We start from the raw sequence: 44,576 nt of genomic DNA on the forward strand, positions 1-44,576 counted from the left end.
ATTCGCGAGACGTTTTGGGTAGACATGTCAGCTCCTGAAAGTCATAAAGCAAAAAATGAATAAAGTAGATTACGACGAAACAACACCGTATTTAAAAATACTATATTAAAAAAAGCACCATATTGTCGCAAAGCCCTTTCCTTGGCGCAATCGATTTACTGTCCTAATAAATGAGCCATCTGTCGCATATTTATCGTTATTTCCCCGAACGTAAAAATATTATGAACCCCGGATAAGCATCATGATGTTTATCGATCATAAAAAAAGGCTTGTAATTCCATTTATGCTGCATAGAATAGACGTCTAGATGTAAAAACATCTCTTGCGCTTAGCGCTTGTTTGCAAATAATTTCGAGTAAGTGTTCAGTATGACTTGCTCATCATCTGAGTGGAGTTCTCATGACAAAGCATCTGTTTACTTCTGAATCCGTATCAGAAGGACATCCTGATAAAATTGCTGATCAAATTTCCGATGCCGTACTTGATGCGATTTTAGAACAAGACCCGAAAGCGCGTGTCGCCTGTGAAACCTATGTCAAAACAGGCATGGTTATGGTTGGCGGTGAAATCACGACCTCAGCTTGGGTTGATATTGAAGAATTAACCCGAACCACCGTCCGTGAAATTGGCTATACCCATTCAGACATGGGATTCGATGCAGACTCTTGCGCGGTTTTAAATACCATCGGCAAACAGTCTCCTGATATTAATCAGGGTGTTGATCGCGCTGACCCGAAAGAACAAGGTGCCGGTGACCAAGGTATTATGTTCGGTTATGCAACCAACGAAACCGATGTGCTGATGCCAGCCCCGATCACTTATGCGCACCGCTTGGTGCAACGTCAGTCAGAAGTGCGTAAAAACGGCACGCTGCCATGGCTGCGTCCGGATGCGAAATCACAGGTCACTTTCCAATATAACAAAGGCAAAATCGTCGGTATCGATGCTGTCGTATTATCCACTCAGCACAGTGACTCGATTTCAACCGAATCACTGCGGGAAGCGGTGATGGAAGAAATCATCAAACCAACACTTCCGGCCGAATGGCTAACCAAAGAGACCAAATATTTTATCAACCCGACCGGTCGTTTCGTCATCGGTGGCCCGATGGGTGACTGTGGTCTGACCGGACGTAAAATCATTGTCGATACATACGGTGGTGCAGCGCGTCACGGTGGCGGTGCTTTCTCCGGGAAAGATCCATCAAAAGTTGACCGTTCCGCTGCCTACGCAGCACGTTATGTTGCCAAAAACATCGTTGCAGCCGGTCTGGCTGATCGCTGTGAGATTCAACTCTCTTATGCGATCGGTGTAGCGGATCCGACCTCAATCATGATTGAAACATTCGGCACCGAAAAAGTGGCGCAAGACATCATTATCGAAGCAGTTCGTCACTACTTCGACCTCCGTCCATACGGACTTCAGGAAATGCTCAATCTGTTACAGCCGATTTATAAAAAGACCGCAGCTTACGGTCACTTCGGCCGGGATGAATTCCCATGGGAAGCAACCGATAAAGCAGCATTACTGCGAGACTTTGCCGGTCTGAAATAAGCCGGGGCTGTTCTTACACAGTATCATCTTTAACATCAGGCCCTCCATTCGGAGGGCTTGCTTATATGAGCAGAAACCGACATGATAAGTTGCTTGTATTATTTCACGTCCCACAACTGAAATGCCCCAAAAGATAAAGGTAGAAAAACGTGTCAGCCTCACCGATACCTGCTGAACTCCATACCCGGATCAATGCTCGGATCCACTCTTGTATTGAGCAAGCGTCGCGCTACTTTCAACATCCTTTCCCCCAACCGACGCTCAGCTATCAGTTACGCGGAAAAGCAGCCGGTAAAGCCTATTGCCATCTCTGGGAAGTTCGCTTAAACCCGGTGTTACTCCTTGAAAATCAAAGCGAGTTTTTACAACAAGTGATTCCCCATGAAATTGCTCATCTGCTGGTTCACCACCTATATGGACGAGTCAGACCACATGGTTCCGAGTGGCAATCAGTGATGAAGCAGGTTTTCTGCTTACCGCCCCATACGACACACCAGTTTGATACACGTTCCGTGGCCGGAGAAACCTTTGCATACCATTGTCAGTGTCAGCAATTTGCGCTGTCGATTCGTCGTCATCGGAAAGTACAGCGTCAGCAAGTCATCTATCGTTGCACCCAATGTCACCAGCCACTGAGATATCATGGTGACCGGGATGAGTGACAAACAAAGTTTTTCCTTTTAGTTTTCAATTGTCCCTCTTGTAATTTAACGCCACAGCGCCCATCTTATACCCAACAAAAGTGACAAGCCTTGATTGATGAAAAGCTTGTTGAGAACCATCCTGTCCATAAGTCAGTTCAGGAAAAGTCGATTCAGGAAAATCTATGAGAATGCCCCGAATTTATCATCCGGAGAAAATCTCCCCCGCTCGTCCGGTGACATTAAGCGAAGATGCGGCCGGTCATGTCGGTCGTGTGCTAAGAATGCAAACAGGGCAGGAAATCTTATTATTTGATGGTGATGGCTCTGAATATCCGGCCGTATTGACCGAAGTCAGTAAAAAAACGGTGACCGCGCAAGTCAGAGAAGCGGTCATTCGCAACAATGAATCCCCACTACACCTTCATCTTGGCCAAGTGATTTCTCGCGGTGACAAAATGGAATTTACCATTCAAAAATCCGTGGAGCTCGGTGTGAATACCATCACCCCGCTGTTGTCAGAACGATGTGGTGTCAAACTGGATCAAAAACGCTTTGAGAAAAAATTGCAGCAATGGCAAAAGGTTGTCATTGCCGCCTGTGAACAATGCGGACGCAATACAATTCCTGAGATCAGACCGATCATGTCACTGGCAGAGTGGTGCAGTGAAGCAACTGAGGCGCTGAAACTGAATCTTCATCCTCGCGCATCGTATTCAATCAACACCCTACCGACACCGGACAAAGGCATTCGGCTGTTAATCGGTCCGGAAGGTGGTCTGTCTGCTGAAGAAATTCAGATGACGAAACATCATCAATTTGAAGAAATATTACTCGGTCCCCGCGTACTCAGAACAGAAACGGCAGCCTTAACGGCAATCACCGCACTACAAGTGCGTTTTGGTGACCTCGGCTAAATAGCCAATTGAATAGTTGGAGAATAAAAAATGATTAAACTAGGCGTTGTGATGGATCCGATTGAAGCGATCAACATCAAAAAAGACACCACTTTTGCAATGATGCTTGAGGCACAGCGTCGTGGCTATGAAGTTCATTACATCAGAATGGATGGACTTCATTTGGATCAAGGCGTCGCTTATGCAGATACCCAAATTGTGCATCTGCAGGAAGATTCGAACCACTGGTATGATATTCAGTCCAGCCAGAGTATTGCCCTGTCTGAGCTTGACGCAGTGCTGATGCGTAAAGATCCCCCGTTTGATACTGAATATATCTACGCCACCTATATTCTGGAAAGAGCCGAAGAACAAGGCACCCTGATCGTCAATAAACCGCAGAGCCTGCGTGATTGCAATGAGAAGCTGTTTACGGCTTGGTTCCCGGAATTGACACCAACCACCATCGTGACCCGCAAAGCGGAGAAAATCAAAGCCTTCCAACAACAGCACGGCGATATCATTCTCAAGCCATTAGATGGGATGGGTGGCGCTTCGATCTTCCGCGTGAAATCCGGCGATCCGAACCTTTCCGTCATTATTGAAACGCTAACCGACCAAGGTCAAAATTACTGTATGGCACAAACTTTCGTACCGGATATCAGTAATGGTGATAAACGTATCCTGGTCGTTGACGGAGAACCGATGCCGTACTGTCTGGCCAGAATTCCCCCCAAAGGTGAAACGCGTGGCAATCTGGCAGCCGGTGGCACAGGAGAAGCCCGGCCACTGACGGAAACCGATCGTCAGATCGCTGAGAAAATAGCGCCTGCGCTGAAGGAAAAAGGCTTAATCTTTGTCGGCCTCGATGTGATCGGAGATAAACTCACCGAAATTAACGTCACCAGCCCAACCTGTGTCCGGGAAATTGAAGCGAAATACAATATATCCATTACAGGGAAGCTCATGGACGCCATTGAACGGCGCGTAAAAGCATAAATGATGTCAGAGTTTCGCTCTGAATAATGAGGGCTCATCCGATGAATTTAACCAATCATTTTCTTGTGGCGATGCCGGGTATGCAGGATCCTGACTTCAAAAACAGTGTGATTTACATTTGTGAACACAATGAAGAAGGTGCAATGGGGCTGATGATTAATGCCCCTATTGATCTCACAGTAGAAACCATGCTGAAACAGGTCGATATCGACCCGCTTTATCCGCAGGAAAAGACCGATAGTCTGAAGAGCCCTGTTTTTAATGGCGGGCCGGTTTCTTCGGATCGGGGCTTTATTTTGCATTGCCCCAAAGATTACTACGAATCCAGCATGCAAATGACAAATGAGCTGAGTGTCACGACCTCAAAAGATATTCTGGCCGTGCTCGGCACTGATGCCGAACCGAGTCATTATCTGGTTGCACTCGGCTATTCCGGTTGGGAAGCCGGACAACTGGAGAGTGAACTGGCTGACAACTCCTGGCTGACCATTGAAGCCGATCCGGAAGTCATTTTTAACACCCCGATTCATGAGAAATGGGATCGTGCGGTCAAGAAACTGGGCATCACCCCGGCACAGCTCTCAATGATGGCCGGACACGCTTAATCCCCTCGTGGCTGAAGCGTATAAACAGAGTGAAAAGTAAAACATGTCCAAAACAATCATGGCCTTTGATTATGGCACTAAAAGTATCGGCAGTGCGATCGGGCAGGAAATTACCGGCACCGCATCTCCTCTGAAAGCTTTTGCGGCGAAAGACGGTATCCCGAGATGGGAAGATATAGAAAAGCAGATTCTGGAATGGAAACCGGATCTGCTGATCGTGGGCTTACCGACTGATTTGCACGGCAAAGATTTGGAGGCCATTACGCCGCGGGCGAAAAAGTTTGCCAACCGCCTGCATGGTCGTTTCGGTTTACCGGTTGAACTGCATGATGAACGTTTATCCACCACCGAAGCCCGCAGCACGCTCTTTGAACAAGGCGGCTTTCGCGCCCTGAAGAAAGGCAATGTAGACTGTCAGTCAGCGGTCATTATTCTGGAAAGCTGGTTTGAAGCACAGTGGGGCGAGTAATTTCCCCCACGTTTTCTTCATCTGTATCACTGCTCTTCATTCGTATCCGGCAAAATCATCCCGAGATTCAATAAGCGCTGTCGATCTTGCGCCATGGTTCTCATCCCTCTGCCAGCCCCCGTCTGCATAACAGACTCGATCTGAGGCAGGCGGTTTTCCCGAATCAAATTCCGCACGGCCGAGGTTGCAGTCAACACTTCATAACAGCCGATACGTCCGCCCCCGACTTTAAGCAATAGCCGCTGGGCAATCACTGCCTGTAACGATTCGGCTAACACGGTGCGCACCCGACTCTGCTCATCAGCAGGAAAAACATCAATGATTCGATCAATCGATTGAGCAGCACTGCGGGTATGCAGCGTTGCCAACACCAAGTGTCCGGTTTCCGCAGCAGTCAGCGCTAACCGAATGGTTTCCCGATCCCGTAATTCACCGATCAGCAGCACATCCGGATCCGCTCTTAGTACTGCACGTAATGCATCAGTAAAAGATCCACTGTCACGCCCGATTTCCCGGTGATGTACTAGGGACTGCCGAGAGTGATGGACAAACTCAACCGGATCTTCAATCGTCACAATATGCTTGCTATCACGGCTGTTGATCGCATCGACCATCGCAGCCAAGGTAGTCGATTTGCCGGAACCGGTAGCCCCTGTAACCAATACCAACCCCTGACGGTAGTGGCAAATATCAGCAACGATATCCGGTACATCAAGTGATGGCAGCGTCGGAATATCACTCGGAATATAGCGCATCACCGCAGCATACCCGCGACTTTGAACAAAGCGGTTAACCCGAAAGCGGCCATGCTCACTCTGATAGCACCAATCCGCTTCTTGGGCGAGCCGGAACTGTGCTCGCTGTGCCTCGCTCATCATCGATTCGGTCAGAGACAAAATCATCTGACTGGATAAAGTTTCACATTCCAACTTTCTCAATCCGCCATCTATCCGTAACATAGGCGGATGACTTGCAGAAAGATGTAGATCAGAGGCGTTATGTTTTACACTGAGGGCCAATAACGTTGATATATCCATGGGTTGATTCAGTCTCTCGGTTTTTCATCGGGATTAAACTGTTTTCATCGGGGAAAATGCATCGATTTAGCATTTATCCGCTGGCGGTATTCTGCTTACAATGAACGGTTTACAATGAATTGTTTATCATGAACGATTTACAATGAGCCTTTTACAATTACCTGTTTAGACAAATAATTATGAGTACGATTGCACAAAACATTCAACATATCATGTCAGACATCGAGCGGGTTCAAGAAAAATGTGGACGTACTCGAAACTCTATTCTTTTGCTGGCAGTCAGCAAAACCAAACCGGTCGAAGCGATCGCTGAAGCGATTCAAGCCGGACAGCTTGCCTTCGGAGAAAACTATGTGCAGGAAGGTGTCGAAAAAGTACAGTATTTCGCCCGACATACGCAGGACAAACCTTTAGAATGGCACTTTATCGGCCCGATACAGTCCAATAAGACACGTCTGGTTGCAGAGCACTTTGCATGGGTTCATACCATTGATCGAGAGAAAATCGCGCAACGTCTCAACGATCAACGACCGGCAGGAATGCCTCCGCTTCAGGTGCTGATTCAGGTCAATACCAGCGGTGAAAACTCGAAATCAGGAACCGCAGAGCAAGAGATTTTTCAATTGGCCGCATTGATTTCTGCACTCCCAAACCTCACTTTAAGAGGATTAATGTCGATTCCGGAAAATGTGCCGGATTATGACGCTCAACTGGCTGCGTTTAAAAAACTGGCCACACTGAAAGTAAAACTACAAGAAATCTATCCCGAAGTGGATACGCTTTCCATGGGAATGAGCGGAGATATGGAAGCTGCGATTGCAGCAGGTAGTACCATCGTCAGGATCGGAACCGCAATTTTTGGTGCCCGAGATTATTCAAATACCTGACGCCAAGAAACTAAGGAAAACTATCTATGGAACAAAGACAGATCGCCTTCATCGGTGCCGGAAATATGGCAAAAGCGATCATTGCAGGGCTAGTCGGTAGCGGATATCCCGCGACACAAATCACAGCAACTGCCCCGACCGATCGGCGTTTGTTACCGCTGGCGAACGATTATGGCATCCGGACATCACACGATAACCATCAAGTCGTCCAGCAAGCAGATGTGGTTGTTCTTGCAGTCAAACCTCAGCTGATGGCTGATGTTTGCCGTCACTTTCAGGATATTGATTGGTCCCCAAAGCTGGTGATTTCTATCGCTGCCGGCATCACTTGTCAGCGTTTGAGTGACATGCTCAACACACCGAGTCTCAACCTGATTCGGGTGATGCCCAATACACCATCCTTGATCAATCAAGGGATGAGCGGGTTATTTGCTACCGCATCAGTGACAAAAACGGATCAAGCGTTTACTACGAAACTGTTTCAATCTGTCGGAGAAGTCTGTTGGGTCAATCAGGAATCACAGATGAATGGGATTATTGCCGCAGCCGGCAGTGCACCCGCCTATTTTTTCCTCTTCATGGAAGCGATGCAAAAAGAGGCAATTGCTCAAGGACTCGATGCAGAAACGGCCCGCCTGCTGGTTCAACAAAGTGCCGTTGGCGCAGCGGCACTGGTCAAAGCAAATCCGGATACCGACTTAACCACGCTCAGAGAACAAGTCACGTCAAAAGGTGGTACGACTGCTGAAGCAATCCGTACCTTCAATGAACATGGACTTGCTGAAGTGGTTGCACAAGCAATGCAAGCTGCGGTAAAACGTGCCGAAGCTATGGAAAAACAATTTTAATCATCATGACGGATAGACCGAGACGGCATATCCACAAATTAAGGGCAACTTATGAATTCAATGAGTTTTCTAATCTCTACCCTATTTGACCTGTACATTATGGTCGTGCTCATGCGTCTCTGGCTTCAGGCCGCTCGCGCAGATTTTTATAATCCGTTTTCCCAGTTTGTGGTGAAAGCAACTCAACCGATCGTCGGCCCGCTGCGCCGAATTATTCCGTCAATCGGCAGCATTGATTTGGCAACGGTATTATTTGCCTATGTACTGTGCGTACTGAAATTCACTATCCTTGTAATGATCGCTTCCGGCGGTGCAGCAGGATTCAGTAGCTACTTTTTATTCTTGGGTCTGCTTGCACTGCTCAAAGCGGCTGGCGGATTGCTGTTCTGGGTGTTGTTGATTCGCGCGATTCTGAGCTGGGTCAGTCAAGGCAGAAGCCCGATTGAATATGTCTTCATCCAAATTACAGAACCGTTCCTGATGCCGGTCAGAAAAATTTTGCCGGATCTGGGGGGCATTGATTTGAGCGTGCTCGTTGTTTTCATTCTCTTGCAGTTTATTAACATCATGGTCGGTGACTTTATCGGTCCGGTATGGCATCAGCTGTAATGACAGCGGTCTGTCAGGAAGGAGCGGATATCATCCTGAGGCTGTACATTCAGCCCAAAGCCAGTCGTGACAATATTGTGGGGTTACATGGTGATGAACTCAAAATCGCCATTACCGCGCCACCAGTCGATGGTAAAGCCAATGCTCATCTGATTAAGTTTTTATCCAAGCAATTTAAAGTCGCAAAAAGTAATATTGACATTGAAAAAGGGGAGCTGGGCAGACATAAGCAAGTCCGGATCCACTCCCCGGGCCAAATACCTCAGGCTATCCAACCGTTGTTGTGATAGTCCTGAGCCCGCAAACTGGGCAATATTCTCCCGCCATTGAATACCCTCACACCAGCCACTGCAACGTAACAAATAATATACATCAAAACACATCAAAATTTTGTTCGTATACAACCGTAAGTAGAGCCTTGAGCGCAAACATCAATCAACGACAAAACGATCCTGTCAGCTCTCGTCCGGATTCAAGAATGGAAACGAGACTTCATGAAAACCGTCGTCTCTGTAGGTTTGGGCAATCGCCTTAAACTGTTGTTCAATTGCCAGAAAAGCCGCCACAATTGCGGGTTCAAAATGTGTCCCCGATCCTTTTTTGATGATACTGACCGCTTTCTCATGAGGAAATGCCGGTTTATAAACTCGTTCAGAGATCAATGCGTCGTAAACATCAGCTAAAGCCATCAAACGGGCGCTGAGCGGAATCTCATATTCTTTCAACCCCAACGGATAACCAGTGCCATCCCATTTTTCCTGATGACTCATAGCAATTTCCTTGGCAAATTGCAGAAAATCACATTTGAAATCAATCGCAGACTCCACAGAAGCAATCACATTACGACCAATCTCAGTATGTTTTTTCATAATCTCGAATTCGTCGTCCGTCAGTTTGTCAGACTTCAGTAGAATCGCATCAGGGATTCCCACTTTGCCGATGTCATGTAAGGGAGCTGACTTAAATAAATTTTCAATCGTATCGGGGGTCAACTGTTCCAAATAGAGTCCTTGTCGGACTAATTCTTCCGCCAGATATTTGATGTAATGTTGGGTTCTGCGGATATGATTACCCGTTTCGTTATCTCTGGTTTCTGCCAGCGAAGCCATCGCCTCAATCGTGGCATTCTGTAAGCTTTCCAAATGACGTGTTCGCTCCCGCACCCGATCCTCCAGAATGTGATTTTGGCTCGCAAGATCGGACATTGCCTGTTTCAGACGTAAATGCGTATGGACTCTGGCAAGTAAAATCGGCGGACTGATCGGCTTGAGAATATAGTCAACCGCACCAACATCAAACCCGCGCTGTTCGTCTGCTATCTGCGATTTTGCCGTCAGAAAAATAACCGGAATCGCCTGCGTTCGCACATCAGATTTCAGATGGCGGCACACCTCATAGCCATCCATTTCCGGCATCATGATATCGAGCAAAACAACATCCGGAAGATGTTTCTGGCACACTTTTATCGCCTGTTCACCTCTTGTGGTAACCAAGATATGAAAATAGGGCTTTAGAACTTCTGCTAACAAAGCGCGATTCTCGGCATTGTCATCAACAATTAATACCGTATCTCGTCCATCATCCATTCTCTTCCCCTGCCATCACCGAAAGATCGAGTGGATAAATACTGACTGCTTTTTTGAGCGCCTCGCTTGCCGCTTCAAAGTCACAGTCGTGAATATACTGACAACAGGCATCAAATGACGCGGATGTTAATACTGTCTTGAGGAACGGATAATGCTCATCAAGATACTCAACCGCATAGTTATCGTATGCTTCTAATAAGGCTACTAACTGGTGAATCACTGTGATATGCGCTTGTGTCAGAGAATTCTCTTGCTGCGCGGCCGGCTCCGGACGCTTGAGTGTCTGACATAATGCGGGAACCAATTGTGCGATGTGTTTTTCAGCCTCACGCAATATCGCAGCCAGCGCATCATTCCCTTCTTCATGCTTAATTGCCATTTCAATCCGGGCTGCAATGTCGGAAAGCAGCATCAGTCCGAGATTCGCGGCAGAGCCTTTCAAGGTATGCGCCATCAAAATGGCTTGGGCCCGTTCCTCTTGCTCTAACGCAGTTTGAATACGAGGCACGATATCATGTTCTTTATCGATCAACTGAGAGAGCAACCGCTGATAAAGCTGTTCATTACCAGCCACTCTCATGAGCCCATTGCGGTAATCCAAAAAAGCGAGTTTTCCTAACTGAGACAGTGATGATTGAGCCAAGGTGAGCGTTCGGGTCGAAACTTGATCCTGTGGGGAATCAACCGCAGCAGGCTGTTCGGTATGACACCATTTTTGAATAGTGCTCAACAGGACATTCGGATCAATCGGTTTAGAAATATGATCATTCATTCCCAAACCGAAACAGCGCTCCCGCTCCTCAACCATCGCATGAGCCGTCATCGCAATCAGAGGAATATCGTCATAAGCCGGATTACTGCGAATATGTTCGCTGGCTTCATAGCCGTCCATTTCCGGCATCTGCAGATCCATGAAGATCACATCAAATCCCGCTGTATCATCCAGAGACTGCGCTAACAGCGAGAGAGCTTCCCGGCCATGATTGGCAACCGTCACGTCCAACCCCCATCCTTCCATCAACTCCAGTGCAATCTGTTGGTTGATATCATTATCCTCAACCAACAACACCCGAATCCCTGTCAGATCGTCCTGAAATCTGGCAAAACGATCGGCTGACGAACGATGCGATAAATGTTCTGAAGGCCCAAAGAGTGTCACCAGCAAATCGAACAGTTTCGATTGTCCGACCGGCTTAGACAAATAACCGGATAATTGCAGTTCCTCGCTCACATGAGCGAGTTCATCTTTGTCATAGGCAGTCACCATCACAATATAGGGCTGATGTTCCTGTGGCACAGTCTGGCGAATCTTGCGACAGGTCTCGATCCCATCCATATCCGGCATATTCCAGTCCATCAACACGAGATTGATCGGTTTCCCTGCTGCCATTGATGCATCAATTTGTACCAGCGCTTCATCAGCATGATTCACGAGTAGCGGTTTGTGCGGTAGTACATCGAGCATATCACCCATGACCATTAAGGCATGTTCATTGTCATCGACCACCAGCACCCGAATGCCGTCCAGCGTATTGGGCAACCCTTCTGAAACGGTCCGGGCGCCCCGGTTTGCTTTCAACCAGACATCGAAAATAAAGTGGCTCCCTTTACCCGGCTCACTTTCAACCCGGATGCTACCGCCCATTAACTCAACCAGACGCTGACAGATAGACAGCCCCAATCCCGTACCGCCATACTTGCGAGTCGTACTGCCATCAGCCTGAGTAAATGCCGTGAATAATTGTTCTACCTGCTCAGGCCCCATCCCAATCCCTGTATCTGAAACGATAAACTCCAACTGAATTTGCTCCGCTTGTCGTTCCACTTCTCTCACAGAAACTGAAATCTCCCCCTGTTCAGTAAATTTCACCGCATTGTTGACCAGATTAATAATGACCTGTCCCAATCTCAGTGGATCACCACATAACTTTTTCGGCAGCCCTCTCGGCACGGAAAACAGCAGTTCCAACCCTTTATCAAACGCTTTCTGACCATTAAGCATGGATACATTGTGGAAAATATCGTCCAATTCAAAACTGACATTCTCAATGGTCAACTTCCCGGCTTCAATTTTACTGAAATCGAGAATGTCATTGATGATACCCAATAGCAGTGATGCTGAATTATGAATTTTAGACAGATAATCATGTTGTTTTGTCGTTAGGTTTGTCTTTAAGGCTAAATGAGACATGCCGATAATTGCGTTCATCGGCGTTCTGATTTCATGACTCATATTGGCCAGAAACATCGATTTAACTTTCAGTGCCTCTTCTGCCTTTTCCCGCGCGTCATACAACTCATTTTCGACGCTCTTACGCGCAGAAACATCACGTAAAAATAAGGCTCCCTGACAGCGATTATTGAGCATAAAAATGGTCACGCCCAAATCCACCGGGATCATCACACCGGACTTGGTATACGTTTCAACCTCAAAAAACTCGCCATACACTCTGGCCTGATCTTGAATTGATAGCGGAGGCTGTAAGATCTCTGCCAACGTCTCCGGCATCACCATGTTCAACAATTCGGTACAATCCTTACCTAAAACATCTTGGCCCCGGTATTGATAAATCGCTTCGGCCGTTTGATTCCATAACAGGATTTTGCCCTGCTCATCGACAATCACCACGCTCGACGGTGCACCATCAATAATCGTCCGGGAAAAGGCTTCACTGTCTTGTAAGTCCTGCGTTCGTCGTGCAATCTCTTGCTCTAATCCAACCTGATGTTGTGCCAGTTGCTGGTTTTTATACTGCAGTTCGTTCATCAACTCGTCACGACTCTTCTCGCGTAATTGATCTGCCAACTGTTCGAATTCAAATGCTGTCGGCAGATAATTCGCAGCACATGGGACCGACCAACAAATCGCCTGTCCGTTCTGTTCAATCATCAGGCCGGGGATAGCAAATGTTCTTGGTTCAACCGGTTCGGGGATCAAACACCTCACGACGAACCGATCTTGTTGAAAGACGAAATCGATCGAACACTCACCGAAAGAGTCAAGTAAACGCAATACGAATTCAGCACTCATCAGCATGAAATAATCCTGCTGATCAGGACTAAAACGGTAACAACTGAAGATAGCCTGAAATTTTCGTCGGATCGCCAGTTTACTGATATTGTCGTTATAGACAGAGCATCGGATCAATTCATTCATACTTTGTACTCCAGCACCATCACGGTAATATCATCATGTGGCTTGCCGAAATGTTCGACCAAAAATGAAGCAAACTGCGGCAGCGGGCGATACTGAACAAAATGGCACTGTCGCAGATCCAAATTTTCCTTAATCCCGTCGGTAGTCAATAAGAAACGTTCATTGTTGCCAAATAAGCCTTGAAACACATTCAATGTCGGGATCATCTCACCGACAACTCCCGGCTGAGCGAAATAGGAGATCCAGTCATCGCCACACTTTCTCATCAGCGTATTACCGACACCGACGCCCTGAAAACATCGCGTCTGAATGTCAAAAGAAACCAATGTCACAGCTGCACCCAAACTACCGCGAAAATAATCATGCATCTGCTCAAGTAGTTGTGGGAGTTGATCGGATAGCTGGGTATTGAAACAACCGTCGAGATAGCCTTCCATCTCTCGAGCCAAACGAGCCGCTTCCGGCCCGTGCCCTAACACATCAATAATCGCAACCATCAAACCGGCGTCATTTTCCCGCACCAACAAACCATCACCGGACTCAGACTCCCCTAAACAGGGGATGCAGCGAGAATACCATTCAAACGGCATCGTCCCTCCCCCATTTGATGACACTCACGATCGTCCCGCACTTCGTTGTGCCGGACGCTTCTGTAAACGATTGGATCTCAAATTGATCGACCATTCTTTGCACGCCCGGCAACCCCATCCCTAAAGAGCCGCCAGTCGAAAAATGTTCTGCCATCGCCTGTTCAATGTGTGGAATTCCCGGCCCTAAATCCCGGGCAACGACCCGCATACCGTGTTCAGTTCTTAATTCAAACTCGCGCAGCATTTCGGCCAGTTCGATGCGACCACTGCCTGCATACTTGACAATATTGGTTGCCAGCTCAGAAACAATCGTGGCAATTTCACTCGTCGCTGTCGGAGAAAAATTGAGCTGCTGAGCAAATGTAAATGTCCCCATCACAGCCGTCATAACATCTGCTTCACAGCCAATAGAGTAAATATTCCCCAACGCCTTAACCGAGACCGGATCATCCATTGCTGCGCTCCTTTGGCTCCCGGAGCGACATCAGCCCTTGATCCAAATCCGCAGCACAGCACAATGCTGACGTATCAACCCCCAAATTCATCAAGCCCATAACAATTCCCGGCCTGAAACCGACAAAGATGCATTGCCGCCCCATCACCTGAACATTCAGGGATATCCGGATCAGCATTTCAATATCTTGCCGATCCAATGTTTTTACGTCAGACATATCAATCAATACACCTTGGATATAATTTGCAGAAATCCGGCTCAAAAGTTCATTGCAAAAATCAGTAAGAACACCAACCGAGAGATCCGCCTGAATAGACGCAATGAGTGCATGTTTGAGCTGACTAATTGCAATCGATTCCCGCATCATCGCGCTCCTGAATTATTCCGAAAACTGATTCAACGATGTCACATTGAGGCCGATCATCTGAAAAGCGTATTCAAGCGCATCTCTGAGCGTTGCATTGGCTTGCACCTCACCGACATTAATCCCTAGCTGAACCATCGTCTGAGCAATTGAAGGAGAAACACCGGAGACTAAACAGGTACACCCCATCAATTTGGTTGCTTTGGTGATTTTAATAAAATGGTTGGCAACTGCGGTATCCACAACCGCCACCCCGGAAATATCCATAATGAAAATCTTGGCCCGGTTGACGGAAATCTTATTCAAAACCGCAGCCATAATATCCTGGGCTCGCTTGGAATCGATGATACCGACCAACGGCAGCATCAGGATATCCTGCCAAATCATGGTGACCGGTGTTGACATTGCCAACAGCGCCTTACTCTGCTCGGAAAAACGCTTATTAATCAACCGGGAATAGGTTTCAACGACAATCGTGGTATCCATATGGAGCAATTTCATAAATGCGGTCACATAGGCGTTATATGTCTCGGTCTCCATCGAATCATCGTATAACTGCTGCGTAAAAATCAGCATCGAAGTATTCATGCCGGCAAAATAGATCGGCAGCGGTAAGCCAACACGAGCATGAACTTCTCCCACATCCCGTCGCTCCTGAACATAGTTATTGTCAATATTTGCCTTGAAGAATGCAGTCCAGTAGCGGAGCTGTGAATCCTGAACATAGCGTAATCGTCCGGGATCACTGAAAAACTGAGCATATTCAGGGAGTTTTTCCAACCAGATATAAAAGTGTTTTACATATTCCCCCAGTTTCGGAATCATCATCTGCCCGAACTGACGAATGAGTTCTAAATCATCATCCGTTACGTCATGCAGGCGCAATAGCGATTGCGCATCTTTCATCTGTGTGAGTTGAACATCCGGCGACATACATAAACTCCCTTGTTCATCAGTGATTTTTATCCTTCGATTCAGCACTGCGTTTGATGACAAACAGAATCGCTATGCAAAGTCTAATCATAGTCTATAAATTCATCACACTACCTCAGATGAGTCACAAGTTGTACGAAATACATACAAAGCATGATGTGACTTCGGTTAACAAAATCTCTTCTCCAATATATCCGTATCTCGACGATTAATAACTCACATTTATATTAATAACTTTATTACTAAAGTTAAGTATATTTTTTAAGCTCTCCCAATAAGAAAATTATTTCCATGAATATATCAATCGAATGAATAAAAAGCCTTCGATAAAAATTTATCACTTGATACAATTCGCAACACACAATAATGAAACATTATTTCAAAAAAAGAGCGCTTATTATGAAGTTAAAAACAACCGTTGGTTTCATGAGTTTGTATTTAATTTGCCAGCCTGCTTTCTCGGCAATGCCTTATCATGGCTACCAGTATGATTACACCCAGCCCAATGGTGATGTCATTACTCTCACTCTCGAAGGGAATGACTATTATGCCGAACAAAGAACCCCGTCCGGCCAGCTGGTAATTTATGACAAACAGTTGGGCGGGCTTGCTTATGCGAAGGTCTCCAATGATGGAACGACCCTTGTTTCTAAAGGAGAATTGGTCACTCAGGCAAAAGAGCAGCTGGAACAGAATCTGAGAAGCAGTCTTCATTCATCCGTTCTTTCTCAGACTGAACAACAGCCGGGTTTATCCGCTAAAGCGCGCGCAAAAATAGCACAAGAAAACCGCGATAAATTATTACATATTCCGGAAGATGTCAGTCATATCGCGACATCATTAGTGCAAAATGCCGATTCATCCAGCCATATTACCGGTGATGTTCGGGGATTAACGATATTAATTGACTTCCCTGATGATCGCCAAGAAATTAGCCGTTCAGACGTTGAAAGTTTCTTAAATGATTTAAATTATAAAGGATACGGTAATTTCCAATCCATCCGCGGCTATTTCCGTTCCGTATCGGGTGGAAAGCTCGACTATACCAATACCGTTAGTTCGTACTACACTGCCAAACATAACAAATCTTATTATACCGATCCGAACCTTGACTTCGGCATCCGGGCGCAAGAGCTGATTCATGAAGCATTAGAGTGGCTGGAATATCAGCAAGGATTCGATTTTTCAACCTTAACCACCGATCGCTACGGCCGAATCAAAGGGCTCAATATTTTCTACGCAGGAGATTCAAACAGCGCTTGGTCGACAGGTCTGTGGCCGCACATGGGCGGTGTAAACCCACAATTCTGTGCTGATGGTGTTTGCACCAATGCCGCACAGATGTCAGATATGGGCAGCAGCTTATCGATCGGTACCTTCGCCCATGAATCAGGACATCTGATTGCAGAATGGCCTGATCTTTATGACTACGACGGCAGCTCAAACGGTTCTGTTGCGCAGTATGGCATCATGGGTTACGGCAGTACCAATCCCCGCTCAATGCGACACCCTGTTCCACCGGTTGCTCCATTGCGTGATAAGGCCGGCTGGGAAACCGTCGTAGAATTGAACCCTGCTGTGAATCCCAATGCACCGACAGGCCGTATCTCAGCGACATCCGGCAGCAATACATCCTACAAGTGGTCTAACCCGAATAATCCGGCAGAGTCCTTCTATATGGAAGCGATTCATCAAACCGGACAAAACACCGAACAACTGGGTAGCGGGCTGGCCATCTGGCACGTTGATCCACAAGGGAATAACTCCGATGAATGGCACCCTTACATCCAGATGGAACATGCGGATGGCAACCGTGATCCTGAGTATCTGCGCAACCGGGGAGATCAATACGACGTCTATGGTCAATACGGTGAATTCTCTGCGATCTATCCGAATGACCGGACATCCAGAGGAACAAACTCATTATGGTGGGATGGTCATGATTCAGGTCTGAGCATCAGTGATATCTCACAACCGGCTCAAACCATATCGTTTTCTATTTCAGAAGACGGTGGTAACGGTGAACCATCGACACAGACCAAGGTTTACACTAACGGTATTACGCAGGGTGGATACACTGCCGAGCCAAACAACCAAGCATTCCGTTATGAAGGCGGCACTATCAACGCGACATTGGTCGGCCCTAACGGGACAGACTTCGACCTGAAACTATTCCGCTGGGATGGCAATAACTGGCAGCAAGTCGCAGCCTCTGAAGAGCCGGAATCCAGAGAGCAGATCATCTATACCGCTGATGCAAGTTTCTACTACTTCCAGATTTATGCTTACAACGGCTCAGGCCAGTACAATCTGACGGTCACGCTTGATCAGTAATGGCAGTACAGTGGTGGATACAGTGTTGTCCCATCAAAAGCGGTACTCAGTACCGCTTTTCTTATTCGCCCAACCACCGATATAAACACCATACGAGACAGAAAAAAACGTTCATATCGATCATCCTTCGCACACCCCGGTGAATCAGCTATGATCACAACATCATTCACGATTCCGGCAACTCAAGCCGAACGACACTCAAGCACTCAACGACAAGGGACGGTTATGAAAAAATTACTGCTGATGTTGGTTACGCTCACATTAACGGGATGTCTCGGAATGCCGGAAACAGTTCAACCGGTTTCTAATTTCGACGTTCAGCATTATCTGGGTAAATGGTACGAAATCGCCCGTTTAGATCATTCGTTTGAAGCCGGACTCACACATGTGACCGCAGAGTATACTCCCAGAGATGACGGTGGCATTTCGGTGTTAAACCGGGGCTTTTCAGCCACTGAAAAAAAATGGGAAGAAGCGCGGGGGAAAGCGTATTTTGTTAATAGTGACTCCGAAGGCTATTTAAAAGTCTCATTCTTTGGTCCGTTTTACGGCTCTTATGTCATCTTTGCGCTCGATGATGACTATCGCTATGCCTTTATCTCCGGCCCGGACACCGATTACCTGTGGCTGCTGGCTCGCACCCCGACCGTTGATCAGCAAGTGATCGAGCAGTTTATCCGTATGGCAAAAGAACGGGGCTTTGATACCGATCGTTTGATTTTCGTTGATCAGCAGTGAGCGGCTGCCTGCGAAAACGGTTAGACCATCAACAGACAGGTTCAAGTATGCGCAAATCAGACCGACTTTTTCAACTGACAAATATGCTCCGTAAACACCAGCCCATGACCGCCAAACAATTGGCAGAAAAGTTACTGGTGTCTGAAAGAACCGTTTATCGCTATATCGATGACTTATCGTTATCTGGTATCCCGATTTATGGCGAGCCGGGAGTCGGATACCGATTATCAGCCGGATTCGAGTTACCGCCATTGCAATTATCACCGGGGGAGTTAGAAGCACTGATCACTGGCGTCAGTTTTATCGCATCTTTAACAGGAAAGAATCTTGCGGCTTCAGCGCAGTCTCTGCTGTCAAAAATCGAGGCGGCGCGGCCCAGTGAATTGATCCGGACCACAGGTCAGGATCGTGTGGTGAGGGTTCCTGCCAATCACCGAGAAACAAAGGCGTATCAAATCTGGGAGAAAATCCATGTGGCCATCGCAGAAAAACGCTGGCTCAATATCGTCTATCACTCACTTTCAGAGGTCATCACGTCGAGAACCGTCTTCCCGTTAGGGTTATTTTATTGGGGCGGTAAATGGACGTTAGGCGCTTGGTGTGACATGCGCGGCGACTATCGCGACTTTAGAATTGACCGTATCGCTCAATTAGAGCGGTGCGACAATGAGCCTTCTCTGCCTGATTTTGTTTCTTTGTCGGCATACATCGAATTGAAAGATTCACCTGAATTGAAAAATATCAATATTGACTGACACAATGGTGTCAGTAGCAAAGCCTTAGACTCATGATTCAATTCATCACTAAGGCACGAACATGATAAAGAACAATCACATTGATAACATTGGCGGTATGGAATTTGCGACCTTCAGACTCAAAGAAGGGGTAACAGAAACCACACTAGTCGAACTATCACACAAAGTAGAACAAGAATTTCTGCGCCGGCAAGATGAACTCGTGCTCCATTTTCTGGTTCGGGGGAAAGATGGGATGTATGCTGATGTCGCGCTTGCAACGTCACAAGAAAAGGCCGAGGCCTATTGTCAGCAGTGGTTAAGTCATCCCGTGGCGCTTGAATACTTGGAACTGATCGATGAAACATCGGTAGACATGACGTTCTGGACCAGAATTAACTAAAAGTCCGAACAACAAACACAACCGTGACCGCTTTTTAGCCTCGCCAAGGCTTCAAAGCGGCACATGTTAAATGCAAATCGATTTCACCACTATATCCTGCATACACTCAAACCTTCCATTGCCGTTCTGGGCATTTTGACACAGGTCTCCCAACAGCCCATATCTGAATTTTGCACACCCCTGCTTGTCGGTCTTACCGGAAATCTCGGTTTTGTTGCTGCTTTAAATGGGCATGGAGGAACAAACAGACAAGGGCATGAATGCCCTTGTTTCAGCGAACATGGATGTCTTGAGCGGCTTGTGAAATCCTATTTATTGATCGGGAGTTCATCGTTCAGGACCGCTCACTAAAGCTCTATCGCACCGATATCCGGAGTCTGATCCCGTTCTTTTCCGGAAAAGTCTGTATCCAACGGCGTCAGTGCGTTTTCGGTATAGCCGTTATCTACGGCAAGGCTACCTGATTCGAGTGTCCCCGGTATATTGCCGGCATCAAGATAGTCCTGAAGCGCACCGTCAATCACAACATAAGGAGATACCGCCGTCTTATAGCCGCCGCTGCTGCCTAATACCTGTTCGCTATGATTCGGGTTGAAATAGAGGTTCATGTTGGCATTGATATTATCGCCACCACTGGTCCAGACCGTACCGGTGTTGACCACTATATTATTGTCAAAGTAGTAGTCAGCACGATGATTGAGAATCGAACTCCACCAAGTCTGGATATAATAGTCATCAGCCGTCGGGGTCGCGAAAGTTTGACCGAAAGCCCGTCCCCAGACGCTTTGCCATTGGTCGTTCGGGGTATACAACACGGTATTGTGACGGAAAACCAATCCGTCAAACCCGGCACCGAGAATAACCAGCGTACCGTTGGATGGCGCAAAAATATTATTTTCGACGACAAAGTGTTTATAACCGCCCCCCAAAGCCTGAATCCATTTAGCTGCTGCACCAACCATGATATCCATCGATTCCACATGATAGAAAAAATTCCCGCGGATCGTGACATTTTCTAATGATCGGGCATAGGCGGTTCCGCTCGTATTGATGATATAGATATGCATACCATCGACATGCATGTTGACCCCTTTGGTCTCTTCATCACCGTCAGACATACCATCGTCCAGATCATGGATCAGGTTGTTCTCTATCAGCCAGTTGCTCCCACCGTGAGGCTGGATACCATCGTGAGTCAAATGATGGATATGATTACCTTTGATTACCAGATCATTGGTCATCGCCCATACACCGACACCGGTATTCAAAATTTCGTTATACAGCAGATTAATATACCGACCATTGAATATATGGACGCCGGCACTCTGCATATACTCGTTCTTCTCATTCAGCGTCATCGACGCGAAATCACCCAACTGGGAAATCCGGCAATTACGGATGTCCACGTAGCGGCTGCCGTTAATCGTGACATTATCCGTAATTTTGAATCCATCGATCCTCAACCGTAAGTCACTATTCCCTTTTTGATCAAAATCGATCCTGTACCAGCCCCCCTTATCATGAGTCGTACCGAGGGTCACATTACCCAAAACAGGGGTATGGCCGGGCATCGCTTTCAACGTCACCCAGTCGGTAAAAACTTCTTCAATCGGGGTCGATTTCGAACTGTTCGCAAAATAGTTTGCTCCGAATCTTAAATCGCCATAATGACCATCCATGACGTATATCACTTCCCCGCCGATCGCCTGAGAAAGCGCATAACTGATCGTTGCAAAAGGAGCACTCTTCGTTCCTTCACTCTCATTTGAGCCGTTTTCCGCACTCACATAATAGGCCTTTTCTCCAACTGTATAGTCATAGGTTGCATCCGTTTTGTTGATCAACAGATTCTCCATAACCTCATAATTATAATTACCGACTTGCTGCTCACTTGCCGATGCATAAGCCGAAGAGAATAAATACAGACATGCAGCAATCGCAATTGCCACACAAAAATAAGATTGATTACTAGTCACTGACATAGGAATATCCTTATAAAATCATTTAGATTTTATTTTTAAATCAAGTGCTTTTATTAAAAAAATACATTTAACATAGGTATACATATTCATAAAAATAATAGATAAGAGATTAAAATCATTATTGGACTGATTTCACACTTTAAGCCAATAGATGCATAGACATGCTAAATACAGAACAGAACACTGTTCTATCCAATAAATGTGTTGGTGAATATTAGTTTTAAGACCTGTTGGCCCAGCAGGAACTCATTAGCATCGCAACCTATGTTCTGGATTTTGCCCATCCCCTGCTTGTCGGTTTTACCGATGATCTCAGTTTTATACCATCACGTTCTTATATTTCTTATTGCGTCGTGAAGATGGTATGAGTTTTCCTGAATTGTGTCGCAAAGTAACCCTGCGTATATCGCCACCGCCACCAAAATCGCTCACGATACCAGTATTGAATCACAGCAGGGTATCACCATGACAAAACCGCAAATCATCACCAAAAACAACACCGCTCGATGTGGTAACGGTTTGTTTTGTCCCCGGCTCATAGTAGGATAACCGCGATGAAAACAGCACTCGATCACCTCCCTGAGCGGAAGCAACAAGAACTTCACACCATCACCACCGTATTACGCGATACGCTGGATGATTTCTTACGCAACAAAAATGGCAGCAAAGCAGAATTCCGTATTCTCAAAATTATCCTGTTTGGTAGTCATGCCAAAGGGACTTGGGTCAATGATCGGCCCAACGGTTATATCAGCGACTACGATATTCTGGTGATCGTCAACCGATCGGCATTGGTCGAAGAGTACGCGGTGTGGCACAGTGCCGAAGAGCAGATTGCGCGTCGGGTCACCTCTGCCCCGCTCGGCTTGATCGTTCACACACTCAATGAAGTCCATCAGCAGCTCCAGCAAGGCCATTATTTCTTTGCTGATATTCGAGAACAGGGCATTGAACTGTTCAGCGCCGATAAACGGGAATTGCCCACACCGGGAAATTTAAGTGAGGCCGAGCGAGTGACGATTGCAACCAAGCATTTTAATCATTGGTTTAGTAGCGCAGCACAATTTTATGAATCAGCATATAAACCAATGCTTGAAAATAAATACTTCAACTATGCTGCATTTCAACTCCATCAGGTAACGGAACGCCTGTTTGCCTGTACCCTGTTAGTCTGTACCAACTACCTGCCCAAAACCCATAATCTCGAAAGCCTGCGCTCGATGTGCGCCCAGCAAGCCCCGGCCTTTGCCGAACTGTTCCCGATGGAAAACAAATTCCACCGCCGCAGCTTCCAGCGCCTCAAACGCGCCTACATCGATGCTCGCTATTCCGAACATTACGAAATCAGCGCAGAAGAGTTGGTTTATTTGCAAAGTGAAGTGGAGAAATTGCGGCAGATGACGGAAAGGGTTTGTCGGGGGAGGATTGAGGTTTAATTATATGGAGCGGATGTTCCATACTTTGAAGGCCGACTCACCGAGACTGTTCATTATTCTGTGTCACGCCCATTTTTATAAATCCAGGTATGGAGTGAGTCGGCCTTCAAAGTGGATACTGAGCTGAGACAGCGTCAGGTTCCAGTTTTGCACCGGATGCGTCCATTTTTCACTGGCTTTCAACATACCTGCATACAACAGCTTGAGCAAGCTGGTTTCATTGGCGAAGCCACCTTTGGTCTTGGTCAGCTTGCGGAACTGCCGATGCACCGCCTCAACCGCATTGGTGGTGTAAATAGCTTTGCGGACCTGCTCAGGATATTTGAAATATACCGATAGGTTCTCCCATTTATTGCGCCATGACTGAATCACCAACGGATATTGTTGCCCCCATTTGACTTCCAGCTCATCAAGTTCGTGCTCGGCAGCCTTGAGCGTCGCAGCTTTATAGACGCACTTTAAATCCGCCATAAAAGCTTTCTGATTTTTGCTGGCGACATATTTCATCGAGTTACGGATTTGATGGATAACACAGAGTTGGACTTCAGTCTGCGGGTAAATGGTTTCAATCGCCTGAGGGAACCCCTTGAGGCCATCGACACAGGCAATACAAATATCTTTGACACCGCGATTTTGTAAGTCGGTCAGGACACTGAGCCAGTAATGCGCACCTTCGGCATCAGAGAGATAAATGCCCAGCAGCTCTTTTTTTCCTTCGATATTGAGAGCCAGGATAGTGTAGATGGCTTTGGAGACAAAGCGGCCGTTTTCCTTGATTTTGTAGTGAACGGCATCGAGCCATACGACCGGATAGACGGGGTCTAAATCCCGCTCTTGCCATGCTCTGAGCTCAGGGATAAGACGGTCGGTGATGGCGTTAATCGTGCCATTGGAAACGCTGATACCATACATATCCAGCAGATATTCCCGGATATGTTGATAGCTGTTGCCAAGGGCAAACAGGGAGAGGACATTGCGTTCCATCTCATCGGTCAGCCGGGTCTGGTGCTTCTTGACAGTTTGCGGGTCAAAAGAGCCATTGCGGTCACGGGGCGTTTCGAGTTCAAATTCCCCGGATGAGGTTTTGATATTTTTCCGGGACTTACCATTTTTTCGATTATCGGGTTCATCAGCAAGGTGCTGGTCAATTTCAGCGCCGAGAGCAGCTTCAGTGATTTGCTTAATCAGCGGCGTGAGCAGGCCATCTTTGCCGTTCAGTCCTTGTCCAGATTGGAGAGCTTTGGCAAAGGCCTGAACATCGATTTCGAATTTATCGTCAGACATAAAGTGTCATTTCCTTTTTGGTTCAGTTTACAGAAATGACACAGAATTTTGAACACTACCCAGTCCAATCACGAAATCAAACCACTTTAAAAACCTATAATTTAATGAACGCATCATTTTCAAAATAATATATAAATGCTTTAAACAAATCACCATCTCTAATATTATTTTTCTGCATTTTTAAATTATTAACTATACTTTGTATTGTTTGGATTCCTAAAACATATCTATATCCAGCATCTTTAACTGCTATTGGATCTTCATCTTCGTCATCAGAGTCTACATCATCAGGATCTTCTATAATAACTAATGTATCTAAACTCCAAGATGAAACATCTTTCGGCAAGTACAGCGCTAAACGCCAATCAATATTTTCAGAATTACTTAATACATCTCTTAGTTTTTTTTGAAACATTTTATCTTCCATTTTATCTTCCACCTCCCCAATAATACATACCTCCCTTGCCTCCGGGATGCAAGGATTCTTGAACTATACCGGGTGCTTGATGCTGAGATAATGGCACCAATTGCATTACACCAGGTTTCTCTGGATGGTGATGCCACGTCAAATCTTTTACCGGTGAGCGTCTTGGATAGGCGCCACGAGGTCCTGGTTTAACTCCTTCAGTAATTCCTGGGTACATATTTTCCATACTAGCGGCAAAGGCAGGATCTGCTTGCATTGCCTCATGCAGATTCTTATTAGCTTGCTGGAAATGAACTTTATCAGATCGTCCCGGATAAAACTCTTTGTCGATCTTAGTTTCGTAAGCCACTGAATATTGTGGGCTACTAAGTGGTCTTCCAGAAGCATCTTTACATCCTTCCGTACTCAACCCCAGCGGATCCACCCACTCCATCGGGTTATGCACATAACCCTGAGGCCTCAATCCCCCCGCAAATCCGATCGGGTCGGGGCTGAGATACTGGCCGCTGTCTGCATCGTAGTAACGATTGAGATTGTAGTAAAGCCCGGATTCCCGATCTTCGATCTGTCCCTGATAACGCAGGTCACAGCTCAGGGCTTCGTTGGCGGCGTCTTCGAGATAACCCCGTTGAATTTTGAGGTTAAACTGTTGCTGCTGGTATTTGCCCCACACGGCTTGTTCACCGCGCCATTCGATTTCCCCGGCCTCACTCACCAACTCTTGCGGTGTGCCGGCATGGTCGGTGACGATATAGTGCAGGTCTCTTCGGTTGCTGCCGTGACGAGTGGTGACTTGCGCCATCGGGCGGTGGCTGCCCGGCTCGTACAGATATTCGGTGCTGGTCAGGGCCGTCCCGTCAGCGGTAATCAGGCTCTGCTGCACCAACGTGCTGCCGTCCCACAGATAATGGGTCTGCTGCTGGGTTTGCAGGCACTCTTTAGCAATCCGTCGTCCGAACGGGTCGTAACGATAGCGGTAACGTCGCCCGTCCGACAGCTCGATATGGGTCAGGCGGTCTTCGTCATTCCAGATAAATCTTGTACTCTGCGGGCGGAAGCCATCTTTCGATTCGGTTTTCTCTATCACCCGGCCACATTCGTCGTAACGATATTTGAAGCGGCCGACTTCAGTCACTCGCCCGGCTTTATCATAGTCGCGTTTCTGGCGTTTTATCCGCTCGTCGGCCAGCGACACCACATTGTCACCGTATTCACTGCCAAAGCCTTCTTCATTGAGATTCAGCTCGCTGTCATACCCAAACAGATGAACGAATCCGGCTTTGGTTTCCCACGATTTACGCTGCCGCACCGCAGTAATCTGACTGTTGGGGTTAAGGGTAAATTCAGCACTGCCGCGATGACTGTCTTCTATCCCGGTCAGCCGGTCCAGTACATCGTAGCGGTACTGACGTAGCGATTGATTGCCCAGTTGCTGCCCGGTCAATAATCCCGTCGCACTCCACTCATGGCGCAAGTCAAAGCCGCTGCCGTTACTACGCTGCTTCTCTTCCCCGCCCGGATGGTAGGCAAAAGTCAGCGGATTATGACTGCCGACAGCAAGTGCGGACAACTGTTGCTGTTGCCATTGATAACTGCGCTCACTCTCCGTCCCCGATGACTGAATCCGCCGTCCGGCGGCATCGTACCGGTGGGTCAATTCGGTGCCGTTGATATTTTCACTGACTAGTTGCCCGGCCGGGCTGTAGGCCAGTGCAATCCACGCATCACCGTTTTCTGCGTAGGTCAGCCGCGAGGCGGCATCATATTCATACCAGCTTTTACCGGTCGGATGGTCCTGATTATCGAAGCTTTCGCTCTGGAGCAGTCGGCCGCATACATCGTACTGATAGCGGAAAGTGTGACCATCCGGTTTGCTGCGCTGTGTCAATCGACCAACGGCATCATAACCGTAATTCTCAGTGCGCCCGTCGTAATGACGTTCGCTTTCAATCCGTCCCAGCTTGTCGAAACCGTACAGCCACTGCTGGCCGTGGCTGTTCGTCACCCCGGCAAATTCGGCTTCAGCATTGTAGTGATAGCGGGTCGTTGCCCCCAACGGGTCGGTGACAGTTTTGAGTTTATCGAAAGCACCATAAGTAAAGTGCTGGGTCTGACCGAGGGCATCGGTGACCGCGGTGAGATTCCCTTCAATATCGTAACTGAAGTGGGCTTCGCTGCCGTCTTCGTAGATGACTTTTTCAGGAAACGGATTGGACTGATGATAATGCCAGCGGCGGGTGAGATTGCCCTGCGAATCGCGTTTATCACTGACCCGTTTCACCAAGCGGTCAAACCGGTCATAGTGGAAATTCATCCCGTAACCTGCGGCAGGCTCCAGCCGGGTCAACAGGCCACGTTCATTGTAGTGATAGCGTGTGACACTGCCGTCCGGCTCCGTCAAGGAATCACGCAAGCCGCGCTCGGTGTAGCTCATCTGCCAGACCCGGCCTTCCGGATCGGTGACTTGAATCACATCCCCCTGAGAGTTGTGCTCGTACAACCAACTGGCACCGAGTGGGTCAGTGTAACTTGTCAGCCAGCCTTGTTCATTGTAATCATAGCTGTGTACCGTCCCATCCGGCAAAGTTGCTGTGGTGATATTCCCCCATGCATCATAGCTGTAGGCTGTCGTTTCTCCCAGTGCATTGGTTTCAGCCACCAGCAAGCCATCCTGCCACTGCTGCTCCAAACGGTTACCTGCCGCATCGACAATTGCATAAGGTCGATTACGCTCATCCAGATGGAAAGTTTCAATCCCACCAAAAGCACTTTTGTAATAATGGATATGTTTTTCATCATCGTAGCGGATTTGGTCAGTCCATAACCCGTCGGCACAGCGGCTGGCGATTACTCGACCCTGCGCATCGTAGTCATGTTCAACCCACGTGTGGGCCAAATCCTGCCAGCGGGTCAGATAACCCTCTTTACTGTACTGATAATCGAAATTACGACCGGATTCCCCTCGCACGGAAAGTAGCCTGCCGGATTTGTCGTAGTTATAGCGGGCTAGCTCCCGCAGCGGTGTCCGGTCAGCTTCGCACAGCGTCAGTTGTGTCATACGGTTACGCTCGGTCTTGACCTCAACCAACCGTCCATCACTGAGGATGACCCATTTGAGCGTACGACGCTCATAAGCAAACTGAATGGTATTGCCGTAAGCATCAGATATTTGGGACAGACGCAAGGTTGTGCCAATCGCATGACCAAAATGATAAATCAGACCATCTTTATGTCTGAGCAGTAATTCTGCATTTTTCCCCCGAAGCAATCGCCATTGAGGTTTGAGCAAAGATGTCGTTTCCTCATCCGGCTCTGGAAGCTCAAATACGCCTTGGGTATAGTCGGTATCGGTAAAGGTTGCCTGCATTCCTTCGATAGTCAGTGAGATATCCCAGTTGCTGCGCCACAAACTGCCCATCAGACCCGTTTCTTTCAGCCCTGTTGAATGATAATAACGTTGATGCTCCAGCGGCAAAATGCCCGTCAATACAAAATCCTGCCGCTCCTCAAGTGCTTTCCCTGTATTCAGGTCAATTGGATCTCCCCTTCCGGTACCGCAACCTCCTTCTCCGAGTTGTCCCCCTCCTTCTGTTTGCTGTGTTCCCTCTGACTTAGTTGATGACGTGCTCGAATCCGAATGCACCCGCTCTTTCCCTGCATTGAGATTATCCGCATCCACTACGGTATTTTTCGGGTGTGGTGTACCGGTTTTACGGGTAATAACTTTATCGATAAATTCATCGACCTTGTCACTGATCTTACCGACCATTTCGTCGATTTTCTTTTCCAGCGACTTCATCGCATCGACCAGCATTTCAAACGAATTACTCAGCAGTTTGACCGCCCAGCTTTTACTGTTCTTAATCGCCTTGGTCAGCCCGTCAATAATGTCATTGAGTAATTTTTTGGCTTTGTTGGCATACTCGGACAGTAAGCCCCCGAACTTTTTCAGATACTTAACCAGATTGCCGTTCGACAAACTGCGCAGCATTTTGATCGCTTTCTGAATGACACGCGAGTCTGCGTTTTCCAGTGCATTGATGATGGTTTTACCGGTTTTCTTGGTTGCATCGCCCAGTCCCGGCACAAAACCGATCACAGCCAGCACACCTCCCGCCCAGTGCCAAACATCCAGATCGGGTTTAGTGCAGGTATCCCAGCCCCAGCAGCCTAAGTCATACAAATCCATCGCCTGACCGACCACCGGCACAAAGCCGAGTGCGATTTCGCAAAACAGCAGAATCGCTGTGTTGTCATGCGCCATCCCGGCCATTTCTCCGGCCAGACTGTGGTGAATTTTATTGACCGCCTGTCTCAGTTCTTTAGGCCCGTGGTTTATCTCTTTATCCAGCTCCCAGAAGCGGTCATACGCTTCATCATATTCATCAGGGACTCGCGTCAACCAGTGTCGGTCTACATCAACGAACCGGTCCGAGCTGTCATCAGCATCATAGGATAAAATTCCCTTCCGACTCAGCAGGGTATACAGCGCAAAATATTCTCCGGCTTTGGCCGCATATTCGGGATTGGCCTGAATCACGGGATTGTTTTCTGCCACATCTTGGGGGTTGAATTCATCACTGCCTTCACCCAGCAAAATTTCAAAACCACCGCAGCCCATGTTCTGGATTTTGCACATGCCCTGTTTGTCGGTTTTGCCCGAAATTTCGGTTTTGTTACTGTCGGTCAGCACAAATTCAGCTTCTGGTACGGGTTTGTCATCATCATAGTGGTAACGGATAAACACTTCGCAACCGCATTCAACACACCCGCCATCGAGGACATTATCGGTCGAGAAGTTCTGGGTGGCAGCCTCTGCACTGGAGAGCAAGTCGGCTTTTTTATTCTCGCTCATGATTGTTCTGACTCCTTATCCAATTCATCTAATCCGCGTTCAAATAATCGATCCATCCGGCTTTTTGTCCCCTGATAATCCGGTGATTTTAAAATCTGTTCAGCCCAAGGCTGCGTTGTAAACTGCTCGCCGAAAACCACGGTCAGACTCAGATACCGGACTACATCATTCGGTTGAGTAAACCCCAATTGATTGGCCTGAGTGATATGCTGATAGAGATATTGATCGAACTGTGCCTGTTCCCAGCTTTGGGTTTCGCTGTGATGGGCTTGTAAATGATCCTGATACTGACGGTAGATCTGCCGGTTAGCCCAGATACTGAGAGCCTGATATTGTGCCTTCGATAAGAGCTGAGGTGAGCGGTGTGGTAATGTAGACCTTTTCTGCTCCCGCCGAGTGATGACTTCAACATCCGTCTCACCATGCCGCCAGAAAACGAATTGGGCAACAGGGCCAAAAATTGCCTGAACTTCGTCATCACCGCTGGCTTCAAGCAAAACCTTCAATATCGTCCAGTCAGAGACCCGCAAGAGCATATCTTCCTGTCGCGGAGAGGTAATCATGCTCCACTCTCTTAAGTGTTCCATCAGTAACTGCATTGCCTGCGGATGATGCCGATAGTTCTCCGTGAGACGAATTAACACCCCCCAATTAGGCTGCATTGCAACCTCTGCTTCAAAGTGTTTCCAATCCGTCAGAGGAAACAGATAAGGTGAGATCGATGCATGGACTTCGCCCATATTTCCCCAGTACAGACGAAAATCTTCAATATCAGAAAATTCCGGTAGCATCGAAAGAACATTGGCATTAATCGCTGCTTCTGCTAGGAAAAAATCAGTCCCTTTTCCTAGACCGGCCTGCCACATGTCGCGGGGTTGCTTAAACACGTTGAGGGATTGATTACTCGTTTCAGTTGGCTGATGTTCCATCATGGCTATTCCCCTGATGACATCTGCGTGACCTGAAGAACAGGTCGATGAATGTATAAGCGGGTTTTATCATTTTTCTCGTCCAGACCTTCAATGACAAACTGCTCATCCGGCTGTTTGATAAACCTGAAAATATGTTGAAAAACCGGAGAATCACTTGCCGGCTGCCATGCTTCATCGTGCCATACTTTCCATGCCAGCGGAGTACGACTCTCAGAGGCAATCGTGAGCTGATAAAGTCCGTCAGCCAACGTTATGTCGACGATGGACCCGATTCTCATATCTCCCGTAATAGTGATTTGAAAATCTTCAGGAATCACCTCCTGCAGCTCAATATCCGGGAAATTACATTCCCCGAGAATTTCAAACGGTAGTATTTCCACGCTTAGTCATTCCTCTGTTCCGACGAATCAAATATCAGGTGTATCAAACCGGGCCAACCACTGAGCATAATCCTCTTCAGTAAACCCTTCATCTTCATAATGGGGTTCATAAAGAGTGGTACTGCGTACCGGAGCCAACAAAGCGCCCAACTGATAATAACTTTGGGGTATTTTCGCCAAAGTAGGCTGATCTGCAGCTTGAATAATGGTGTTATCTCCTCTCTGCCAGACCCGAATACCGGAAATTGCCTCCAGTGCAGGTAATCCACCAATGCTGTCGAGATGAGTCTGATGAATAATAGTCAACCAATTCACCCCTTTGATCTGATCTTTCAGGTGTAATCCATGACCAATATAATCAGGAATGTCTAATCCCGGATACTGCTCAGCCAGTTGGACTTCTAAAGATTCATATTCATGATCATCAAAGTGGTTGTGAGTCGTACTGATTGCACCGTAACCATGTAATGGCTGCAATGCTTCGATCCAACGCAACGCCACATCTTGAAAAGTCTCAGAGGAGGCGCTGAAAAAGTTCAGTGGAAAATTGACGGTTACCCATCCCAAATCACCGTGTTGTTCTTGCCAAGAAGGTTTGCCAAGCACTAAAAACCGAATATCAGAAGCATCACGGTGATGTTGTCCGCCGTGATAAACAAATTCCCATTCCTGATCGGACAACTCAGGTAACCAGTCATGCGGTGTCTGATACGGTTTTTTCCGAAGATCTTTCCAGCTTCCTGTCTGTGGATTAGTGGTAAAATTGAGTTTGCCCTGCATCATCTGCTGGTAGTCGGTTAACATCATCAAGATAGCCTGACGCTTTTCCGGAGTGCTTCCGCCACGGAAAAACAGCGTTAGATTCAGGCAGACCGTCATCAAGACTCGCTGGTCTTCCGGATCAATCAGCCGAACCTGTTGTTCAAGGGTCGGATCCATAAGAGTTCTCCTATTTTCATTCGATTATCAATTCTGAAATGACATTTACGTGACTGTATTCAGGTTACGGCGTCAGCACTGGTACTGCTACAGGAACAGAAAATGCGCCGGAAAATCCTGCAATAGCCCGGGATGCGGCGACTGAAGCACTACTGCCGGCCACCGGGATTAAAGCATCATCAGCCTGCGTAGCTCCGGTAGGTAGTAGATCATCAAGAACCAAAGCAACGACTGCCAGTCCGGCTAAAACCGCAAGCCCTGTATCTCGCCAGGGATGCAGCTGTTGTAACTGTTGCTGACGGTCCCGTTCTTTATCCCAAGCATGTTGAACTTCCCGATGTGGTACCGCAACCGGTTTCTTCTGATCTTGTTTGTCATCACATCCACAGCGATTCGGAGATAATTCTTTTACTTTCCTCTTCTTGCCGGCAATTTTCTCATACGCGTCTCTTTGTCCAACCCCCCATTTATCTCCGGGAAACTTAATTTCAACGATTTGTCGGATATTATCCTGTGTCGGTGCCTTGGTCGGATCTTCAGTAATCACAATATCAGGAATACGAATCCCCCCACTTTCATATGACTGTCCCTCCGGTAAAGATTTCAGCGTTCGGTTATACCGATGTTGCCAAGATCTGATCGGCTGGGTTGGATCATCACTCATCATCAGGGGTTCGGGAGGGGATTTATACATGTTGTAACCCACTTCCGGCAGGATATTTTTCCCCTGCTTCCCCTTGTGCATCCATCGGATCCCTTCATTAACACACTGCTGTTTTAAATCTCGATTACCACCGGTGCTTTTCAGCGGCTTTTTATTACAGACACAGATTAAAGAGCAGATCACCGCAAGTTCCGACATTCCTTCAGGGTCAAACGGCGGACAGCTACTGCAACTGGGGTTACTCATATACGCTCCTGTTGTAATTGTCTGAGCCAATCGGCATTGTGATAATCTTGCTGAATGGCTTGTTGCCAGTCGGGACGTTGATTTAATTCATACAGCGCCTGTCCGAGTGAGCTGGTTTCAAGAACAATCTGAAACTGCGGCAGTCGCCAGAAATGGCTACCGTAGATAAACCGACTGAAAGCAAAAATTTTACGCTCCAGAAAGCTGGCTCTCGCATAGCCGGCTGCTTTTTTCAGACTATCGTCCAGCCCCAGAATAACCTCATCATATTCCAGCATCATGCAAGTACCGGGAGTTTCGTGAAACAGCTCTATGGCTAAATCAGCCAATGTTTGATCGTGGTATAACGCTTCAATAGCTGTGAACAAATCTTCTTCCATATAAAACCATTCTCCCTGAGATAAAGGAGATGGCCGAGCTTCCAACTGGCGAAACAATGCGTCATAAACCAAAGGCGTTTTGGTGCTGACAAGCATCATCAGGAATGGATCTGTTAAACGTTCCCGATCAGCTTCATCTACACTCTCCGTCTGCAAAAACAGTTGCAAAATACGCGGTGAATAGATACGGAAAAGACTCTCTTGTCCATTGGGTAGATAAATTGTCATCCAACACTGCCAGTGTTTCAGTAATGCATCTAAAGAGAAAGGAGAAATAAACAGGCACCCCCAACTCGTATTCGGTAAAAATTGCAGTAAGTCATTCCCGATATTGCCATTTGTCACCCGAACCAAAACAGGAGAGACAGATTTCAAATGCTCAAATGATGTCTGTTGGTATAAATACTGCCATTCCGGTGCCTGTGCTAATAACCGGGATTGCCATTGTTGCCAGAAGTTATCTTGCGTCGCGACATCCAGCATCAGATATAATGTACTGTCTTGAGCTTCAGCATATTCCAGCAGTTCTATCAGTCTGAATTCAGTTACATGCTCCATCGGTTCTGTCTATCCTTTCAGCCATACTTCACCTCGGCTTATGTTTTTAACTTAGTTCTATGCTTTGTTGCGTAACTTCTCACAAACAGGGACGAATGCTTTGTCCTGCTTCGCCGCCTGAACAATCGCCTTTCCCTGTGCTACCGACTGCTCAAACGTTTTCTCCCATACAAATGGAACAGGTTCAGCCAGCGGCGTGATCTTCAGGAATGGATTCTTACTACACACAGCTCCTTCGCCACAATTATGCGTCGGGGATTTGTACGGCGTGTCGCCAATAAATACATTCCCGGAGCCTGCCGCGACCGAGCCGCCGCAGTCGATGGCATCACCGACCCGGGCTGCCGGTTTGCCGTTGATCGAAACATTGGCAGACCCGGCAGAGATACTGCGGCCGTGGATCCCGTGAGGAACCTGCGGACACGGGCAGGCGTGCAGTAAGATCGCATCGCCTTTACGTGCTGCGGGTTTACCGTTGATCGAGACGTCACCGCTACCGGCAATGATCGGCGTCGCCGGAAAACAGCCATGACCTGAGCCGTTGTCACCGAGTCTTGCTGCTGCAGGCATGGTTATCCCCTCCGATCCGGTGCTTCCGGCTCTTGTGGTTTATTGGTCTCATCCGGTTTCACCATCGTTGGTGCGGTGCCTTTATCCGGTGAGCCACCTTCATTGATTTTGACTTTCGTGCCGGAGATCGTAACGCCGCCACTATCAATTTTAACAAACCCGCCCGGCCCGTGAATCGTCAGAGAATCTCCGGCATCGAGAATCACTTTTTTTGCCTTGAGATAACTTTCGTTATTGACTTCAACCCGTTGATTGGCACCAATTTTTTTCTCTTCAGATGCAGTAATATCAGCCACCCAGGCCCCTTCGATCTTTTGGATAATGCCACCGGAAATAAACTGACTGAGTTTGCCGATAATGCGCTGAACGACGTTGCGGCCGACTTTTTGATGATGATCCTGTCCGAACTCTTCATTGACATTCTTGCCGACCAGACGATGGACATTTTCAGTAATCATCTGATATAGATGACGTCCGACCCGGCGGTGACTGTCTAACCCGACCGATTCACGATGGATATTGTTGATGACGATGTCTTGATCTTTCTGGGCGTGAATATAGATCTGCTCGACACCCGACTGATCTTCAAAACGGACTTCGTTGGAGCCTTCGCCCTGGTGGGTCTGGGTTTTCAGAACGGTGCGAGTTTTATGATTCGGCAGAAGATAAGGTGTCACATTGGTAGCGTGGTAAGTCCGGCCGGTGATGATGGGTTGATCCGGATCACCATTGAGGAACGAGACGATCACTTCATGACCAATACGGGGAATGGCCATAAAGCCGTACTGAGCACCGGCCCAGCCCTGCGCGACCCGTACCCAGCAAGAACTTTTTTCGTCGGATTGATCATAGCGATCCCACGGGAAATGCAATTTGACCCGGCCATGCTCATCACAGTAAATCTCTTCCCCTTTCGGGCCGACAACCGTCGCAATACAAGGGCCATCTACTTGCGGTTTCGGTTGGGGCGTCGCTCGCCAAAGCGTCTCTTTCGGGATCACGGTAAACTGGTTGGCGTAAGTCGTTGCACCATGACCACCGGCTTCTTCCAATGCCTGTGGCTGAGTCCCTTGATGACTGACAGAGACCGCTAACCACTCTCGGTTCATCGCTGCATCAATGTGTTCTTCGAGCTCAAAACGCACCCCACCTTGCACCCGGGCATCATTACTTTTACCGCTGGCGGTATGCGCAGTACGTCGTAGATATTCCAGTCGGATCTGGCTGAAGGCTTTACCATTGGCATCGTCTTTGAAGCGCCCCGGATGATCGAAATGTTCATAGTCAGGTAACTGATAACTAAGATCTGTGCCATCCAGCGATTGTGCAAAGTTATAGTCCGGCTTTTTGAAGCTGTAGTCTTGCATCACAATCGAGCTCACTTCCGACTGATAATGCTCCGTCATGGTCGAAACATAAGGTGTCGTCATGTGACCACCGGAAAGGGCGTTGTAAGGTACCGGAGATCCTAATTGCGTAAATCCTTCACTATTATCCGTGACAACCAGTGTATGTTTGCCCTTTTCATGGGTGAAGGTGTACATCAGGCCTTCTTCCGCCGCCAAACGATGGAAGAAGTCGAGATCCGATTCCCGGTACTGCACACAAAACTCGCGCGGTGCACACTCACGTTTGACCGAAAAAACATAGTCAGTGATGTTCATCTCCTGAAACAGGATCTTAAAAATATCGAGAATGTTTTTTTCTTGAAAAATCCGACTATTGCGGCGTAAAGAAAGACGTTCCAATGCCGGAACCAAAGTGACGGAATAAAAGGAATGGGAGTGTCCGGTATCCCCTTTACTGAAATGGCGCACAATACCGTGGACTTGCTGGGTCACTTCACCATTTTGAATCACTTCCAGCAGTGCGGTTTTATCAACAATCTGCTTGGCGGCGAGATCAGCATTGCGACTGGCCAGTTCAATTTGATAGCGAAAACCGTAGATACGTTCTCTTGCGCCGCTGATCGAGTCCGATACTGACTCTTCTCCCTGATATTCACGAACCACCAGCGTCTCATCATGCACACCATCAATCGTGAAGCGAAAACCTAACGTTGTCATTTGAATTGCCTTTTGTCTTATTGAGAATTATCCCACCGCAAATAAGCAATAAAATGCTTAATTATTGGTTTGATTTTCAACTTATTGATCTCTGTTCCAAATCGGATCAACCTTTTTATTCAATAAGATAAAAGCAGCAACAGTTGTGCCAATTGCACCTCTGTAACTAAATCAACTCATTATATTATGTGATCGATTATTACAGGCAACTTGTTGCCCAAAGGCGAGCAAAAAGTTGCCCGGCGAGCAAAAAATTGCCTGAAGGAAATGAGAGTCATGTCACAAGCACTGCGGCTCTGATGTCAGATAACTATCCGCTGCTTTGAGACAGCCCGATTTGAGACAAGCAGACAACTCTCTTTCTTTGACACGGATGTCATCCACCCATTGATGGAAGTGAATGAGGCAAGGTACACTATGCCCCCAATTCGCCTATCTCAGAAAGCGCCTCTATCATGCAGAAAATTGTTTTAGCAACCGGAAATCCGGGCAAAGTCCGGGAAATGTCTGACCTGTTGGCCGATTTCGGTTTTGAAGTCCTCGCGCAGACGGATCTCAATGTCTCCGAGGTTGCAGAGACCGGAACCACGTTTATCGAAAATGCCATTATTAAAGCGCGCCATGCAGCCGCAGAAACCGGATTACCCGCGATTGCCGATGACTCCGGCCTTGAAGTTGATGCGCTCGACGGTGCACCGGGCATCTACTCAGCACGCTATGCGGGTGATGATGCCACCGATCAGCAAAATATCGAAAAGTTGCTGACCGCAATGGCAGAGCTCCCTGACCAACAACGCAGCGCTCGCTTTCACTGCGTGTTGGTTTTCATGAAACATGCCGCCGATCCGACCCCACTGGTTTGTCACGGTGTCTGGGAAGGCTCAATTCTGCATCAGCCTGATGGCAACAACGGGTTTGGCTATGATCCGGTATTCTGGGTTCCCACGGAGCAATGTGCATCAGCAGCACTGGCACCATCGCGGAAAAAACAGCTGTCTCATCGCGCTCAGGCGCTTCATCTGTTAATGCAACAGTTGATGCAACAATCGGTGCAAGAATCGAATGAGCAGCAACCATGCTGAAACCACCGAAGCTGAGTCTGTATATCCATATTCCTTGGTGTGTGCAGAAGTGTCCTTATTGTGACTTCAACTCTCATGCGCTGAAGTCCGGTATTCCTGAACAGGCTTATATTGATGCCCTGCTGGAAGATCTTGATCAGGATCTTCAACGCTATCAGCTCAGCACACCGTCAAACCATGACGCATACTCCCATGACGCATTAGGTCAAGGACAGCCACGGAAGCTGCACTCGATTTTTATCGGAGGCGGCACCCCCAGCCTGATCAGCCCCGCAGCAATCAAAAGACTACTCGATGGTGTTCAGGCGAGATTAGCCTTTCAGCCGGATATTGAAATCACGATGGAAGCCAATCCGGGCACTATCGAAGCCGAACGGTTTGCCCAATATCGGCAGGCAGGCGTCACTCGAATCTCCATTGGTATCCAGAGTTTTGATAACGAAAAACTCACTAAGCTCGGCAGAATACATGGTTCGGCTGAAGCGGTCCGGGCGGCACATCTGGCGCATCAAATTGGTTTAAACAGTTTTAATCTGGATCTAATGCACGGTCTGCCGGGACAGACTCTGTCACAGGCAATGGCAGATTTAGATCAAGCGATCGATTTAGATCCACCGCATTTGTCTTGGTATCAGTTGACGATAGAACCGAATACGCTGTTTTATTCCCAACCGCCTCGTCTGCCGGATGATGATCTGTTGTGGGATATTTTTGAGCAGGGACATCAAAAACTCACCCAAGCCGGTTATATCCAGTATGAGATTTCCGGGTATGCAAAACCGGGATTCCAGTGTCAGCACAATCTCAACTATTGGCGCTTCGGAGACTATCTCGGGATTGGTTGCGGGGCACACGGTAAAATCAGTTGCGCGAATGGCAGTATCATTCGCACCACCAAAGTAAAACATCCCAAGGGGTATTTAAATTTACTCAAACCTTATTTGGATCAGGAAGCGGAGGTGTCGGCCAAAGACCGGCCTTTTGAATTTTTTATGAATCGGTTCCGCTTGATCGAGACCTGTCCGAAACAGGACTTTGTGGATACGACCGGCTTACCGCTCACAACGGTTCAACCGACAATCGACCGGGCCAAACAACAGGGTTTTCTCGATGAAACCGATCTGCACTGGCAAGTCACTGAACGGGGCAAGCTGTTTCTGAATGATTTACTGGCAGAATTTATGGCTGATGAGGAATAAGGATATTCCCGTCATCAGCACGTCAGTCATAAAATGAGTGTTCACAAGTGGAATCTTGTGCCTGAAGATATCACCACTTAAAAAATAGAGCGGCCAATACGCTCGGAAAGTAACTCCAGCGCTTTGCTGCCGGCCAGCGAGTTCCCCGAACTGTTCAGTTCCGGCGACCATACCGCAATGGTCATCTCTCCGGGCACAATCGCAACAATACCGCCACCGACCCCGGATTTGCCCGGCATCCCGACCCGATAGGCAAATTCTCCAGCTTCATCATACAGACCACAGGTTGCCAGTAACGCGTTGATCTGTTTGCTCTGAACAACGGTAATCACCGATTTATGATTCAGTACAGAGACACCTTGATTGGCCAGATAACTGAAAGTTTTCGCCAACTGGACACAACTCATTTTCAATGCACAGCCGTGGAAATAATTTTCCAGTACCGGCAACACATGGTTTTCAAAGTTACCGAATGAGCGCATCAAGTACGCAATAGCTGCATTCCGGTCGCTGTGTTTCATCTCTGAGCGGGCCACGACTTTGTCATACACGATTTTCTGATCACCACTCAAGGCCCAGACAAATTCCAGCAGCCGTTGACGAGGCGCAGAAAGACGGGTCTGCAACATATCTGCAACCACAATCGCACCGGCGTTAATAAATGGATTACGCGGAATACCATGTTCAACTTCCAACTGGATCATCGAGTTGAACGCTTGCCCTGACGGCTCTTTTCTCACTCTTGACCAGATCTCATCCGGGGTATAGATCCCCATCGACAGGGTGAGGTTGAGCACTTTGGAGATCGATTGAATGGAAAAGCCTTCATCAGCATCACCGGCCTGAAATAGTTCGCCCTCATTGGTCAGCACCGCAATCCCCAGTTTGTCCGCCTGAACTTGCGCAAGTGCCGGAATGTAGTCAGCAACTTTACCGCGTCCGATCAGCGGACGCACTTCTTCTAATATTTCGGTCAGTATCTCGTTTGTCAGTTTCATGGCTACTTTACGGATTGGCTACTCATCACAAGCGGTGAGTGATCGCAGGTTCTGCTATTCGACTACAGCATTATTCAATACAACGGAACTGGATATCCCAGACACCATGTCCCAGACGGTGTCCACGTTGCTCAAACTTGGTCAGCGGGCGCTCATCCGGCCGGGGAATAAAATCACCATCGATTGCGACATTTTGATAACCGGGCGCCTGATTCATCACCTCAATCATATGTTCGGCGTAGTTTTCCCAGTCCGTTGCCATATGAAAAATGCCTTCTCCGATGATTAACTTCTGACGCACCATCGCTGCAAATTCGGCTTGCACGATGCGACGTTTATGGTGACGCTTTTTATGCCACGGGTCAGGAAAGAATAACTGGAGTCGGTGCAGACTGTGATCGGGAATCATGTGTTCGAAGACTTCAACCGCATCGTGACACATCACCCGCAGGTTGGTCACACCGGCCTCCCGTGCAGCAGCCAGACAAGCCCCGACACCCGGACTATGGACTTCAATCCCGATAAAGTTTTGATTCGGTGCATTCTTAGCCATTTCAACCAGCGATGTTCCCATGCCGAATCCGATTTCCAGAACCACTGGGTTGTCATTGCCAAACACCGACTGCCAAACTAATTTTTGTGATTGGAAATCAATTCCCATCTGTGGCCAGCATTCATTCATTGCAGCTTCCTGACCTTTGGTCAGACGCCCTTCACGGCGAACAAAACTGCGAATTTTACGCATGACTTTACCATCATCGGTATATTCGTTGGTTGTTACTTCACTCATGGTTCTCGCCTGTTTTCTCACTCCCGGATACAAGGAGGTGTGATTATCCAAAGAATGCGTGTCTGTTCAAGTCCTGGACTGAAAATTATATTGAATCCTGTATGATTTATGTGTTTTACAACGCAACTTTTATGTGCTGCAATCAGCGTTGTTTCATCGGGGTCTGATCAATCATTGCACAAGATGAATACAATCGTGGCTCTCGCCACTGATTAAACGGTCATTGATAAAAATCATTCATTCAAAAGTAAAGTCAGCAATGCAAATGCAATATCCAATATCTCCGCCACAATTTCAGCAACACTTGATCGACTGGCAACGATCTCATGGGCGTCATGATCTGCCGTGGCAACGCAATCCGACACCGTACCGAGTTCTGGTTTCTGAAGTGATGTTACAACAGACTCAGGTGGTGACCGTAATTCCTTATTTTGAACGTTGGATGGCGAGTTTTCCGACCGTTGAAAGCTTGGCTCAGGCCACTGAAGATGACGTCATGCAGCACTGGCAAGGGTTGGGTTACTATTCCCGGGCGAGAAATCTGCGTAAAGCGGCGCAATACATCATGGCACATCATCAGGGGCAATTTCCGGATTCACTCGCAGCGCTGCTGGATATTCCCGGTGTCGGTCGTTATACCGCCGGTGCAATTCGCTCATTTGCCTATAACCACTATGGGCCGATAGTTGATGGTAATGTCAGACGACTGTTTTGTCGTTTTTTCGCTCTTGACGGTGTTCCGGGAACATCCGCGGTGGATAAGCAGCTCTGGCAACTGGCCGAAACATTCACACCGGAAACCGATAACCGTGCTTTTGCACAAGGTTTGCTCGATATCGGTGCCACGGTCTGCAAACCCAAGAATCCCGACTGCGAACACTGTTGCTTTCAGAACACTTGTCTGGCTTTAAAACATAGCCGAGTGCATGAGTTACCGACACCCAAACCGAAAAAAACCGTCCCGACGAAAACCGGGCAATTTCTGTGGGTGGAATCAGACAATAAGATTTTACTGGAAAAACGGGCAAGCGATGGGATTTGGGGCGCACTCTGGTGTCTGCCACAAATTCATCTGCAACCCGAACAGTTAGGTGAACATAAACAACTGAAAGGCACGTTCAAACACACATTTACTCACTATAAACTGGATGCCAATGTTTGGATGATCGACCGTTTGGGTGTCACGGAACCCCAACAGCAGTGGGTCGAAAAAAGTGAAGTGTTCAAGCTTGGATTGCCGACACCGATAAAAAAATTCCTGACCCGTCACCTTGAGGGCTGCTGAAGTGGCAGGAAATCGGACTCTCTGGTATAACAGCAGTAGTTTTTAACTCCGAATAATGAGGACATCCTTATGGGTCGCACTGTTTTTTGTGCACGTTTGAAGAAAGAAGCCGAAGGGCTGGATTTTCAACTTTATCCCGGCGAATTAGGGAAAAAAATTTTTGACAACATCTCTAAACAAGCCTGGGCAGAGTGGCAGCATAAACAGACCATGCTCATTAATGAAAAAAAACTGAATATGATGGATCCGCAGCATCGTCAACTTCTCGAAACGGAAATGGTTAATTTCCTGTTTGAAGGGAAAGAGGTCCACATCGAAGGCTATACACCACCCAGTGAGTCATAAGTTGTTATTCACACAATCGTAATTCACAACGATTGTGTGAGTATTTTCCTGCACAGGTGCCATTGATGACCAATCTGATTCGACATATTTTTTCAACGTACTGCGCTTTACTCAAGAAGCAAACCGCTCGACGCAGCGCACTGTTTCTGTTCGTGATCCCACTATTAACCGGTGGCTGCAGCCGTGAGTTGATCGAAAAAATATACGATGTGAACTACGAACCGACCAATCGATTTGCCAAACATTTAGCCCCCCTCCCCGGCCAGTTTATGAAAGATGCGGCCGCGTTAGATGCTCTTATCAGCAGCTTCACCGGAAAAATAGAACACCGCTGGGGAACCAAAGAAATTAAAATTGCCGGTAAAACAAATTACGTCAAATATATTGATGACTATCGCAGCCGTGCCGATGTCAATTTCAATCAAGGACAGATTACCGTCGAGACAGTCGCAACAACCGAACCGTTGGAACATCTGAAAAAAGCGATCGTCACCACCCTTCTGACGCCGGATGATCCCAAACACGTCGATCTATTTTCATCCGAGAAAATCGTTCTCAAAGGCAAGCCGTTCCTCTATAAACAAGTCGTCGATCAAGATAACAAGGCCATTCAGTGGAGCTGGCGAGCCAATCGATTTGCCGATTACCTGATCAAAAATAAGTTGCAAGTCAAACAGGTCGATTTCAAAAAATCTTATTATGTTGAAATCCCGATGGTGGAAGATCAAGTTGAAATTCGTGGCTACAAGTATGCCGATATTATCCGCCGGGCGTCTCGAAAATACGGTATTCCGGAAGATTTGATTTACGCAATCATCAAGACCGAGAGCAGTTTCAATCCTTACGCGGTGAGCTGGGCAAACGCTTATGGATTAATGCAAGTCGTGCCGAAAACCGCAGGAAAGGATGTCTTTCAACGCATAAAAAAGCGTTCAGGACAACCCTCTCCTGAATATCTGTTCAATCCGGAGAATAATATTGATACCGGAACCGCCTATTTCTATATCTTAAAAAATGACTATTTGAATTCGGTCGCCAATTCACAGTCTCTCGAATACAGTATGATTTCTGCATATAACGGTGGTGCCGGTGGTGTTCTCCGTACGTTCAGCCGCAATAAAAAGACGGCATTGAGTAAAATCAACCGTCTGCAACCCAATCAAGTTTATTGGGCGCTGACCAAAAAACATCCGAACACAGAGTCCCGCCGCTATCTGGAAAAAGTGACGCACTACAAACAGATGTTTAATTCGGGGAAACTATAAGTCAATCTTACGTGTTCAAGCCGCTTGGATTGTGAACGACAAGGTTAAAAATCATGCAAACAGTCGCTTTTTTCATAGAAAAATGAAAAACTAGTTGACGATTGGCGTGTAAATCCGTTTAATAGCGCTCCGTTGCCCGGATAGCTCAGTCGGTAGAGCAGGGGATTGAAAATCCCCGTGTCGGTGGTTCGATTCCGCCTCCGGGCACCATAATTTATTTAATCTGGTGCTCAATAAATCGGATTAAAGCAAAAGCATTGAGAATAAATATCGTGCCGGCTTAGCTCAGTAGGTAGAGCAACTGACTTGTAATCAGTAGGTCGCCAGTTCGACTCCGGCAGCCGGCACCATTTATTCCATGCCTCGATAGCTCAGTCGGTAGAGCAGGGGATTGAAAATCCCCGTGTCGGTGGTTCGATTCCGCCTCGAGGCACCATCTTTTCCCCCTTAGTTCAGTTGGTAGAACGGCGGACTGTTAATCCGTATGTCGCAGGTTCGAGTCCCGCAGGGGGAGCCATTATCGAGAAGCCACAGCAGATGCTGTGGCTTTTTTCGTTGTCTTCACCATGCGGTTTATCCGCATGATGCTTTACAGTTGCCCCCTGCCCTTCTCTGTCACTTTCACGTCACCGGAAAAACCAGCTATTCTCTTCCCAAGCGTCGTGAGCAAATCTAAGCAACCGTTATCGCCCTGCGATTGTGGTTTTACGCTACAACGACAAGCTCGTTTGCTCCATTTTTATCCCATTATCTCCTGATAAAATAGGGCTTTAAGCCTGTATTTCTGGGGGACTTGGGCATAAAAGCAACAAACGATACTTTTTTTGCATTTTGTTGTTGACCTTGTCTGAGAAAAACTTTTTAATACACCCCGTTGCCCGGATAGCTCAGTCGGTAGAGCAGGGGATTGAAAATCCCCGTGTCGGTGGTTCGATTCCGCCTCCGGGCACCACGAATAATTTGAAAATGATTAAGCGCCGACTTAGCTCAGTAGGTAGAGCAACTGACTTGTAATCAGTAGGTCGCCAGTTCGATTCCGGCAGTCGGCACCATCA

Annotated in this window: 39 protein-coding genes, 6 tRNA genes and 1 pseudogene; 26 read left to right on the plus strand and 20 right to left on the minus strand. The window is 47.5% G+C overall.

Annotated elements, in window-relative coordinates; genetic code table 11:
- Positions 1-399: 399 nt before the first annotated feature.
- The 6 genes from metK (at position 400) to ruvX (ending at position 5,164) form a co-directional block, all read left to right on the plus strand.
- The gene (metK, locus tag VRK_RS19845) at positions 400-1,554 is read left to right on the plus strand and encodes a methionine adenosyltransferase (protein ID WP_059123245.1); all 1,155 of its coding nucleotides are present in this window, start codon (positions 400-402) and stop codon (positions 1,552-1,554) included.
- A 149-nt stretch (positions 1,555-1,703) separates the two neighbouring features.
- Complete coding sequence (locus VRK_RS19850; RefSeq protein WP_269431956.1) at positions 1,704-2,216, plus strand: SprT family zinc-dependent metalloprotease; 513 nt, start codon at positions 1,704-1,706, stop codon at positions 2,214-2,216.
- Between the two features lie 164 nt (positions 2,217-2,380).
- A complete protein-coding gene (rsmE, locus tag VRK_RS19855) occupies positions 2,381-3,112 on the plus strand; it encodes a 16S rRNA (uracil(1498)-N(3))-methyltransferase (RefSeq protein ID WP_059123246.1) in 732 nt (243 codons plus the stop codon).
- Between the two features lie 30 nt (positions 3,113-3,142).
- Positions 3,143-4,090 (plus strand): glutathione synthase, encoded by a 948-nt coding sequence (gene gshB, locus VRK_RS19860; protein WP_059123247.1) that lies wholly within the window; start codon positions 3,143-3,145, stop codon positions 4,088-4,090.
- Positions 4,091-4,131: 41 nt separating this feature from the next.
- Positions 4,132-4,695: a YqgE/AlgH family protein gene (locus tag VRK_RS19865; protein ID WP_059123248.1), complete on the plus strand. Its 564-nt coding sequence runs from the start codon at positions 4,132-4,134 to the stop codon at positions 4,693-4,695.
- Between the two features lie 43 nt (positions 4,696-4,738).
- On the plus strand, positions 4,739-5,164 hold the full coding sequence (gene ruvX / locus VRK_RS19870; protein ID WP_059123249.1) for a Holliday junction resolvase RuvX: 426 nt from the start codon (positions 4,739-4,741) through the stop codon (positions 5,162-5,164).
- A gap of 26 nt (positions 5,165-5,190) precedes the next feature.
- Here ruvX and VRK_RS19875 read toward each other — a convergent pair whose 3' ends face one another.
- The gene (locus VRK_RS19875; protein ID WP_059123250.1) at positions 5,191-6,201 is read right to left on the minus strand and encodes a type IV pilus twitching motility protein PilT; all 1,011 of its coding nucleotides are present in this window, start codon (positions 6,199-6,201) and stop codon (positions 5,191-5,193) included.
- Between the two features lie 179 nt (positions 6,202-6,380).
- On the opposite strand from VRK_RS19875, the gene VRK_RS19880 reads away from it, so the two are divergent.
- From VRK_RS19880 to yggU, 4 genes are read left to right on the plus strand one after another with little or no spacing between them, the layout of a single operon-like run.
- Positions 6,381-7,088, plus strand: coding sequence for a YggS family pyridoxal phosphate-dependent enzyme (locus tag VRK_RS19880; protein WP_059123251.1), 708 nt, complete (start codon positions 6,381-6,383; stop codon positions 7,086-7,088).
- Positions 7,089-7,114: 26 nt separating this feature from the next.
- Complete coding sequence (proC, locus tag VRK_RS19885; protein WP_059123252.1) at positions 7,115-7,936, plus strand: pyrroline-5-carboxylate reductase; 822 nt, start codon at positions 7,115-7,117, stop codon at positions 7,934-7,936.
- Positions 7,937-7,987: 51 nt separating this feature from the next.
- On the plus strand, positions 7,988-8,545 hold the full coding sequence (locus tag VRK_RS19890; protein ID WP_059123253.1) for a YggT family protein: 558 nt from the start codon (positions 7,988-7,990) through the stop codon (positions 8,543-8,545).
- The gene (yggU, locus tag VRK_RS19895; protein ID WP_157372067.1) at positions 8,530-8,832 is read left to right on the plus strand and encodes a DUF167 family protein YggU; all 303 of its coding nucleotides are present in this window, start codon (positions 8,530-8,532) and stop codon (positions 8,830-8,832) included. Before VRK_RS19890 ends, yggU begins: the two co-directional genes overlap by 16 nt.
- Positions 8,833-9,000: 168 nt before the next feature.
- Here yggU and VRK_RS19900 read toward each other — a convergent pair whose 3' ends face one another.
- From VRK_RS19900 to VRK_RS19925, 6 genes are read right to left on the minus strand one after another with little or no spacing between them, the layout of a single operon-like run.
- Positions 9,001-10,131, minus strand: a complete 1,131-nt coding sequence (locus VRK_RS19900; RefSeq protein ID WP_059123255.1) for a response regulator — start codon at positions 10,129-10,131, stop codon at positions 9,001-9,003.
- Positions 10,124-13,288: a response regulator gene (locus VRK_RS19905; protein ID WP_059123256.1), complete on the minus strand. Its 3,165-nt coding sequence runs from the start codon at positions 13,286-13,288 to the stop codon at positions 10,124-10,126. The genes VRK_RS19900 and VRK_RS19905 overlap by 8 nt, the downstream gene beginning before the upstream one ends.
- Entirely contained in the window at positions 13,285-13,878 is a 594-nt protein-coding gene (locus VRK_RS19910; protein ID WP_082671486.1) for a SpoIIE family protein phosphatase, read from the minus strand. The genes VRK_RS19905 and VRK_RS19910 overlap by 4 nt, the downstream gene beginning before the upstream one ends.
- Positions 13,868-14,332 (minus strand): ATP-binding protein, encoded by a 465-nt coding sequence (locus VRK_RS19915; protein ID WP_082671487.1) that lies wholly within the window; start codon positions 14,330-14,332, stop codon positions 13,868-13,870. The genes VRK_RS19910 and VRK_RS19915 overlap by 11 nt, the downstream gene beginning before the upstream one ends.
- Positions 14,325-14,699, minus strand: a complete 375-nt coding sequence (locus VRK_RS19920) for an STAS domain-containing protein (protein ID WP_231735836.1) — start codon at positions 14,697-14,699, stop codon at positions 14,325-14,327. Before VRK_RS19920 ends, VRK_RS19915 begins: the two co-directional genes overlap by 8 nt.
- A gap of 12 nt (positions 14,700-14,711) precedes the next feature.
- Positions 14,712-15,629, minus strand: coding sequence for a protoglobin domain-containing protein (locus tag VRK_RS19925; protein ID WP_059123258.1), 918 nt, complete (start codon positions 15,627-15,629; stop codon positions 14,712-14,714).
- A 399-nt stretch (positions 15,630-16,028) separates the two neighbouring features.
- Here VRK_RS19925 and VRK_RS19930 point away from each other — a divergent pair, with 399 nt between their 5' ends.
- From VRK_RS19930 to VRK_RS19945, 4 genes are all read left to right on the plus strand, one after another.
- A complete protein-coding gene (locus VRK_RS19930; RefSeq protein WP_059123259.1) occupies positions 16,029-17,963 on the plus strand; it encodes a M6 family metalloprotease domain-containing protein in 1,935 nt (644 codons plus the stop codon).
- A 225-nt stretch (positions 17,964-18,188) separates the two neighbouring features.
- Complete coding sequence (locus VRK_RS19935) at positions 18,189-18,701, plus strand: lipocalin family protein (protein ID WP_059123356.1); 513 nt, start codon at positions 18,189-18,191, stop codon at positions 18,699-18,701.
- 47 nt (positions 18,702-18,748) lie between these two features.
- The gene (locus VRK_RS19940) at positions 18,749-19,456 is read left to right on the plus strand and encodes a helix-turn-helix transcriptional regulator (protein WP_059123260.1); all 708 of its coding nucleotides are present in this window, start codon (positions 18,749-18,751) and stop codon (positions 19,454-19,456) included.
- A gap of 61 nt (positions 19,457-19,517) precedes the next feature.
- Complete coding sequence (locus VRK_RS19945) at positions 19,518-19,838, plus strand: hypothetical protein (protein ID WP_059123261.1); 321 nt, start codon at positions 19,518-19,520, stop codon at positions 19,836-19,838.
- Between the two features lie 347 nt (positions 19,839-20,185).
- On the opposite strand, the gene VRK_RS19950 is transcribed toward VRK_RS19945, so the two are convergent.
- Positions 20,186-21,820 carry a right-handed parallel beta-helix repeat-containing protein gene (locus VRK_RS19950; protein WP_059123262.1) on the minus strand — a complete coding sequence of 545 codons (1,635 nt, stop codon included), beginning with the start codon at positions 21,818-21,820 and terminating at the stop codon, positions 20,186-20,188.
- 554 nt (positions 21,821-22,374) lie between these two features.
- Here VRK_RS19950 and VRK_RS19955 point away from each other — a divergent pair.
- Positions 22,375-23,256, plus strand: coding sequence for a HEPN domain-containing protein (locus tag VRK_RS19955; protein ID WP_059123263.1), 882 nt, complete (start codon positions 22,375-22,377; stop codon positions 23,254-23,256).
- A 75-nt stretch (positions 23,257-23,331) separates the two neighbouring features.
- On the opposite strand, the gene VRK_RS19960 is transcribed toward VRK_RS19955, so the two are convergent.
- The 10 genes and pseudogenes from VRK_RS19960 to tssI all read right to left on the minus strand — a co-directional run bounded on the left by VRK_RS19960 (position 23,332) and on the right by tssI (position 36,557).
- Complete coding sequence (locus VRK_RS19960; protein WP_059122417.1) at positions 23,332-24,540, minus strand: IS256 family transposase; 1,209 nt, start codon at positions 24,538-24,540, stop codon at positions 23,332-23,334.
- 94 nt (positions 24,541-24,634) lie between these two features.
- Positions 24,635-24,967 carry a DUF7716 domain-containing protein gene (locus VRK_RS19965; RefSeq protein ID WP_197413198.1) on the minus strand — a complete coding sequence of 111 codons (333 nt, stop codon included), beginning with the start codon at positions 24,965-24,967 and terminating at the stop codon, positions 24,635-24,637.
- Between the two features lies 1 nt (position 24,968).
- Positions 24,969-29,822 (minus strand): RHS repeat-associated core domain-containing protein, encoded by a 4,854-nt coding sequence (locus VRK_RS19970; protein ID WP_059123264.1) that lies wholly within the window; start codon positions 29,820-29,822, stop codon positions 24,969-24,971.
- Positions 29,819-30,754 (minus strand): DUF4123 domain-containing protein, encoded by a 936-nt coding sequence (locus tag VRK_RS19975; RefSeq protein ID WP_059123265.1) that lies wholly within the window; start codon positions 30,752-30,754, stop codon positions 29,819-29,821. Before VRK_RS19975 ends, VRK_RS19970 begins: the two co-directional genes overlap by 4 nt.
- 2 nt (positions 30,755-30,756) lie before the next feature.
- Positions 30,757-31,134, minus strand: coding sequence for a hypothetical protein (locus tag VRK_RS19980; protein WP_059123266.1), 378 nt, complete (start codon positions 31,132-31,134; stop codon positions 30,757-30,759).
- Positions 31,135-31,161: 27 nt separating this feature from the next.
- Positions 31,162-32,073, minus strand: a complete 912-nt coding sequence (locus tag VRK_RS19985; RefSeq protein ID WP_059123267.1) for a type VI immunity family protein — start codon at positions 32,071-32,073, stop codon at positions 31,162-31,164.
- Between the two features lie 64 nt (positions 32,074-32,137).
- Complete coding sequence (locus VRK_RS19990; RefSeq protein WP_059123268.1) at positions 32,138-32,983, minus strand: VRR-NUC domain-containing protein; 846 nt, start codon at positions 32,981-32,983, stop codon at positions 32,138-32,140.
- Complete coding sequence (locus VRK_RS19995; protein ID WP_059123269.1) at positions 32,980-33,921, minus strand: DUF4123 domain-containing protein; 942 nt, start codon at positions 33,919-33,921, stop codon at positions 32,980-32,982. Before VRK_RS19995 ends, VRK_RS19990 begins: the two co-directional genes overlap by 4 nt.
- A 273-nt stretch (positions 33,922-34,194) precedes the next feature.
- Positions 34,195-34,491: pseudogene (locus tag VRK_RS20000) on the minus strand (PAAR domain-containing protein); the annotation flags it as partial.
- A gap of 2 nt (positions 34,492-34,493) precedes the next feature.
- On the minus strand, positions 34,494-36,557 hold the full coding sequence (tssI, locus tag VRK_RS20005) for a type VI secretion system tip protein TssI/VgrG (protein ID WP_059123271.1): 2,064 nt from the start codon (positions 36,555-36,557) through the stop codon (positions 34,494-34,496).
- A gap of 455 nt (positions 36,558-37,012) precedes the next feature.
- Between tssI and VRK_RS20010 the strand changes: the two genes are divergently transcribed.
- Entirely contained in the window at positions 37,013-37,639 is a 627-nt protein-coding gene (locus VRK_RS20010) for an XTP/dITP diphosphatase (RefSeq protein WP_059123272.1), read from the plus strand.
- On the plus strand, positions 37,633-38,838 hold the full coding sequence (gene hemW, locus VRK_RS20015) for a radical SAM family heme chaperone HemW (protein ID WP_059123273.1): 1,206 nt from the start codon (positions 37,633-37,635) through the stop codon (positions 38,836-38,838). Before VRK_RS20010 ends, hemW begins: the two co-directional genes overlap by 7 nt.
- A gap of 77 nt (positions 38,839-38,915) precedes the next feature.
- On the opposite strand, the gene glsB is transcribed toward hemW, so the two are convergent.
- Both glsB and trmB read right to left on the minus strand, forming a co-directional pair.
- Complete coding sequence (gene glsB, locus VRK_RS20020) at positions 38,916-39,836, minus strand: glutaminase B (RefSeq protein WP_059123274.1); 921 nt, start codon at positions 39,834-39,836, stop codon at positions 38,916-38,918.
- A gap of 70 nt (positions 39,837-39,906) precedes the next feature.
- On the minus strand, positions 39,907-40,626 hold the full coding sequence (trmB, locus tag VRK_RS20025) for a tRNA (guanosine(46)-N7)-methyltransferase TrmB (RefSeq protein ID WP_059123275.1): 720 nt from the start codon (positions 40,624-40,626) through the stop codon (positions 39,907-39,909).
- Between the two features lie 265 nt (positions 40,627-40,891).
- On the opposite strand from trmB, the gene mutY reads away from it, so the two are divergent.
- From mutY to VRK_RS20070, 9 genes are all read left to right on the plus strand, one after another.
- Complete coding sequence (mutY, locus tag VRK_RS20030; protein ID WP_059123358.1) at positions 40,892-41,911, plus strand: A/G-specific adenine glycosylase; 1,020 nt, start codon at positions 40,892-40,894, stop codon at positions 41,909-41,911.
- 69 nt (positions 41,912-41,980) lie between these two features.
- Entirely contained in the window at positions 41,981-42,256 is a 276-nt protein-coding gene (locus tag VRK_RS20035; protein WP_059123276.1) for an oxidative damage protection protein, read from the plus strand.
- 65 nt (positions 42,257-42,321) lie between these two features.
- The gene (gene mltC / locus VRK_RS20040) at positions 42,322-43,521 is read left to right on the plus strand and encodes a membrane-bound lytic murein transglycosylase MltC (RefSeq protein ID WP_082671488.1); all 1,200 of its coding nucleotides are present in this window, start codon (positions 42,322-42,324) and stop codon (positions 43,519-43,521) included.
- Between the two features lie 134 nt (positions 43,522-43,655).
- Positions 43,656-43,731: transfer RNA gene (locus VRK_RS20045), tRNA-Phe, on the plus strand.
- 64 nt (positions 43,732-43,795) lie between these two features.
- A tRNA-Thr gene (locus tag VRK_RS20050) sits at positions 43,796-43,871 on the plus strand.
- Positions 43,872-43,881: 10 nt separating this feature from the next.
- A tRNA-Phe gene (locus VRK_RS20055) sits at positions 43,882-43,957 on the plus strand.
- Between the two features lie 5 nt (positions 43,958-43,962).
- Positions 43,963-44,038 (plus strand) — tRNA-Asn (locus tag VRK_RS20060).
- A gap of 359 nt (positions 44,039-44,397) precedes the next feature.
- Positions 44,398-44,473, plus strand: a tRNA-Phe gene (locus VRK_RS20065).
- A gap of 24 nt (positions 44,474-44,497) precedes the next feature.
- Positions 44,498-44,573: transfer RNA gene (locus VRK_RS20070), tRNA-Thr, on the plus strand.
- The last annotated feature ends 3 nt before the right edge of the window (positions 44,574-44,576 follow it).

This window comes from Vibrio sp. MEBiC08052 (genome assembly GCF_001506075.1).
In the GTDB taxonomy this organism is placed as follows: domain Bacteria; phylum Pseudomonadota; class Gammaproteobacteria; order Enterobacterales; family Vibrionaceae; genus Vibrio.

What these genes read in the sequence shown, in the direction of transcription:
- metK (WP_059123245.1), top strand. Translation starts at nt 400, where the DNA reads ATGACAAAGCATCTGTTTACTTCTGAATCCGTATCAGAAGGACATCCT.
- rsmE (WP_059123246.1), top strand. Translation starts at nt 2,381, where the DNA reads ATGAGAATGCCCCGAATTTATCATCCGGAGAAAATCTCCCCCGCTCGT.
- gshB (WP_059123247.1), top strand. Translation starts at nt 3,143, where the DNA reads ATGATTAAACTAGGCGTTGTGATGGATCCGATTGAAGCGATCAACATC.
- VRK_RS19865 (WP_059123248.1), top strand. Translation starts at nt 4,132, where the DNA reads ATGAATTTAACCAATCATTTTCTTGTGGCGATGCCGGGTATGCAGGAT.
- ruvX (WP_059123249.1), top strand. Translation starts at nt 4,739, where the DNA reads ATGTCCAAAACAATCATGGCCTTTGATTATGGCACTAAAAGTATCGGC.
- VRK_RS19875 (WP_059123250.1), bottom strand. Translation starts at nt 6,201, where the DNA reads ATGGATATATCAACGTTATTGGCCCTCAGTGTAAAACATAACGCCTCT.
- VRK_RS19880 (WP_059123251.1), top strand. Translation starts at nt 6,381, where the DNA reads ATGAGTACGATTGCACAAAACATTCAACATATCATGTCAGACATCGAG.
- proC (WP_059123252.1), top strand. Translation starts at nt 7,115, where the DNA reads ATGGAACAAAGACAGATCGCCTTCATCGGTGCCGGAAATATGGCAAAA.
- VRK_RS19890 (WP_059123253.1), top strand. Translation starts at nt 7,988, where the DNA reads ATGAATTCAATGAGTTTTCTAATCTCTACCCTATTTGACCTGTACATT.
- yggU (WP_157372067.1), top strand. Translation starts at nt 8,530, where the DNA reads ATGGCATCAGCTGTAATGACAGCGGTCTGTCAGGAAGGAGCGGATATC.
- VRK_RS19900 (WP_059123255.1), bottom strand. Translation starts at nt 10,131, where the DNA reads ATGGATGATGGACGAGATACGGTATTAATTGTTGATGACAATGCCGAG.
- VRK_RS19905 (WP_059123256.1), bottom strand. Translation starts at nt 13,288, where the DNA reads ATGAATGAATTGATCCGATGCTCTGTCTATAACGACAATATCAGTAAA.
- VRK_RS19910 (WP_082671486.1), bottom strand. Translation starts at nt 13,878, where the DNA reads ATGCCGTTTGAATGGTATTCTCGCTGCATCCCCTGTTTAGGGGAGTCT.
- VRK_RS19915 (WP_082671487.1), bottom strand. Translation starts at nt 14,332, where the DNA reads ATGGATGATCCGGTCTCGGTTAAGGCGTTGGGGAATATTTACTCTATT.
- VRK_RS19920 (WP_231735836.1), bottom strand. Translation starts at nt 14,699, where the DNA reads ATGATGCGGGAATCGATTGCAATTAGTCAGCTCAAACATGCACTCATT.
- VRK_RS19925 (WP_059123258.1), bottom strand. Translation starts at nt 15,629, where the DNA reads ATGTCGCCGGATGTTCAACTCACACAGATGAAAGATGCGCAATCGCTA.
- VRK_RS19930 (WP_059123259.1), top strand. Translation starts at nt 16,029, where the DNA reads ATGAAGTTAAAAACAACCGTTGGTTTCATGAGTTTGTATTTAATTTGC.
- VRK_RS19935 (WP_059123356.1), top strand. Translation starts at nt 18,189, where the DNA reads ATGAAAAAATTACTGCTGATGTTGGTTACGCTCACATTAACGGGATGT.
- VRK_RS19940 (WP_059123260.1), top strand. Translation starts at nt 18,749, where the DNA reads ATGCGCAAATCAGACCGACTTTTTCAACTGACAAATATGCTCCGTAAA.
- VRK_RS19945 (WP_059123261.1), top strand. Translation starts at nt 19,518, where the DNA reads ATGATAAAGAACAATCACATTGATAACATTGGCGGTATGGAATTTGCG.
- VRK_RS19950 (WP_059123262.1), bottom strand. Translation starts at nt 21,820, where the DNA reads ATGTCAGTGACTAGTAATCAATCTTATTTTTGTGTGGCAATTGCGATT.
- VRK_RS19955 (WP_059123263.1), top strand. Translation starts at nt 22,375, where the DNA reads ATGAAAACAGCACTCGATCACCTCCCTGAGCGGAAGCAACAAGAACTT.
- VRK_RS19960 (WP_059122417.1), bottom strand. Translation starts at nt 24,540, where the DNA reads ATGTCTGACGATAAATTCGAAATCGATGTTCAGGCCTTTGCCAAAGCT.
- VRK_RS19965 (WP_197413198.1), bottom strand. Translation starts at nt 24,967, where the DNA reads ATGGAAGATAAAATGTTTCAAAAAAAACTAAGAGATGTATTAAGTAAT.
- VRK_RS19970 (WP_059123264.1), bottom strand. Translation starts at nt 29,822, where the DNA reads ATGAGCGAGAATAAAAAAGCCGACTTGCTCTCCAGTGCAGAGGCTGCC.
- VRK_RS19975 (WP_059123265.1), bottom strand. Translation starts at nt 30,754, where the DNA reads ATGATGGAACATCAGCCAACTGAAACGAGTAATCAATCCCTCAACGTG.
- VRK_RS19985 (WP_059123267.1), bottom strand. Translation starts at nt 32,073, where the DNA reads ATGGATCCGACCCTTGAACAACAGGTTCGGCTGATTGATCCGGAAGAC.
- VRK_RS19990 (WP_059123268.1), bottom strand. Translation starts at nt 32,983, where the DNA reads ATGAGTAACCCCAGTTGCAGTAGCTGTCCGCCGTTTGACCCTGAAGGA.
- VRK_RS19995 (WP_059123269.1), bottom strand. Translation starts at nt 33,921, where the DNA reads ATGGAGCATGTAACTGAATTCAGACTGATAGAACTGCTGGAATATGCT.
- tssI (WP_059123271.1), bottom strand. Translation starts at nt 36,557, where the DNA reads ATGACAACGTTAGGTTTTCGCTTCACGATTGATGGTGTGCATGATGAG.
- VRK_RS20010 (WP_059123272.1), top strand. Translation starts at nt 37,013, where the DNA reads ATGCAGAAAATTGTTTTAGCAACCGGAAATCCGGGCAAAGTCCGGGAA.
- hemW (WP_059123273.1), top strand. Translation starts at nt 37,633, where the DNA reads ATGCTGAAACCACCGAAGCTGAGTCTGTATATCCATATTCCTTGGTGT.
- glsB (WP_059123274.1), bottom strand. Translation starts at nt 39,836, where the DNA reads ATGAAACTGACAAACGAGATACTGACCGAAATATTAGAAGAAGTGCGT.
- trmB (WP_059123275.1), bottom strand. Translation starts at nt 40,626, where the DNA reads ATGAGTGAAGTAACAACCAACGAATATACCGATGATGGTAAAGTCATG.
- mutY (WP_059123358.1), top strand. Translation starts at nt 40,892, where the DNA reads ATGCAATATCCAATATCTCCGCCACAATTTCAGCAACACTTGATCGAC.
- VRK_RS20035 (WP_059123276.1), top strand. Translation starts at nt 41,981, where the DNA reads ATGGGTCGCACTGTTTTTTGTGCACGTTTGAAGAAAGAAGCCGAAGGG.
- mltC (WP_082671488.1), top strand. Translation starts at nt 42,322, where the DNA reads ATGACCAATCTGATTCGACATATTTTTTCAACGTACTGCGCTTTACTC.